This window comes from Tenacibaculum haliotis (assembly GCF_025215075.1).
Classification (GTDB): Bacteria; Bacteroidota; Bacteroidia; order Flavobacteriales; family Flavobacteriaceae; genus Polaribacter; species Polaribacter haliotis_B.
This window is the reverse complement of record NZ_JAOBTH010000026.1, coordinates 230,686-288,356: the sequence shown is the minus strand read 5'-3', so window position 1 is coordinate 288,356 and position 57,671 is coordinate 230,686. Positions and strand designations below refer to the sequence as shown.

Genomic DNA, 57,671 nt, shown 5'->3' with positions numbered 1-57,671 from the left:
AAAGAACCTTTAAGTAACTTAAAAAAAAGAGTTCCAAATTTTCCTTCAGCACAATTAATTAATGCTAATTTTTTTGATATAGATTCTACTTTTGATTTAATAATAGAACAAACTTTTTTTTGCGCTATTGACCCGAATTTACGTGCAAAATATGCTTCAAAAATTAATGATTTACTTAGTGAAAACGGAAAATTAGTAGGTTTGTTATTTGATGCAAAATTAAATGAAGATCATCCGCCTTTTGGAGGCAGTAAAGAAGAGTATAGTACTTATTTTAAACCTTATTTAAATATTATTAAAATGGAATCTTGCTATAATTCTTATCACAATAGAAAAGGTATGGAGTTGTTTGTGATATTCCAGAAAAAATAATTTTATACATAAAAATTAAATTATAGACTAAGAGAGTTACAAACTACTATCTTTAATTTCCTTTTATACGTGTCCATAATTGGGAAAGTAATTTTTTTCCATCGCGTTTATCTTTAGGTTCTTCAGTAAATTGAATATTACCTAAATCATCTTCAGTAATTTTATATTTAAAAACAAAGTTTTGAGAGTTTGGTGCCAAACTTAAAAGTCCAAACCGTAAGTCATTATAATAAAGGATATCATTCTTTTTTGTAATAGTATACCAACCTTCTGAAATAGCAATCATTTCTTTTATTTTTTTATTATCAGCTAGGTTTCCTAATAAATGATGATTTTTTTTATAAGAATTAAAAGTAATAGGTTGTGTGTCAAAAAATGAATAATTGGCTAATAGATATGTGTTTTCTGTTTCTATATTAGCGCTCCATAGAACGGTATTCATTGGAGAAGGTCTGGTATTTAATTGTAAATATGATATGTTTTGTGTTTTTAAAGCTGCTTCAAATTGATTGAAAGCCATCCATTTAAAAAAAAATGTAAGTATTAAGTAAGTAGAGCTAGCTATTAAGCCAATTTTATTATAAATCTGTCGTTTCCTAGAGGTTCGTTTTTGCTTCATAGCTAATAATAGAAAAACTAAAAAAGGCATTGTGTAAAGCGGATCGATAACAAAAATTGTTTTAAATGCTAACCGAATATCAAAAGGCCAAAAAAACTGCGTTCCCCAAGTGGTATGAGCATCTAAAATAGGATGTGTTATAAAAGTCCAGAAAAATAACCAAGACCAATTTTTAAAATTCTTGTATTTCTCATAACGAGAAACCAACCAACCAAAAACAGGAGCGAAGAGTATAGAAAAGAGTATGGAATGTGTAAATCCACGATGAATATTAAGAGCTGTAACTGTATCTGTAAAATAAGAAGCAAGCACATCTAAATCAGGAATTGTTCCTGCAATTGCGCCATAAAACATGGCTTTGTTTCCGATTTTTTTACCTAAAACAGCTTCGCCAACAGCGGCTCCTAATATTATTTGAGTAAGTGAATCCATATAATAAACAAAAGTAAGGCATGTATGCTAAACAAAACATACTACTTTAGTTTTTATAAGTACATACTTTAAATTAAAGTATAAAATGGGTCCTAAAGAAAAATTATTTTGTTAACCTTAATTTAAAATTGAGTTGCCGTTATTTGTAGTATATTTGCACGTAATTAATTAACAACACACTAAATTAATTGCACATGCAAGCTCATCAATCAAAAATAGTAGGCGAAGGTTTAACGTATGACGACGTTTTATTAGTACCAGCTTATTCAGAAGTACTTCCAAGAGAGGTATCTATTCAAACAAAATTCACTAAAAATATAACAATCAATGTTCCTATAGTTTCAGCAGCTATGGATACAGTTACCGAATCGGCAATGGCAATCGCTATGGCAAGAGAAGGAGGTATAGGTGTTTTACATAAAAATATGACTATCGAGCAACAGGCTCAAGAAGTTCGTAAAGTAAAACGTGCAGAAAGCGGAATGATTATCGATCCAGTTACGTTACCATTAACGGCAGTTGTTTTAGATGCTAAAATGTTAATGAAAGAACATAGTATTGGTGGAATTCCTGTAGTTGATGATAACGGAATTTTAAAAGGAATTGTTACCAATCGTGATTTACGTTTTGAGCATAAAAATGATAGAGCTATTGTTGAAGTAATGACCAAAGAAAATTTGGTTACTGCATCAGTAGGAACATCATTAAAATCCGCAGAAAGTATTTTACAAGAAAATAAAATCGAAAAATTATTAATTGTAGATGATAATTATAAACTTTCGGGGTTAATTACCTTTAGAGACATTACAAAGGTTACCCAAAAACCAATAGCAAATAAAGATACTTATGGGCGTTTACGAGTTGCAGCTGCATTAGGCGTTACAGCAGATGCTGTTGATAGAGCAGAGGCTTTAGTAAAAGCAGGCGTAGATGCGGTTATTATTGATACAGCTCACGGACATACAAAAGGTGTGGTGGCTGTTTTAAAAAACGTAAAAGAAAAATTTCCAGAATTAGATGTTATTGTAGGTAATATTGCAACACCTGAAGCAGCTAAATATTTAGTTGAAGCTGGCGCTGATGCAGTAAAAGTAGGTATTGGACCAGGATCAATTTGTACAACTCGTGTAGTTGCAGGGGTAGGTTTTCCTCAGTTTTCTGCAGTATTAGAAGTTGCAGCAGCTATAAAAGGAAGTGGAGTGCCAGTAATTGCAGATGGAGGTATTCGTTATACAGGAGATATTCCTAAAGCAATTGCAGCAGGTGCAGATTGTGTAATGTTAGGATCGTTATTAGCAGGAACAAAAGAATCACCAGGAGAAACGATTATTTATGAAGGACGTAAGTTTAAATCATATAGAGGAATGGGATCTGTTGAAGCAATGAAACAAGGTTCTAAAGATCGTTATTTTCAGGATGTAGAAGATGACATTAAAAAACTAGTACCAGAAGGTATTGTTGGTCGTGTACCATATAAAGGTGAATTAGAAGAAAGTATTCATCAATTTGTAGGTGGTTTACGTGCAGGTATGGGATATTGTGGATCTAAAGATATAGAAACACTAAAAAATACGGGTAAATTTGTACGTATTACCGCAAGCGGAATTAATGAAAGTCACCCGCATGATGTAGCAATTACCAAAGAAGCACCAAATTATAGTAGAAGGTAATTTTAGTAAAAGTTCATAAATATCAAACTCTGTTGAAAACTAATTCAACAGAGTTTTTTGTTTTTAAAGAGTAAATACTACTTTAGCAGAGACTTCAATTTCCTCAATTTTTATGACTCAAGAAACAAAATATACCGAAGATAATATACGCTCGCTCGATTGGAAAGAACACATCCGTATGCGACCGGGAATGTACATTGGTAAACTAGGTGACGGTTCGTCTGCCGATGACGGAATTTATATTTTGGTAAAAGAGGTTTTAGATAATTCTATTGATGAATACGTGATGGGAGCGGGTAAAACCATCGAAATTTCTATTCAAGGGAATAAAGTTATTGTAAGAGATTACGGTCGTGGTATTCCTTTAGGAAAAGTAGTAGATGTAGTTTCTAAAATGAATACGGGAGGAAAGTACGATTCTAAAGCATTTAAAAAATCGGTAGGATTAAATGGTGTAGGTACGAAAGCCGTAAATGCACTGTCTTCGTTTTTTAGAGTAGAATCGTCAAGAGATGGTAAATCTGCAGCAGCAGAATTTTCACAAGGAAATTTAACCGATCAAGAGTTTTTAGAAGAAACTTCACGCAGAAAAGGAACAAAAGTATCTTTTATACCTGATGAAGCTATTTTTAAAAATTATAAATTCAGAAACGAGTACGTTGCTAAAATGCTTAAAAACTATGTGTATTTAAACACAGGTTTAACGATTGTTTTTAACGGCGAAAAATATGTGTCTGAAAACGGATTAAAAGATTTATTGGAAGATAACAACAGTCAAGATGATATGTTGTATCCAATTATCCATTTAAAAGGAGATGATATTGAAGTTGCTATCACACACAGTAAAACACAATACTCAGAAGAATATCATTCGTTTGTAAACGGACAACATACTACACAAGGTGGTACACATCAAGCAGCATTTAGAGAAGCTATTGTTAAAACCATTCGTGAGTTTTACGGTAAGAATTTTGAAGCTTCGGATATTCGTAAATCAATTATATCAGCCATTGCAATTAAAGTGATGGAACCTGTTTTTGAAAGTCAAACAAAAACAAAATTAGGTTCTACTGATATGGGAGGCGAGTTACCAACGGTAAGAACGTATATCAACGATTTTTTAAAAACGAAGTTAGATAATTACTTACATAAAAATGTAGATACGGCTGATAAGCTGCAACGTAAAATTATACAAGCAGAAAAGGAACGTAAAGAATTATCAGGAATACGAAAATTAGCAAAAGACAGAGCAAAGAAAGCAAGTTTACACAATAAGAAACTACGAGATTGTAGAGTGCATTTAGGCGATACAAAAAAAGAAACTTATTTAGATTCTACGTTGTTTATTACCGAGGGAGATTCAGCATCTGGATCTATTACAAAATCGAGAAATGTAAACACGCAAGCCGTTTTTAGTTTAAAAGGGAAGCCTTTAAACTCGTACGGACTTAGTAAGAAAATTGTATACGAGAATGAGGAGTTTAATTTATTGCAAGCAGCTTTAAATATAGAAGACGGTTTACAAGATTTACGTTATAACAATATTGTAATAGCAACAGATGCTGATGTTGATGGTATGCACATTCGTTTATTATTAATTACGTTCTTTTTACAATTCTTCCCAGAAGTAATTAAAGAAGGGCATTTATATATTTTAGAAACTCCGTTGTTTAGAGTTCGTAATAAAAAAGATACTTATTACTGCTATTCAGAAGAGGAGAAGCGAGAAGCGATTGAGAAGTTAAGAGGAAAACCAGAAATAACTCGATTTAAAGGATTAGGGGAAATTTCACCAAACGAATTTGTTCATTTTATTGGTGATGATATTCGTTTAGACCCTGTTATGTTAGATAAAGAAATGTCGATAGAGCAAATGTTAGAATTTTATATGGGGAAGAACACTCCAGACAGACAAAAATTTATCATCGAGAATTTAAAAGTTGAATTAGATGTTGTTGAAGAAGAAGGATAAAAAAAAATTAAGTAATAATGAATAAAGAAAGAAGAGCAAGAATATACTTAATAATAGCTTTTACCATCTTTTTTATCAATCTATTAAATGTTGATTTTGATAATTTAAGTTGGGTAATTAATAGCAAGCATTATGTAAATATGCTAATAGCTGTATTAGTTTTTGCTATCATTTTTATCCTAAATAAAAAAAACAATAACTCTTAAAAGAATACCCATTATTCAATGAGTGAAGAAAATAATAATTACGAGCACGACGAAGAGCTGAATCAACCAATAGAAAATGCAGAAACGATAACGAAAGTTACCGGAATGTATAAGGAATGGTTTTTAGATTATGCTTCGTATGTAATTTTAGAAAGAGCTGTTCCGTCGTTAGAAGACGGATTAAAACCTGTACAACGTAGAATAATGCATTCTATGAAAGATTTAGATGATGGTCGTTACAATAAAGTAGCCAACATTGTTGGGCATACCATGCAGTATCACCCACACGGTGATGCGTCAATTGCAGATGCTATGGTGCAAATTGGTCAGAAAGAATTACTGATTGATATGCAAGGTAACTGGGGTAATATCTTAACAGGAGACCGCGCAGCCGCTTCTCGTTATATAGAAGCTCGTTTATCTAAATTCGCTTTAGATGTTGTTTTTAATCCTAAGACGACAGAATGGAAAATGTCGTATGATGGGAGAAGAAAAGAACCGATAGATTTACCGGTAAAGTTTCCTTTATTATTAGCACAAGGAGCAGAAGGGATTGCAGTAGGTTTGTCTACCAAAATATTACCGCACAATTTTAATGAATTGATAGATGCTTCTATTAAATATTTAAAAGGAAGAAGTTTTACAATTGTGCCTGATTTTTTAACAGGAGGAATTGCAGATTTTACCAATTATAATGATGGTATAAGAGGAGGAAAGGTTCGTGTGCGAGCAAAAATTTCTCAACTAGATAAAAAGACTTTAGTAATTACTGAAATTCCGTTTGCAACGACTACTACAACTTTAATTGATAGTATTTTAAAAGCAAATGATAAGGGTAAAATAAAGATTAAAAAAATAGAAGATAATACTGCTGCCAATGTAGAAATTTTAGTGCATTTGCCTGCGGGAATATCACCAGATAAAACCATAGATGCTTTATACGCATTTACCAATTGCGAAAATTCAATTTCACCACTATCTTGTACTATTGAAGATAATAAACCGGTATTTGTTGGAGTTTCAGAAATGTTAAAGCATTCTACAGATTTAACGGTTAATTTGCTTAAACGTGAATTAGAAATTCAATTAAATGAATTGCAAGAACAATGGCATTTTGCATCGTTAGAGCGAATTTTTATTGAAAATAGAATCTACCGCGATATTGAAGAAGTAGAAACTTGGCAAGGTGTAATAGAAGCAATTGATAAAGGTTTACAGCCACATATAAAACATTTAAAGCGAGAAATAACCGAAGAAGATATTGTTCGTTTAACCGAAATTCGAATTAAGAAAATTTCTAAATTTGATATTGACAAAGCCAAACAACATATTGAGAGTTTAGAAGAAAAAATAGCAGAGGTAAAACATCACTTAGATAATTTAATTGATTTTGCTATTGATTACTTTAAAAACTTAAAAACAAAGTATGGTAAAGGACGCGAGCGTAAAACAGAAATCAGAATTTTTGATGACATCGTAGCTACGAAAGTAGTAATGCGAAACACCAAATTGTATGTAAATAGAGAAGAAGGTTTTGTAGGTACTTCTCTTAAAAAAGATGAATACGTTACAGAATGTGCTGATATTGATGATATCATCATTTTTAAAGGTGATGGTAAAATGATTGTTACCAAAGTAGCGTCTAAAACCTTTGTAGGTAAAGATATTATTCACATTGCAATCTTTAAAAAGAAAGACAAGCGTACGGTGTATAACATGATGTATAAAGACGGTGCAAAAGGACCGAGTTATATGAAACGTTTTAACGTAACAAGTGTAACCCGCGATAAAGAGTACGATTTAACCACAGGAAATAAAGGTTCAAAAATGTTATACTTTACAGCAAATCCGAATGGAGAAGCTGAGGTTGTAACGATTAATCTTCGTGCTGTTGGTAGTATTAAAAAGTTAAAGTGGGATATCGATTTCTCTGACTTAGCGATAAAAGGAAGAGCAGTTCGTGGGAATCAAATAACAAAATTTGCTATTAGAAAGATTGATTTTAAATCAGCTGGTGTATCAACTTTAAAACCTCGTAAAATATGGTTTGATGATGCTGTACAGCGTTTAAATGTTGATGAAAGAGGGGAGTTATTAGGAGAATTTAGAGCAGAAGATAAAATTTTAATAGCAACACAATCAGGGAAGATTAAAGCAGTATCACCAGATTTATCAATGCATTTTGAAAATGACATGATTGTGTTAGAAAAATGGAAGCCTAATAAGCCTATTTCTGCCGTTTATTTCGATGGAGAAAAAGAACGTTACTATGTAAAACGTTTTTTAATTGATACAATTGATAAAGAAGAAGTATTTATTTCTGAAAGTGAAAAATCGAAATTAGAAGTTATAGCGACTGATTTTCGACCAATGGCTGAGGTTATTTTTTCAAAAAGAAGCTTAGATAAAATAGAAGTGAATTTCGAGACATTTATTTCTGTAAAAGGTATTAAAGCACAAGGAAATCAATTAACAACAGATAAAATACGTACTGTTAACTTATTAGAAGCATTACCTTATGAGGAACCAGAAGAAGAGAAAGTAGAGAATATAGAGGTAAATGAAGAGGAAGAAATAATAGAAAATAGCTTACCTTTAGATGTGGAAGAAGTGTCGCCAAAAGAGTTTACAAACACTAAAGACGACAAAGCAAAAAAGGCATTAGAACGTGCGCTTCAAAAGAAAAAGGCTAAAGAAGATGATAGTCAAGAAAGTTTATTTTAGATGAAAGAATTATTGAAATATCAATTTAATTTAGATTCAATTTTAGGTGTTTTAATATACGTACTAATAGTTGTGTTTACAGCATGGGTACTTTCTAGAATTATAAGGTACATAATTGTTCAAATTATTAAACGAAGAAAAACGGATCGTTATGGTAAAACAAGTATTTTATTTTTACGAAACTCAGTAAAATTTTTTCTAGGATTATTTGGTATTGTATATATTATTATGACAGTACCAGCTTTTAGAAGTCAAGCAGCGTTAATATTTTCTGGAGCTGGTATTTTGGCAGCTATTATTGGTTTTGCAGCGCAAGCAGCGTTATCTAATTTAATAGCCGGAGCTTTTATTGTTATTTTTCGACCGTTTCGTATAGGAGATTATATTAGGTTAGACGATATTCGAGTTGGTATTGTTGAAGATATTACGTTACGACATACGGTAATAAATAATTTTGAAAACAAACGATTAATTATACCTAACTCTGTAATAAGTACTGATTCTGTTTTAAATCATACTATAGAAGATTCGCATGTATTAAGTTTTAATAATTTTAAACTAGGCCTAAAGGCGGATATTGATTTAGCGCGAAAAATTATACAAGAAGAAGCAATTAAACTTCCTTCGGTAATCGATTTTAGAACACCAGAACAAGTTATGGCTGATACCCAACAAGTAGATGTTCGTGTAATCGATGTAGATACAGATCATATACATATGCGGGCCTACGTTTGGTTAAATGAGCCATTTAAAGAATTTAAAACAAAATGTGCTTTAAAAGAAGCTGTTCATAAGCGTTTTTTGGCTGAAGGTGTAGCATTACCAATTCCTATTTATAAGGTAGTAAAAGTTTAGTTACTCATCTAATATATAATTATAATTGATGGTTTCTTTTTAAATTATAAAAATGACTCACTATTTTTTTAAATTCAAAAGGATTATGTAGCCAAGGTAAATGACCACTATCTTTAATATTCTTTACACTTGCAGAAGGATATCGATCAATAACAAATTTTTTGCTTACTTTATAAATGTCAAACTCTCCATAGACAATTGAAATTTTATAGTTAGGTTTTGAATTTTTTAATAATAAAGGATATTTAATAATTTCGGGCCTAGTTTTATTAATAGGTTTTGCTTTTACATTACTAAGTGAGAAAGAAAAAACGGAGGTATTTATTGGTTGAAATTTTTTATTATAATTTTTTATAACTTGTTGAAATAGTTTTTGATACGATTTGTTATTTCCCATGTAACCAGATAAACTATACCATCCCATTTTTAACCATTGTAAAAAACTAGTGGAAGATTTATTAAAATCCATAACCTCTTTTTCGGTCTGTTTCCAGTGAATGTTTGTTCCAGAAGCAGTAGAACATAAAAATAAACTTAATAAATTGCCTGGATATTTTTGCGCATATATCTGCGCATATAATCCACCCCATGAATGTCCCCATAAATGAAAACTAGTTAATTTAAAGTGCTTTTTTATTGATTGAATATCATTTACATAAGCATTCATCGAATAATCATGATTAATGCAAGGAGATAATTTTGTACCTCTCTGATGAAAAGTTATAACTTGAAATGTATCTTTTAAAAGATCAACAACAGGTAGTAAATCGTCTGGAACGCCAGGGCCTCCATGTAATAAAATTATAGTTTCTTTATCTTTATTTAAATAAACTTTTGAATGTAATTTGTTTCCGTTATTATCTATTACTACTGTTGTCATCTTTAAAAGTTTATAAGTTATTTATTTTTAAAAAGTTTTATTTTTCCTCCAATATTTAATTGAATAAACGGAGTAAACTTATTTATAGCATTGTTGGTTTTAGTATCATCAATACCTTTGTTCCAATAGTTATTATTTAAAGTGTAATTACAACCAATTTTAAAACCTATACTAACACCTAAACTATTAAACTTAGTGTAGGTTAAAGCTGGTGTAATTCCTAATTGATTAATCTTATAAACTAAGGATTTTTGATTTTGATAGTCATACAATATAGATTGTTTATTAGAAAATGAAATACCCAAAGTAGGTTCAAGAGCAGCACTTGTACATTTTAAAAAATCATATCCAAAATAAATGATAGAGGTAAACTCTTGAGAATCGATTTTGTTATTGTTGTTTTCTGTAGCTCCTTTCGAATTGTAAAATTCTGTTCCTACTACAAATTGTTTTAATTTATAACTACTACCAGCTCCTATTTGAAAAGAGTAATTAGTAGCTAAGTCGGTATTAAAATTAGAGTTTAATTGATTAATCTGAACCCCCATATTAGCATACAATCTAAGGTATTTATTGTTTTGACTATACAGAGTTAAACTAGCTAGAATTAAAAAGGTTGTAATAATTTTTTTCGTCATTTGTTAAATATTTATGAATACAAAATTCTCTGTATTACAAAGAATTTCAATTAACAAATGATAAAAAGTGAAATTATTTGGCTAAATCACCTCTTAATCTACTTAAAGATATATTAGTTATACCTAAATAAGTGGCAATTATTGTGTGTGGTATTAAGTTTTCTAAGTTACGGTAATCCTTCCTAAAGCTTTGAAGTCGTTCTTTAGCCGATAAGGATGCTAAGCCTATTTCTTTAGAAGTTTTTTGTTTAAGTTCGTTTCTAAGTACTTTATTACCAAAGTTTCTAATCTCTTTATTATCGAGCATTAATTGTTCAAATAAAGCAGCATCAATAGTTGCAATTTTTAACTCAGTTAATGCTTGAAAATTTAAAATAGAAATTTCATTTTCGGTTCGAGTAGAAAATGGAGAAATAATAGCGTTTTTAGTGAAAAAAGAAATTGTAATATCTTCTCCTTCCGGATTTATTAAGTAGCTTCTAGAAACTCCATCAATAATAAAGTATTCCTTATTATTTCTTTTATTACGCTTAATAAATGTCTCACCTTTTTTAACAATACTAAAATCAATTTTTATTTCAATTGATTTCATTGAGTTTTCAGAAACTGGATAGATATTATTTCTTTTACCACAATGATTTAGTTATAAATATGATGTTTATTTATCCTTATAAACTTAATAAAAATAATAGGTAAATTTAAAAATTAGTCTTTAAATAAAAAACCCAAACCTAATCTACTTAAAAATTTCTTTTCAAAAGCCCAAAAGAATTTAAATTGACCAAATAGCCAACCAACTAAAGGCAAGGTAGTTTGATAAATAGGAAAAATAAGAAAAATACGTAAAGGCCAATACACCCAAGGAGAAGTAGTTTCAAGAGAGAGCCCGAAAAAAGCAGTAATAGGTTTTGCAACCCAAGAAGCAAACGAACCGTTAATAGAAAATACGATTAGTACTGCTATTACATCCCAATTGGTTTTTAAACCCCAACGTTGTTTTAATTTTTCCATGGCGGCAAAAGTAATTAAAAGAAAAAGGGCAAACAAATGTTTACCCTTTTTGATATTATATAAATGTGAGATTTATTTTTTTCCAAAAATTCCACCAAGTAATCCACCAAGTAATCCTCCGCCAGATTTTTGTTGGCTACCGCTTCCTAAAACCATACCAGCAACATCATCAACAATACTTCCATCACCGTCAGCATCTAAAATTTGCTCTAAGAAACTCTGTTCTTTATCAGCAGAATTACCACCAAGTAGCCCACCTAACAAACCACCTAAATCACTTGAGTTTCCAACTTTTTCTTGACGATATTGTTTTCCTAAAACTCCCATTAAGATAGGCGCTGCAGTTTTTAAAATACTAGCAACTGCACCAGCATCCATTCCAGATTTTTGACCAATTACTTGCTCAACTCCTTGTTGTTTGTTTCCTAAAACATGCTTTAAAATGTTACCACCATCTTGTAAAACATCAGCATTTACACCACCATTAAATAAATCACCTAAATTATCTAAAATACCACCATCATGTTTGTTTAACGCGCCCATTAAACCTTCTGCACCTTGTGGTGAAGTAGCGTTACGTTGCATTGCTTTCATTAAAACAGGCAAAGCCATTGTTAAAACACTACTTGTTTTGTTAGTATCTTGTCCTGTAGATCCTGCTACTCCTGATATAATCGATTTACCTAAGTCGCTGTTTAATAAGTCTAAAATTCCTGCCATTTTAATGTTGTTATAAGATTTGTAATTAGTTATCAGTAATTATGACACAAGTTACGGATTAATGGTCACATTTTTTAAATATTTATTTTATCTTACAACCTTTAAAAATTTAAATCATATAGATGAAAAAACTGGCGTTACATTGGAAAATTTTAATAGGAATGGTTCTAGGAATCTTGTTCGGATTTTTAGCATTACAATTTGGCTGGAATAGTTTTATAGAGGATTGGATAAAACCACTAGGAACTATTTTTGTAAAATTATTAAAATTAATAGCTGTACCGTTAATTGTAGCTTCATTAATTAAAGGAATTTCAGATTTAAAAGATATTTCTAAATTTAAAAGCATTGGTGTAAGAACCATGTTAATATATATAGGTACTACTGTAATTGCAATTAGTATTGGTTTGGTATTGGTGAATTTAATTCAGCCAGGTGACGGAATTTCACAAGAAACAGTAGATAAACTAACAAACACATATGCAAAAAGTTCTGGTGTAACAGCTAAAATTTCAGAAGCAACAAGGCAACAGAGTAGTGGACCTTTACAGTTTGTTGTTGATATGGTACCAGATAACGCAGTAAGTGCGATGAGTAATAATAAAGCAATGTTACAAGTAATATTCTTTACTATTTTCTTAGGAATATCAATGTTGTTAATTGGAGAGAAGAAAGCAAAACCTTTAAAGAAGTTTTTCGATTCATTAAATGAAGCGATTTTAAAAATGGTAGATCTTATAATGTTAATTTCTCCATTTGCAGTTTTTGCTTTATTGGCAAATGTTGTGGTTACTTCTGGTGATCCAGATATTTTATTAGCCTTATTAAAATATGCAGGTGTTGTTGTTTTAGGCTTGTTGTTAATGATTGTTTTCTATTCAGTTTTAGTTAGCGTTTACACAAAGAAAAATCCTTTTTGGGTTTTAAAACAATTAAGTCCAGCACAATTATTAGCTTTTTCTACAAGTTCGAGTGCGGCAACGTTACCCGTTACGATGGAGCGTGTAGAGGAACATATTGGAGTAGATAAAGAAGTATCTAGTTTTGTGTTGCCAGTAGGTGCAACTATAAATATGGACGGAACAAGTTTATATCAAGCAGTAGCAGCAGTATTTGTAATGCAAGTTTTATGGCCAGAAGGTTTAGGTTTTGCAAATCAAATGGCAATTGTTTTAACGGCTTTATTAGCATCTATTGGTAGTGCTGCTGTTCCTGGAGCAGGAATGGTAATGTTAGTTATTGTGTTAGAATCTATTGGTTTTCCTAAAGATTTATATCCGGTAGCTTTAGCATTAATTTTTGCTGTAGATAGACCTTTAGATATGCTACGTACTACTATTAATGTTACTGGAGATGCAACTGTGTCTATGATTGTAGCAAAATCAGTAGGTAAATTACACGATCCTAAGCCTAAAAATTGGGATGATAATTATGATGATGTAAAATAAAAAATGAATGTGGTTTTTGAGTTAAAAAAGACTTTATAATGTCAGTTCGAGTGATTTTTGATGAAAAATAGTGTCGAGAACTAATTTAGAAGTAACAACTTTAATTCTCGATATAAATTTTACTCATTTCAATCGTAAAATTCACTCGAATTGACAAAAAAATCATCAAAAGTGAACAATAGAATAAAAACATCAATGTGTAATTTAACATTGATGTTTTTTAAGTTTAATGAGAGAGATATATAGATAAAAGGTTTTAAAAAAGAGATAAATGAAAATTACAATTCCGAGCTCGCTTGTTTCTGTTGATTGGTTATTTGAAAATATAAAAGCAGATAATTTAATTATTTTAGATGCAAGTATCGCTAAAGTAGGCACTCAAGAAAATAAAGTAGAAAGTAAGAATTGTATTATAAATACTGTTTTCTTCGATTTAAAAAATGTTTTTTCAGATAAAGAAGGTGAGTTTCCGAATACAATTCCGACAGCAAAATATTTTGAAAAAGAAGTTCAAAAACTGGGAGTTAATAAAGATAGTTGCGTAATTATTTATGATGATTTAGGTGTATATTCTTCACCTAGAGCGTGGTGGTTATTTAAACTGTTTGGTTTTGAAAACGTAGCTGTTTTAAATGGCGGATTACCTGCTTGGAAAGAAGCAAAATATCCAACAGAAAAATTGAAAACTAAACAACTAATAAAAGGTAATTTTAAGGCAGATTTTAAAATTACTTACTTAAGTACTACTAAAGATGTGTTGATAGCGTCAAATAATAAGAAGCATATTTTTGATGCGCGTTCTAAAGGACGCTTCGAAGCAACATCGCCAGAACCGAGAAAAGGTTTAAGAGGAGGTCATATTCCGAATTCTAAAAGTTTACCGTATTCCGAATTACAGACAGGTGGTAAAATGAAATCTAAAGAAGAATTACAAGAAATTTTCTCAGTATTAAATCCGAAGAAAGAAACCGTTATTTTTTCATGCGGATCTGGTATTACAGCCTGTATTTTAGCTTTAGGAAATGAGTTAGCGGGGAATACAAATTATTCCGTATATGATGGCTCATGGACGGAATGGGCGAGTACTTTAGCCTTGCCAGTTGAGAAATAGGGTTTAAATTAATTTCTTAACTTCTTGTTTTAAATATGCAATTGATGTTTGTGTTGGATTCTCATTCTGAGAATAATCAATTAATATACTTTCGCGTAAATCTTTTGCTGTTTTTGCTGTTTCTGATGTTTTACGAAGCTTAGCGATTATAGTTAGTTTTGCAGCTACTATTGCTTTCCAACTATCTTCAGATACATATAATTGTTGCACCATATTGTGTTCGTATTCTTGCTCTATATTGGCAATTAATAATTGTAGATAACTTTTAGTATCCTCACCGATAGGAATTACACGAATTAATAATTTTGTAGGGTTTATGCGTTCACAAAACAAAAGTAAACGTTCATAAGCTTGTAGCTTAATAGGTAAGCTTTCTCGTTTTTTATCAACTAAAGCATTAAACTTTTTTTCGTTGTTGTCTTGCTTAATAAATGCACCTAATATAAAATAGGCTACAAATCCTGTTACTAATGCTGGTAAAGCGTATGCGAATCCTTCAATAATTTTATCTTCCATAATGCGAATATACAAGTCCTGTTAAAATTGCCAATCCAAAACTTAATAAAGTTCCAATTAAAATGTATTCTGTTAGTTTTCTATCTTTTGCTGAAGTTAAATCTCCAAAACGGAAAATAGATTTTGCAGCTAATAAAAAACCAACACCTGCCCATTGTCCGATAACAATGAATGTAAATATTAATAAACGTTCTAGAATACCGATATATTTTCCTGCTTTAGCTAAAGATTCATCTTCTTTTTTTAATTCTTTTTCAGGGTTCCATTGTGATATTATCGTTTGTATAATTATAGATGCAACAAAACTCACAAAAATCAAACAAGATGTCAGTAAAAGTGCTTTTAGTGAAAGAAGAAAATCAATATTAAATTGATAAGGGAAATACCAATAAGTTACCAAGGCTAACATTAAAATATGTAAAAATTGATCAATAAAAAACAAAGTTGTTTTGTTCTTTTTGTTCTGTAAATATAATTTTCCTAAATCAATACCATAGTGAGTTGTAATTATAAATAATACACCTAAAATATATTTAAAATTAAAGTTGATTATTACTAATAACAATAATAAATGAACAGTAATATGTAAGTATAGTTTTTTAGATCTAAACTTTTTTTTCTCTTTATTTTTGACCCACTTTTCTGGTTGAAAAATAAAATCACCTAAAAAATGAGCAATAAGAAGTTTTAGAAATAAGATCATAATAAAGCTGTTTTTTGTTGAATTAATTCTCTGTATCTTTTTTCTAATTTGATAATAGCATCATAACCAGCTCGTTTTTGTCGTTCACTAATATTACTTTGTGTGATGCCTATTTTTTTTCCAATCTCACTTTGAGTTAATAACGGATTTTCTATTGATAATTGAAATACTTCAGCTGAATTTTTCGTCCAATTATTCATAGTTAATAAGGCCAACTCTAAAGCTAAATTCAGCTCTTCATCTAACGCTATCCAAGGAGTTTTTATTGCTATTAATTGTTTTTTTACTAAGCTATCAAAAATTTCACCTGAATTAATATAAGCTTCACCATTGGCTTCAGTAATATTGAAACTTTTAGGTTCTTTTGCACCAATACCTATACCAATTCTAACATCAATATTATCGATTTGTTTTAGGTGAGATTTCAATAAAAAAGCAACATAAAAAGCCTTTTCTATAGGAACCTCTAGTTGAAAGCTATCGCCTCTAAAAATTTCCCAATCAGTAGGTTGTTTTCCGAATTTATTAAGAGTATCCTTTAGCTTTTTTAACCAAATACTATTATTGGCTTTCCTAGATTTTACAATGTCTCCTGTTAAAATACTTGTCATTATAATTTTTATAAGTTTTAAAAATACTTAAATATTTATAAACAACCAAAATTATCTATATATAAGCAGATAATTTTATTTATCTGTTCTGTAGCAGATATGCTGTTTTATCTGTTTTTAAGTAGATAAAAATTGTGAATAAAAAAAAGGTTACATTCTTTATATAACCTAAAAGAATGGTTAAATTTCCGTTTTAAAAATTCTTTCAAATTTTTTCTATTGAATACTTACTTAGAGCAACTTAACGAACCACAAAGAGCAGCCGTTTTACAAAAAGATGGCCCAATGATAATTATTGCAGGAGCCGGGTCGGGTAAAACAAGAGTTTTAACCTATCGGATTGCACATTTAATGAAGGAAGGGGTAGATTCTTTTAATATTTTATCGCTAACCTTTACAAATAAGGCAGCCCGTGAAATGAAAGAGCGTATTGGTGGCGTTGTTGGTTATAGTGAAGCAAAGAATTTATGGATGGGAACTTTTCACTCTGTTTTTTCTCGTATTTTACGATCAGAAGCAGATCGTTTAGGCTATCCCTCAAACTTTACAATTTACGATACACAAGATTCTGTTCGGTTGATTTCTGCTATTATCAAAGAAATGAATTTAGATAAAGATCGCTATAAGCCAAAACAAATTTTAAGCAGAATTTCATCTTTTAAAAATAGCTTAATAACGGTTAGAGCATATTTTAATAACTCTGATTTACAAGAGGCAGACTTAGAAGCAAGCAGGCCAAAAGTAGGTGATATTTATAAAGCTTATGTAGAAAGATGTTTTAAGGCAGGAGCAATGGATTTTGATGATTTATTGTTAAGAACCAATGAATTACTAACTCGTTTTCCTGAGGTTTTAGCAAAATATCAAAGCCGTTTTAAATACATAATGGTTGATGAATATCAGGATACAAATCACTCACAATATTTAATTGTTAGAGCTTTAGCAGATCGTTTTCAGAATATTTGTGTCGTTGGTGATGATTCACAAAGTATTTATAGTTTCCGTGGAGCAAATATCAATAACATTTTAAATTTTCAGAAAGATTATCCGGATGTTAAGACTTTTAAATTAGAACAAAATTACCGATCAACAAGTAATATTGTTGAAGCTGCCAATAGTGTAATTGATAAAAATAAAACCAAGTTAGATAAGGAAGTTTGGACAGCAAATGACCCTGGGGAAAGCATTAAAGTAATGCGAACAATTTCTGATGGAGAAGAAGGGCGTTTCGTAGCACAATCTATTTGGGAAAACAAAATGAATCATCAACTAACAAATGATTCTTTTGCTATTTTATATCGTACCAATGCGCAATCGAGAGCAATGGAAGATGCTTTGCGAAAAAAAGATATTAAGTATAAAATTTACGGAGGCATCTCTTTTTATCAACGTAAAGAAATAAAAGATTTATTATCGTATTTGCGTATGCTAATAAATCCGAATGATGAAGAAGCTTTAAAGAGAATTATCAATTATCCAGCACGAGGAATTGGCGCTACAACAATTGATAAATTAGCGATAGCAGCAAACCATTATAAAAAATCAATTTTCGATATTTTATTAAATTTAGATAAAGTTGATTTAAAAATAAATTCAGGTACCAAAACTAAGCTAGCTAATTTTACTAGAATGATTCAGCGTTTTCAAATAGACGCTCAAAAGATGAATGCTTTCGAAATTGCCGATTTGGTAGTAAAGCAAACACAATTAGTAAAAGATTTACAAAAAGATGGTACACCTGAAGGGGTTAATAAAGTTGAAAACGTTCAGGAATTATTAAACGGAATAAAAGACTTTATAACCGATAGAATTGAAACTGGCGAAGATGCTTCATTGCCTATTTTCTTAGAAGATGTAGCCTTGGCAACAGATTTTGATAGTGAAAGTGACGATACACCAATGGTTTCGTTAATGACCATTCACTTATCAAAAGGATTAGAATATCAATACGTTTATATAGTTGGTTTAGAAGAAGGCTTATTTCCTTCGGGAATGAGTATGAATACACGTAGCGAGCTAGAAGAAGAAAGACGTTTATTTTATGTAGCCTTAACACGAGCAGAAAAAGTAGCATATTTAACCTATGCGCAAACACGTTACCGCTGGGGTAAATTAACTGATGGAGAACCAAGTCGTTTTTTAGAAGAAATTGATGATAAGTTTGTAGAACATTTAGCACCTAAAGTGCCAGTAGCATTAGCTAATAGGTTTATTGATGCAAGTATGTTTGATGACGATACTCCTAAGAATATACGTTTTCAAAAACCAATTCAAAAACAACGAAAAGAGTTTTTAGCAAAAAAAGAAAAACCGAATTTGATACCACCAAAAAGTAAAATGAAAAAGGTGTCAGAAGTAAGCCCTAAAATGAACTTGTTTGATGGTGAAATAGTGATTGGTAATTTTGTAGAACACAATCGTTTCGGAACAGGTGAAGTAGTTGCTTTAGAAGGTAAAGGACCTAATAAAAAGGCGGAAATTAAGTTTGGTACCGTAGGTAAAAAGAAATTATTATTACAATTCGCAAAATTAAAGGTAATCGGATAACTACGTAATTCGTAATAATTACCTATTTTGCAGCTATAAATACAGAGAAATGACGTTTGATTTAGAGTACAATTCAGAAAGAGATCACTTAATAATTCCGGAATACGGAAGGCATATACAAAAATTAGTAAATCACTGCATCGCTTTAGAAACAAAAGAAGAAAGAAATACAATGGCAAAAGCGATTGTAGATGTAATGGGGAATTTACAACCTCATTTACGCGATGTGCCAGATTTTAAACACAAACTTTGGGATCAGTTACATATAATTGCCGATTTTAAATTAGATGCTGATTCACCATATGAAACACCATCTAAAGAAGAGCTAACAGAGAAGCCAGAAAAGATGGATTACCCAAAATCTGCTTCAAGATATCGTTATTACGGTAACAACATTCAAACCATGATAAATATTGCATTAACTTGGGAAGAAGGTGATAAAAGAGAAGCATTGGTTTTTACGATTGCTAATCACATGAAAAAATGCTATTTAAATTGGAATAAAGATACAGTTGATGATGCTGTTATTTTTAAGCATTTATATGATTTATCTGATAAAAAAATAGACTTAAGAGAAACTATAGAAAAGTTAGCAGAAAGTAAAAACTTATTAAGAAAACGTACTACTCAACAGGGTAAGACAAATCATAAAAACTCTCCTAAAGGAAAAACGAATTACAGTAATAATAAACATAGAAAAAAATAAATGGCATCATTTAAAATTGAAGGAGGTCACAAACTTAGTGGCGTAATAACACCTCAAGGAGCAAAAAACGAAGCACTACAAATTATATGTGCGGTATTATTAACTGCCGAAAAAGTAGTAATTAATAATATTCCAGATATTATTGATGTAAACAAACTAATATTTATTTTAGGAGAACTAGGTGTTAAAACAGAAAAGTTAGGAAGTAATTCATATAGTTTTCAAGCAGATGATATCAATCTAAAATATTTAGAATCACCTGAGTTTAAAAGAGACGGAAGCTCATTAAGAGGGTCTATAATGATTGTTGGACCTTTATTAGCACGTTTCGGAAAAGGATATATTCCACGTCCGGGAGGCGATAAAATTGGTCGTCGTCGTTTAGATACCCACTTTGAAGGTTTTATTAATTTAGGCGCGAAATTCCGTTATAATAAAGAAGAATATTTTTACGGAGTAGAAGCTGAAAATGGTTTAACAGGAACCGATATGCTTTTAGATGAAGCTTCGGTAACAGGAACTGCGAATATTATTATGGCAGCAGTTTTAGCCAAAGGAACTACAACAATATACAATGCAGCTTGCGAACCTTACATTCAACAATTATCTAAAATGTTGAATTCTATGGGGGCAAAAATATCAGGTGTTGGTTCTAATTTATTAACGATTGAAGGAGTAACTGCTTTAGGCGGATGCGAACACAGAGTACTACCAGATATGATTGAAATTGGTAGTTGGATTGGTGTGGCAGCAATGACACGATCAGAATTAACTATTAAAGATGTTAGTTGGAAAAACTTAGGGCAAATACCAAGTGTATTTCGAAAACTAGGAATTAAATTAGAGAAAAAAGGAGACGATATTTATATTCCATCTCAAGATAGTTATGAAATTCAGAATTATATTGACGGTTCTGTTTTAACAGTTGCAGATGCGCCTTGGCCAGGATTTACACCAGACTTGTTAAGTATTGTATTAGTTATTGCAACACAAGCAAAAGGAACGGTATTAATCCACCAAAAGATGTTTGAAAGTCGTTTGTTTTTTGTTGATAAATTGATTGATATGGGCGCAAAAGTAATTTTATGTGATCCTCATAGAGCAACGGTAATTGGTCATGATTTTAAATCCATGTTAAAAGCAACAAAAATGACTTCGCCAGATATTCGTGCAGGAATCTCATTATTAATAGCAGCTTTATCAGCAAAAGGAACCAGTATTATTAATAATATTGAACAAATTGATAGAGGATACGAAAACATTGAAGCTCGTTTAAAATCGATCGGAGCTAAAATTGAAAGAATAGAAGAGTAAAATTTAGTTATAACAAGTATTCAATTAACTGTAAGTAATATTTAAGGCTACGACTACAAGTAAAAACATATTAATTATAATATTATGAAAACATTATTTTCTTTAGCGTTAGTATTTAGTCTATTTTTAAATGCATCAGCTCAAATAATATCAGCTAAGGAGTTTACAAGTTCAATAGAGAAAAAACATCAAAAAGATGTATTTGTGAAAAAGAAATATATTTCTTTTGATATAGATATTAAATTTGGTGGAGCAGAACATTTATTAGGTAAAATAACGCAAGAAACAGGAGGTGGTAAAATAAAAATAGAAAAGAAAGATGGTTCTGTAATAATTTTTGACGGAACTAACGTTTACGTAAAAGGTATTCCTGAAAAATTACATAAAGGAGCGCGTTTTGATATTTTTACATGGTCTTACTTTTTAGGATTGCCATATAAATTAAATGATAAAGGAACAATTTGGTCTGATTTAGATAAAAATAAATGGGGGCAGGTTGATTTAGAAACAGCAAAACTATCTTTTTCTTCAGGAACAGGAGATGCACCAGATGATTGGTATATAATCTATAAAAATTCTAAATCAAGTATATTAGAAGGAGCAGCTTATATCGTTAGTTACGGAAAAGGCAAAGAAAAAGCAGAAAAAGAACCACATGCTATTAAGTACAATTCATACACAGTTATTGATGGTGTTCTTATCTCTAAAAATTGGACATTTCATATGTGGTCTTTAGAGAATGGATATAAAAATAAAATAGGTGAAGTACAATTATCGAATGTAATTTTTACAGAACAGGCCGATTTTAGTAAGCCAAAAGGTAGTTCTATGGTAAATGCACCAAAACTTTAAAAAGTTAAAGTAAAAATATAAAATAAAAATCGTGTCAACATGACACGATTTTTTTATTGGCAATATTATTGATAAAATTATGCTGAAGAATTTAAAGAAACGATTTACAATGAGTAAAGATCAATATACAAAAGAAGACGAATTAAAAGACGCTATTGATAATGCGCCAATTGATGAAACACCAGAAGTAGAAGAGGTTGTAGAAGAAGTAGAACCAACTACTGAGGAGTTACTTCAGGCAGAGAAAGACAAGCATTTACGTTTGTTTGCAGAGTTCGAAAACTATAAAAAACGTACTTCTAAAGAACGTATGGAGCTTTATAAAACAGCAGGAAAGGAAGTAATGACAGTTTTACTGCCAATTTTAGATGATTTTGAACGTGCTCTGACACATGCAGATGATGATAAAGAAGCAGAAGAATTACGTAAAGGAGTATTGTTAATTTACCAAAAAATGGTAAAAACACTAGAACAAAAAGGCTTAACAGCTATTGAAGTAAAGCAAGGAGATGTTTTTGATGCAGAAGTACACCAAGCAATTACACAAATTCCAGCACCTTCAGATGATTTAAAGGGGAAGATTATTGACTGTATAGAAACAGGATATAAGTTAGGAGATAAAATTATTCGTCACCCAAAAGTAGTAGTAGCACAAGCATAAAAAATAATAGTTCCAATTATCAATTATTTATTGATGATTGTCAATTAACAATACAATGGCAAAACAAGATTATTACGAAGTATTAGGTATTTCAAAATCGGCGTCACAACCAGAGATAAAAAAAGGATATCGTAAAATGGCGATAAAATATCATCCAGATAAAAACCCGGATGATAAAACCGCTGAAGAGAAATTCAAGTTATGTGCCGAGGCATATGAAATACTAAGTGATGAGAATAAAAAAGCACGTTACGATCAATATGGTCATGCAGCTTTTGATGGTCCACAAGGTGGCGGTGGCGGCTTTGGCGGTGGCGGAATGAATATGGATGACATATTCAGCCAATTCGGAGATATTTTTGGTGGTGGCGGAGGTGGCTTTGGCGGTTTCGGTGGCGGCGGAGGTCAACGACAAGCCAGAGTTAAAGGATCTAACATGCGAATTAGAGTAAAACTTACTTTAGAGGAAATCGCAAACGGAGTAGAGAAGAAGGTTAAAGTTCGTAGAAAAGTTCAGGCAGACGGAGTTACTTATAAAACGTGTACAACATGTAATGGTAGTGGTCAGCAAATGCGAGTTACCAATACTATTTTAGGTAGAATGCAAACAGCAACTACTTGTGGTACATGTCAAGGAGCAGGAGAAATACTTAATAGTAAACCAGGTGGATCAGATGCGCAAGGTTTAATTGTTAAAGAAGAAACTGTTTCAATAAATATTCCAGAAGGAGTTACAGAAGGTGTTCAATTAAAAGTAGGAGGTAAAGGAAATGAAGCTCCAGGTAAAAACTCTATTCCAGGAGATTTATTAGTTTTAATTGAAGAAGTTCAGCACGAAACTTTAAAAAGAGAAGGAAGTAATGTGCATTATGATTTGTATATTAATTTTTCTGAAGCAGTTTTAGGTATTTCTAAAGAAGTAGAAACAGTAACAGGAAAAGTAAAAATAAAGATTGAGGCAGGAACACAATCGGGTAAAATTTTAAGATTAAAAGGAAAAGGTTTACCAAGTATAGAACGTTATGGAAAAGGCGATTTCTTAATACATATTAATGTTTGGACACCGCAAGAACTAACTAAAGAACAACGAAATTTTTTCGAAGAAATGAAAGAAGACGATAACTTTAGCCCAAATCCTCAAAAATCAGATAAATCATTTTTTGATAAAGTAAAAGATATGTTTTCTTAATACACTTAAATACTTAATTAACAGCTACTTAAGTGTGTTTAAAACCCTTTCAATTTTTTGAAAGGGTTTTGTTTTTTATTATTTTAAAAAAAATGATAGATAAATTAAAAAACATTCTTATATTTGTACCGTCTAGAAGACGTTCTAGACACTTTTTCTTTTTCATAGCAATTTTCCCACTCAATTTATTGAGTGGGTTTTTTTATGAAAAGAGCAAATTTTATAAAAATATTGAAGCAGACCATCTTATCGACTTATATTTAGTATAAGTAGGAAAGTCTGGACACCATAGAGTAGCATAGCGGATAACACCCGTCCGGTGTAAACCGAGGACAAGTGCAGCAGAAAGTATGTACAGGTAAGGCTGTAGTGAAACCAGGTAAACTCTATGCGGTGCAATGTCATGTACATTAGAGCTCGAGCGCTACTCGCGCGATTCTAAGGGGTAGGCAGATTGATTTTACAAGTAATTGTAAAACTAGAGAAATGATAAGAGCCTTATTTATAAGGAACAGAATCCAGCTTATAGGTCTGCTTTTTTATTTTTATATATTTTAACTATTGATTTACTAATTATTTTAATGGTTTTGAATTGTTTTTTTGATAAAAAATTAACAATTAACCCTTTATTTATTATTGATTTCTTGTTTTTTTGAATATAAATTACTCTTTACTTAGTAATTCACCTAGTTCTGTGTTTATCTTTTAAAATTGGACTAAAAATAGTACTTTTGCTCAACAAAAATTACACAATTTGATTTTTTCTATTCATGTGATCAATAGTATTTATACTAAAGTTGATGAAAGAATAGATGTAGTCAGCTAATTGTAGTTAGGTGTTTAATGTTTTAAAAAACCTCTAGAATGAGTATTTATAAAGAGTATATAAAAGAGATAGAAGACAGAAAAGTTCAAGAACTTCATCCAAAACCAATTGATGGAGCTGAATTATTAAGTCAAATTATTGAGCAAATAAAAGATTTAGATAATGAGTTTAGAGAAGATTCTCTTAATTTCTTTATCTATAATGTTTTGCCAGGTACTACAAGTGCAGCTGGTGTAAAAGCTCAATTTTTAAAGGAAATCATTTTAGGAGAATCAATAGTAAAAGAAATTACACCAACTTTTGCTTTCGAACAGTTATCTCACATGAAAGGAGGTCCTTCAGTAAATGTTTTATTGGATATTGCTTTAGGTAATGATGAAGATTTAGCTAAACAAGCTGCAGAAGTTCTTAAAACTCAAGTTTTTCTTTATGAAGCAGATACTGCTCGCTTAGAAGAAGCTTTTAAATTAGGAAACACTATTGCAAAAGAACTTATTGAAAGTTATGCAAAAGCGGAGTTTTTTACAAAATTACCAGAAATAGATGAAAAAATAGAGGTGGTAACATTTATCGCAGGAGTTGGTGATATATCAACAGATTTATTATCTCCAGGTGGTGATGCACACTCTCGTTCAGATAGAGAATTACACGGTCAGTGTTTATTTGAGCACAATAAAGAACAACAAGCCGAATTAAAAGCGGTACAAGCGCAGCATCCTGATAAAAGAGTGATGTTAATTGCAGAAAAAGGAACAATGGGAGTTGGTTCTTCTAGAATGTCTGGTGTAAACAACGTCGCATTATGGACAGGAATTAAATCGAGTCCGTATGTACCTTTTATTAATATCGCTCCAGCAATTGCTGGAACAAACGGAATTTCTCCAATTTTCTTAACAACTGTTGGTGTAACTGGTGGTATTGGTTTAGACCTTAAAAACTGGGTTCAACAAAAAGATGCAGAAGGAAACACGATTCGTGATGAAAACGGAGATCCAGTATTAAAAGAAGAGTATTCTGTTGCTACAGGAACAGTACTGACAATTAATACAAAAGAGAAAAAATTATACAACGGCGATAAAGAGTTAAAAGATATTTCTGCTGCATTTACACCACAAAAAATGGAGTTTATGAAAGCAGGTGGTTCTTATGCTGTTGTTTTCGGTAAAAAATTACAAACTTTTGCATCTAAAGTATTAAATATTGATGTGATACCAGTTTATGCACCATCAAAAGAAATTACTATTGAAGGGCAAGGCTTAACAGCTGTTGAAAAAATATTCAATAAAAATGCCGTTGGTACTACACCAGGAGCTGTTTTACATGCAGGATCTGATGTTCGTGTAGAAGTAAACATTGTAGGTTCTCAAGATACTACAGGGTTAATGACTTCTCAAGAATTAGAGATGATGGCCGCTACAGTTATTTCTCCAATTGTAGATGGTGCTTACCAATCGGGTTGTCATACAGCTTCAGTTTGGGATGATAAATCGAAAGCAAACATACCAAGATTAATGAGCTTTATGAACGACTTTGGTTTAATTACTGGTCGTGATCCTAAAGGGAAATATTTTCCAATGACAGATGTTATTCATAAAGTACTGAACGATATTACTGTTGGTGATTGGGACATTATTATTGGAGGAGATTCTCACACACGTATGTCTAAAGGAGTTGCTTTTGGAGCAGATTCAGGAACAGTTGCCTTAGCATTAGCTACAGGTGAGGCTTCAATGCCAATTCCACAATCTGTAAAAGTTACTTTTAAAGGACAAATGAAATCTTATATGGATTTCCGTGATGTAGTACACGCTACACAATCTCAAATGTTAAAGCAATTTGGTGGTGAAAACGTTTTTCAAGGAAGAATCATTGAGGTTCATATTGGAACGCTTACTGCAGATGAAGCTTTTACATTCACAGATTGGACTGCAGAGATGAAAGCAAAAGCATCTATTTGTATTTCTGAAGATGATACTTTAATAGAATCTTTAGAGATTGCTAAAGGTCGTATCCAAATCATGATTGATAAAGGAATGGACAATGCAAAGCAAGTGCTTAAAGGTTTAGTTGATAAAGCTAATACTAGAATAACGGAACTTAAAACGGGTATCAAACCATCTTTAAGACCAGATGCAAACGCGAAGTATCATGCAGAAGTTATTATTGATTTAGATGAAATCGCAGAACCAATGATTGCGGATCCAGATGTAAATAACGATGATGTTTCTAAGCGTTATACACACGATAATATTCGTCCATTATCTTTTTATGGTGGAACTAAAAAAGTAGATTTAGGTTTCGTAGGATCTTGTATGGTTCACAAAGGAGATATGAAAATATTAGCTCAAATGTTAAAAAACATTGAAGCACAACATGGTAAAGTTGAATTTAAAGCACCTTTAGTAGTTGCACCACCAACATACAATATTGTTGATGAGTTAAAAGCAGAAGGAGATTGGGAAGTATTACAAAAATACTCAGGATTCGAATTTGACGATAACGCACCTAAAGGTTTAGCACGTACCAAGTACGAAAACATGTTATATTTAGAGCGACCAGGTTGTAACTTATGTATGGGTAACCAAGAAAAAGCAGCACCAGGAGATACAGTTATGGCAACATCAACACGTTTATTTCAAGGTAGAGTTGTAAAAGATTCTGGTGAGAAAAAAGGAGAATCTCTATTATCATCAACTCCAGTAGTAGTTTTATCTACAATTTTAGGTAGAACACCAACTATGGCAGAATACGAAGCAGCTGTAGATGGTATTGTTTTAACGAAGTTTAAACCTTCTACAAAGCAGTTAGTGAGATAATCAAAAAAGATTATATAAAATAGTTAAAATCCCGAGTCTTAGGCTCGGGATTTTTTATTTAAAAGTCATTTAGAGTACATCTAAAATATCAGAAATTATGCCAATAAGTTGGGCGTTACCACAAGGGTCGGGCTTTCTTTTCCAATCTTTCTGTTCGTGCCTCACAAAAAGGATTTCCATTTCAATCCCTAACGCACTTTAGAGATCAAACTGAAAGAATTATAATACTTATTAAAGTCATACTTTATTTTGTATATTAGGTTACTTTTAAACTAATATTATTTATTATGGCATTTGATATAGAAATGATAAAGAAGGTTTATGCTACAATGGCTGAACGTGTAGATAAAGCTAAAGAAATTGTAGGTAAACCATTAACACTTTCAGAAAAGATTTTATACGCTCACCTTTGGGATGAAACTTCTAATAAAGCATTTCAAAGAGGTAAAGATTATGTCAATTTTGCACCAGACAGAATTGCGTGTCAAGATGCTACAGCACAAATGGCTTTATTGCAATTTATGCAAGCCGGAAAACCAAAAGTAGCTGTACCAACAACAGTTCACTGTGATCACTTGATTCAAGCAAAACAAGGTGCTGCAGTAGATTTAAAACGAGCAAACAAAACAAGTAGTGAAGTTTTTGATTTTTTAGCTTCAGTTTCTAATAAATACGGAATTGGTTTTTGGAAACCAGGAGCAGGAATTATTCATCAAGTTGTTTTAGAAAATTATGCCTTTCCAGGAGGTATGATGATTGGCACCGATTCTCACACCGTAAATGCTGGTGGTTTAGGAATGGTAGCAATTGGTGTAGGTGGAGCAGATGCAGTTGATGTAATGGCAGGAATGGCTTGGGAACTTAAATTCCCGAAACTTATAGGGGTAAAATTAACAGGTAGCTTAAATGGATGGACGTCTGCTAAAGATGTTATTCTTAAAGTAGCAGGTATTCTTACTGTAAAAGGTGGTACTGGAGCTATAGTTGAATATTTCGGAGAAGGAGCAAGGAACTTATCATGTACAGGAAAAGGAACCATTTGTAATATGGGAGCTGAGATTGGTGCTACTACTTCTACCTTTGGATATGATGAATCAATGGAGCGTTATTTGCGTGCTACCGATAGAAGTGATGTTGCAGATGAAGCGAACAAAGTAAAAGAATATTTAACAGGTGATGAAGAAGTATATGCTAATCCAGAAGAATATTTTGATCAAGTTATTGAAATTGATTTAAGTACATTATGTCCACATTTAAATGGACCTTTTACACCAGATTTAGCAACGCCAGTTGGTGAGTTAGGAGCAAAAGCAAAAGAAAATGGTTGGCCAATTAAAGTAGATTGGGGACTTATAGGTTCTTGTACAAATTCTTCTTACGAAGATTTAACGAGAGCGGCATCCATAGCAAAACAAGCAGTAGATAAAAAAATTAAACCTAAATCTGATTTTGGAATCAACCCTGGTTCAGAGCAAATTCGTTTTACTGCTGAACGTGATGGCGTTTTAAAAATATTTGAAGATTTAGATGCTACTATTTTCACGAATGCCTGTGGACCATGTATTGGTCAATGGGAGAGAAGTGATAGAAAAGGCGAAGAAAAAAATACAATTGTACATTCATTTAATAGAAACTTTTCTAAGCGAGCAGACGGAAACCCGAATACACATGCATTTGTAGGATCACCAGAAATGGTTGCTGCTATTGCAATTTCAGGTCGTTTAGATTTCGACCCAATGAATGATACTTTGATTAATGAAGATGGTGAAGAAATAAAACTAGATGAACCAAAAGGTATTGAGCTACCACCTTTAGGATTTGATGTTGTAGATTCTGGTTATGAAGAACCTTTAAAAGATGGAAGCGGTGTAAATATATCAGTAAATCCAACCTCAGAACGCTTGCAGTTATTAACACCTTTTACGCCTTTAGGAAATGATATAAAAGGGGCTAAATTATTAATAAAAGCATTTGGTAAATGTACTACAGATCATATTTCTATGGCAGGGCCATGGTTACGTTACCGTGGGCATTTAGATAATATTTCTAACAATTGCTTAATTGGTGCCGTAAACGCTTTTGGAAAGAAAACAAATTTTGTGAAAAATCAATTAACAGGGGAGTTTGAAGGTGTGCCAGATGCAGCTAGAGCTTATAAAGCGGCAAGAGTACCTACTATTGTTGTTGGAGATCATAATTATGGTGAAGGCTCATCAAGAGAGCATGCAGCTATGGAGCCACGTCATTTAGGTGTTGCAGCGGTTATTGTAAAATCTTTTGCGCGTATTCATGAAACAAACCTTAAAAAACAAGGTATGTTAGGTTTAACGTTTGCTATGGAATCAGATTATGATTTAATTCAAGAAAATGATACCTTTAATTTTACAGATTTAAAAGATTTTGCACCTAACAAACAATTAACAATTGAAGTTGTTCATGCTGATGGATCTCAAGATATTGTTATGGTAAATCATACGTATAATCAAGGACAAATAGAATGGTATAATGAAGGTTCTGCTTTGAACTTAATTAAAAAGCAAAACGCATAATTAAAATTTATCGTTAATACGAAAGAACTCCAGGTTTTTACCTGGAGTTCTTTATTTTTGTAATATGGAAAATTTACTAAATAAGATATCAGAAGAACCATTAAAAGTAATAGATTCATCTATTACTTTTGAAGAATATATTCCTATTTCAATTTCATCAGAAAATAAGCAATTAAATTTTGATGTAGCATCATCATCAGAATGGGAAATATATATAGCGCAGTACCTTAAAGAAAAAAATGCGAAAGTTGCTTTTGGAGGATACTTGGAAAAAAGAGATATTTATAACAGAAGTGAATATTTTACGAAACAATTAAAAGAAAATCAACGAAATATTCATTTAGGTATCGATTTATGGTGTGATGCTAATACCGCTGTTTTAGCTGTTTTAAATGGCGAGATACATAGCTTTAAAAATAATACAAATCACGGTGATTACGGCCCAACAATCATTTTAAAACACACTTTTGGTGATCGTGTTTTTTATTCGCTTTATGGTCATTTATCAGAAGATTCACTAAACAACTTAAGTGTTGGAGATAAAGTATCACAAGGTAAAAAAATAGCAGTGTTAGGTGATAACTCAGTAAACGGAGATTATGCTCCTCATTTACATTTTCAACTGATAATTGATATGGAAGGTAACCTAGGCGATTACCCAGGAGTATCATCAGAAAAGACACTTAATTTTTACAAGGAAAATTGCCCAAACCCTAATTTATTATTAAAATTGCCAAATGAAGTATAGACAACTTACCAAAGAACAATTTGAAGGATTACATGAAGAATTTGCTCGTTTTTTAGCCTCACAAAGTATCGATGCTAAAGAATGGAAAGAATTAAAAGAAGAAAAACCGGAAGTAGCTGAAGATGAAATGAATGTTTTTAGTGATGTTGTTTGGGATGATGTACTTACTAAAACAGCACATTTAGAACATTTTTCTCCAAAAGTGGTAAATTTATTTAAATGTGATGAAGAAGAAATTCATCGTATTGTTATAAAAGTTGATAAAGAAATAAATTTATTAGAGCAAGAAGGTTTTGAATGGTTGATGAAAAATCCGAATGACGAAAAAATAGAATTTTTTACAGGAACCAAAAAATACGAACAAGAAAGAAACGCTGAAGTTTTCGATTTGATAGAAAAAGGAAGTACTATTTCTAAAGGTGAGCTATTTGAATATTTTAATAAGCTAACATCGTAAGTAACTTTTCAGTTCCTAAACTAGCAACGTCTTTAATAATTGTTAAATTACTAAAGGCGTTTTTATTTACCACAGGTTTTGGATCTATAAAATAAATAGGTGTTTTATTTGAGATATAATCAATTAAACTAGCCGCAGGATATACCTGCATAGAAGTACCAATAATTACTAAAACATCTGCTTTAGCCGTTATTTCTATAGCTTTATCTAACATTGGTACATCTTCGCCAAACCAAACAATATGAGGACGTAATTGCGATTTTTCTTCACATAAATCACCTAAAATAATATCTTTTTTACAGCTGTAAACCAAATTTATATTAGCCGTACTTCTTGCTTTTAATAACTCACCGTGTAGATGTAAAACGTTGGTGCTTTTAGCACGTTCATGTAAATCATCAACATTCTGAGTAATAATATCAACATGATAATTTTCTTCTAACTTAACAAGATTGTAATGAGCCTTGTTAGGAGAAACGGCAAGTAATTGTCTTCTTCGTTGATTGTAAAAGTCGAATACTAATTCAGGGTTTTTATAAAAACCTTCAGGTGTGGCAACTTCGTAAATATCATGACCTTCCCACAAACCATCAGCGTCTCTAAAGGTTTTTATCCCGCTTTCGGCACTAATTCCCGCGCCAGTTAATATTACGATTCGTTTTTTCATCAGTAAAAGTTTTACCCCTTAAAAATATGAAATTTTAGTATGTTTGTACTATGATTGATGAAGGATTATTTGCGTATTTAGAAGGTTTTATTACTGATAAAAGAAAAGAAACATTTACAAGAGTGTTAAATGAGCGAACACGCCATTTTACAGTTGTGTTAGAAGATATTTATCAACCTCATAATGCAAGTGCAGTAGTAAGAAGTTGCGATATTTTCGGAGTGCAAGATGTGTATGCCATTGAAAACAGATTTACCAATAAAGTTTCTCGTCACGTTGCAAAAGGAAGTCAGAAATGGTTAAATATTAACCGCTTTAAAGAAGATGGTGATAATACGAAAGCTTGTTTAAAAGATTTGCGAGTAAAAGGATATCAGATAATTGGTACTACGCCGCATACCGATTCGTGTGTTTTGGCTGATTTTGATGTTACTAAAAAATCTGCTTTTGTTTTTGGAGCTGAAAAAGACGGAATTTCAGATTATATTAAACAAGAAGCTGACGGATTTTTAAAAATTCCGATGGTTGGTTTTACAGAAAGTTTAAATATATCGGTTGCCGCTGCAATTACTTTAAATGATGTAACTTCTCGATTGAAGAAAACAAATGTCGAATGGCAATTAAGTGATGTAGAAAAAAAAGAGTTGTATTTTGAATGGATTAAAAACACGATTAAAAATCCTGATAAGTTAACAGCACACTATTATAAAGAGCTTAGTAAATAAAAGTATTTGAGAACTTAAGTTCGTTTCAGGTTTTACATAAATTAATTCGTTTTTATAGGATGTGATTCTGAAACAAGTTCAGAATGACGAATTTTAGTGTTTTTTGATTTTTAAAAGAGATTATTTTACGTCAACCTGAATTTATTTCAGGTTCTCATACAAACAGATTTGTTCTTGTTTTATAAGATGTGATTCTGAAACAAGTTCAGAATAACGTAAAGTATTAATTAGAACTAATAATTTTTAAAACCAACTCTTTAGTTAACGCTTGTCCGTTGGCTATTTTTTTAATGATATCAAACGTAAACACAAAATCACAACCATTTTTGTAGTGAGAACATCCGTAAGCAGATTTTCCTTTTAAAACAGTCCCTTTTTTACATTTCGGGCAGGTGATTGTCTCTGTGTTTTTCGACTCCGATTTAACTGATGTTTGTTTTTGTTCTAGCTTTAAATTGAAATTATCATCAAAACGAACCAAACCTTCAACTTTATCGTTGCCGTGTTTAAAACCTTTTAAATTAGTAGTACATCCTTTATCTATTAAACGAATTAGTTGATTCTCAGATATTTTTTTATCCATAAATTCGAAAGGCAATTTAAAATCACACCCGCTTTTATAACCAGAACATCCGTAGGCGGTACTCCCTTTTAATAACTGACCTTTTTTACATTTCGGACATTCTTTAGCAACGACTGTTTTTTTCTTAGGTGCTGCCTTTTTTGGTTTCACCTTCGGAGCTTCATTTTCAGAAGATAGCCGTTTTGTTTTAGTGCTAGAACGGACTTCATACACCAATTCATCCACCATTTTTTTCATGTTGTTGATGAAAGTTCCGGCATTAAATTCTCCTCGCTCAATTTCTTTTAAACGCTTTTCCCAACGACCGGTTAATTCGGCAGATTTTAGTAATTCATTGTCAATTAAATCAATTAAATCGATTCCTGTTTGTGTAGGAATCACTAATTTTTTTTGACGTTCGATATATTTTCTTCTAAATAAAGTTTCTATTATACTAGCACGCGTAGACGGACGACCAATTCCGTTTTCTTTCATTAACTCTCGCATTTCATCATCATCAACCTGCTTTCCTGCCGTTTCCATAGCACGTAATAAACTTGCTTCAGTATAATTACGTGGCGGTTTGGTTTCTTTTTCTAAAAAGCTAGGTTCGTGTGGTCCTTTTTCACCTTTTACAAAAGTAGGTAAGGTGTTTGCTTCTGTTTTTTTAGTATCGTTTCCGTGCTCAAAAACAACACGCCATCCTTTAGATACTATTTCTTTTCCGCTTGTTTTAAAAGAAATTTTATCAACCTCACCAATTACCGAAGTGTTAGCAACATCACTTTCAGGATAAAAAACAGCTATAAAACGACGTGTAATAATATCATACACTTGTTGTTGGTTGTACTGTAAATTATTCTGAATCCCGGTAGGAATAATAGCGTGGTGATCGGTAACTTTTTTATCGTCAAAAACCTTTTTAGATTTCTTTATTTTTTGGCCTAATAACGGTTTTGTTAACTGACTATAGTCTGTTAACTTGGTTAATATTCCTGCTATTTTCGGATACACATCATTCGGTAAAAAAGTAGTATCAACCCTCGGATAGGTAACTACTTTCATTTCGTAGAGTTTCTGTACTATTTTTAAGGTTTCATCCGCAGAAAATCCAAATTTATTATTACAATAAACTTGCAAACCTGTTAAATCAAATAATTTAGGAGCGTATTCTTTTCCTTTCTTTTTGGTAACTGAAGTAATTTCAAAATCACTCTCTTTTACTTTATCAGCAAAAACCTGACCTTCTTCTTTTTTAAGAAAACGACCTTCTTCGTAACTAAAAAGTGTTTCGCGATATAAAGTTTGAAGTTCCCAATAGGGTTGTGGCTTAAAATGTTGAATTTCTTTAAAACGATTTACCAACATGGCTAGAGTAGGAGTTTGCACTCTACCAACCGATAATACTTGTTTGTAACCGCCGAATTTAACGGTGTATAATCGCGTTGCATTTAAGCCTAATAGCCAATCGCCAATGGCACGAGAAAAACCTGCGTAATATAAATTATCGTATTGTGCGGCGGGTTTTAAATTATTAAAACCTTCTCTAATAGCTTCTTCGGTTAGTGAAGAAATCCATAAGCGTTGTACTTCACCTTTATAATTTGCTTGGTTTATTACCCAACGTTGTATGAGTTCTCCTTCTGTACCAGCATCGCCACAGTTTATAATAACATCAGCTCTCTCAAATAATGATTTAACAATATTGAACTGTTTTTTTATACCTCCATCGTTGGTTATTTTGGTATTAAAACGTTCGGGAAGCATGGGTAAGTTGTTTAAATCCCAACTTTTCCAATGTGGTTTGTAGTCTTTAGGTTCTAAAAGCGTGCATAAATGTCCGAAAGTATAGGTAACTGCATAACCATTACCCTCGAAATAACCATCTCGTTTGGTATTGGCTCCTAATATATTAGCAATTTCGCGTGCTACACTCGGCTTTTCGGCAATACAGACTTTCATTAAAACTATTTAGAAACTCGAAATTACTAAAATAATTTGATTCGTGTGAAAAGTAATTTTGGAATATAAGGTTGTTTATTAACAAGAAATGTTAGAAGAAATTATTTTAATAAGTTTTATAACATCTACTTTATGCGATTATAAGTAAAACCTGAAGGATGACTAATAATACCTGTTCTATTTTTTCTATCATTGTCTAATTTACCAAAATCTAAAACAGTTAATTTATTTTTTTCTGAATTAATATTATAATTCCAAATTTCATTCCCAGGATGAATTATATCAGAATAGCTTGGAAAAAAGTTCATTAAATCACAGAATTCAATTTTAGTAAATAATGAAGCATTATGTGAATTTAAATTTCGTCTATTTTTATAAAAAAATATAGAATCACTTTTTATGTATAAAAATTTACCAAGTCTCTCGTAATGTTTTCGATCAGATTTAGATTTTCTGAATATTTTTAATTTCCATCGACCTTGTACATTATTTATTAAATTTTTTCTAAGAACAATTTTTAACGAATCGAAAAACCTTAAAGATTCTTTCCCTTTTTGAGATTTTGGAAGTATGTCATATGAAAACCAGAAAGAAGAAAAAGCATTACTTAAATTATTATTTAACTCTATTTTAGCTCCTTTAAACCACTGATCTTGTAATTCAATTTTCTTTTTTTCTTGAGCACTTATTACATAGGGCAATAAGAATAGAATTAATAATAACTTTTTCATGATATCAAGATAGTAAAAAAAACAATTTTAAAAAAAACTAAAACCCACGTTGTCTTTTGGCTTCGAAAGTTAAAATGGCAGCGGCTACAGAAACGTTCATCGAATCTATTTGCCCTTGCATTGGTATGTTAATGTTTTGCGTTGCTTTATCTCGCCAAACTTGTGTTAGCCCCGTTGCTTCTGTACCTACAACTAAAGCAGTTGGTTTGGTATAATCGCTTTTATGATATTCGTTAGAATTTTGAAGCGTAGCACTGTAGATATTAATTTTATGCTGTTTTAAAAAATCAATAATTTCTTCGGATGTTCCTATACCAATCTGATTGGTAAATAAGCAACCAACACTAGAGCGCACAATATTAGGATTAAACAAATCGGTTTTTGGATTTGCTATAAAAACAGCATCTACATTTGCGGCATCTGCTGTACGTAACATGGCACCAATATTACCTGGTTTTTCAATACCTTCTAAAACTAAAATAAGTGGAGTAGTGGTATTAAAATTAATATTTTCTAAATTAAAATCTTTTGATTTAACAACAGCAATTACACCTTCGGTAGTATCGCGATAGGCAATTTTTTGATAGATTTCTTTGTTAATTTCTATACAGTTTGCCGTATGTTTTAACAGCTTATCTAAATTTTCGTTAGACAACATATTCGGAACAAATAAAATAGTTTCTATTTCATAACCACCGCCAACAACTAAAGATATTTCACGTTGTCCTTCTACTAAAAACAATCCTTTCTTTTTTCGCTCGCGAGATTTGTCTTGTAACTTTAATAAATCCTTTATAAAAGGGTTTTGTATGCTGCTAATTTGTTTCATAAATACAAAAATACCCAATTAAGGGTATTTTTTACTATTGATTTTATTTTAATCTTTGTAAAGCAAATGTAAATTCAGTTTTACTATTAAAAAATGTAATAAGGGGACATTTTTTTAATATTTATTTGAATTAAAATGAAAAGCTCGGTATTTATACCGAGCTTTTTTGTTGTTATTGATTTTTGTATTTATTAGAGTAACGTTTCCAAAGTTTTGTTTGGTGCGTTTCTAAGCTAATTTTTCTACCTTGAATAAAAGCTTCTGTTAAAATATTAGTTCGCATATCTAACGCATCACCTTCTGAGATAAATAAAGTGGCATCTTTACCAACTTCTAAAGTACCTACTTTATCATCAATGCCTAAAATCTTGGCATTATTTTGTGTAATTAATTGCAACGCTTTTTCTTTACCTAAACCATAAGCAGCATACGTACCAGCATAAAAAGGTAAGTTACGCGTACTCATGCGTTCCATTTCGCCTTCCATACCTAAACCAATTAAAATACCAGCATCTGATAATATTTTAGCAGCACGATAAGGTAAATCATAATCTTCATCTTCAGCACCAGGTAAACGGTGTGCACGCTCTAAAATTACTGGGATATTATTTTCTTTTAATAAATCGGCTACTTTTTCAGCTTCGGTTCCGTGAACAATAACAATATTTTTAATCCCAACCTTTTTTAAAGTCTTTACTGCATCAGTAATTGCTTTTTGTCCGCTTACATGCACAAACATTTTTTGAGAACCATTTAAAACTCCTTGTAAAGCTTCATAAGGTAATATTTTAGCAGATTTGTTACTTGCTAAATATGTTTTTGCATTGTTAATATAATCAGTAATCTGATTGATGTTTTTAGCGTAGTTTTTATTTGGTTTTAAGGCAGGATCTTCTCCTAACCACCAACGACCACGACTAAAATCACTTGGCCAGTTCATGTGAATTCCATCATCTGTTTTTAAAGCAGCATCTTCCCAGTTCCAAGCATCAAACTGTACTACAGATGAAGTTCCTGAAATAACACCACCACGAGGTGTAATATGTCCCATTAATACTCCATTCGGACGCATAGATTCCACTATTTTACTTTCTGTATTATAAGCAATAATACTACGAATGTGAGGTAGCATAGCACCAACTTCATCAGCATCTACAGTAGCTCTTACGGCATCAATTTCTGCTAATCCTAAAGAAGTGTTTGCTGCAATAAACCCAGGATACACATGTTTTCCTTTAGCATTTATGACTTTCCCTTTTCTGGCAATTTTCATCATTGCACTACCAACAAAAGAAATTTTTCCTTCAGAAAACATGATTAATGAATTTTCAATCACTTTTCCGTTTCCTAAGTGAGCGGTTGCTCCCTCGATACTATAATCTTGTGTTTGTTTTGCGGCGGGTGTTTGTTGCGCCATTATATTTCCTATTAATAAGAAACATAATAAACTATATATAACTTTAATTTTCATGTTTAATGTTTTTGGTTTCTTATTCTGTATCACAGTGAAATAATTTTTTAGACTTCTTAACAGGTGCTTGAGTTTTAGCTCCTTTTAATTTTTCTTGCAACATCATGTTAATCAATTTAGCACGCTCTGCCTTAATTGTAGCACGTTTCTTTTTATCTTCTTTAATATCAAAATAAACAGCACCATCAATAATTGTTTTTTCAGCTTTACTATAAATAGATAAAGGATTTCCGCTCCATAAAACAACATCTGCATCTTTACCAATTTTTATACTACCAGTACGATCGTTTAAGTGTAATAATTTAGCAGGATTTATGGTAACAGTTTCCCAAGCTTCTTGTTCACTTAATCCACCATATTTTATCAATTTAGCAGCTTCTTGATTTAAACGACGAGACATTTCAGCATCATCAGAATTAATAGCAACTGTAATTCCTTGGTTGTGCATAATTGCAGCATTATAAGGAATTGCATCGTTAACTTCGTATTTGTACGCCCACCAATCTGCAAATGTAGAACCACCAACGCCGTGTTCTTTCATTTTATCAGCTACTTTGTATCCTTCTAAAATATGTGTGAATGTGTTGATGTTAAAATCAAATTTTTCAGCAACTTTCATTAACATATTAATTTCTGATTGTACGTAAGAGTGACAAGAAATAAAACGTTCTTTATTAATGATTTCAGCTAACGTTTCTAACTCAATATCTTTACGATAAGGTTGTCCGCTTTTCTTTTTAGCGTCGTATTCTTTAGCACGTTGAAAATAATCGATATAAACCTGTTCAACTCCCATACGTGTTTGTGGAAAACGAACTGTTTGTAAATCTCCCCAGTTGGCTTGTTTTACATTTTCACCTAAGGCAAATTTGATAAACTTCGGACTGTTTTTATAGATTAATCCATCAGCATTTTCTCCCCATTTAAGTTTGATAATTGCAGAACGACCACCAATTGGATTAGCAGAACCATGTAAAATTTGGATTGAAGTAACTCCTCCTGCAATATTTCTATAAATATTTACATCATCAGGATCAACAACATCTTCAATAGTAACTTCGGCAGTAGAGTTATGACCAGATTCGTTTACTGCAGAGGTTGCAATATGAGAGTGCTCGTCAATAATACCAGCGGTTAAATATTTTCCTTCACCATTAATAACTTTGGCTCCTCTTGCTGAAATATTTTTTCCTATTTGAGAAATTTTTCCGTCTTTAATTAAAACATCAGTATTTGTTAAGATTTCTTTGTTTTCAGAAGTCCAAACAGTGGTGTTTTTTATTAAAATAGTTTCTTTTTGTGTTTTAGTATAATTACCATATCCGATATTTGGATAAGAAACAGCAACAACATTAATATTGTCTTCTTTTTTCTTCTTTTTCTTTTTTTCTTCTTTTTTAGAATTGAAAGTAGCTGTCCAATTGGTTTCATCACCAGTATTGGTTATGGCCTTTCCTTTAATATTTTTAACATCTACCATTCCTGATAAACGTGTAAAAGCATCACCTTCTCTTAAAGTAATAGACATCCAATTATCTTTAAAAGAAAATTTAGAGTTTACCTTTTTTCCATCTTTTTTAATTGTTGCTTTTTGCTTAGTTCCTTTTCCGCTGATAGACATGTTATAAGTATTACCATTAACTGCCAATGAATATTCACCCGAAAGATCTTTAATAGTAATATCGTTTACAACATTTTTGTTTCCTTGTACCCAGTTTTCGTAAAGAGTAGTGTTTTTATCAAAAATATCTCCAGAAGTAATTAAAAAGTTAGCATAACTACCTTTATTTAAGTTTCCGATTCTATCATTTTGTAAAATTTTAGCAGGAACACTTGTTAAGGCTTTTAAAGCAGTAGTTTTATCTAATCCGAATTTAATAGCTTTGTTTAAATTAGCATTAAAGTCTTTTACTTTTTTTAATTTAAAAGTAGTTAAAGCAAATGGCACATTGTTTTTAGCAAGAACAGCAGGATTTGCAGGCTCTTGATTCCATTTACGCATATCGCTCAACGCAATTTTATCAGCTAAAAAAGCATTACTTACATCATAAGCTTTTCTGAAATTAATAGGAATTATAAAAGTAGCATTGGTGTTTTTAATATCGTTTACTCGCTCGTATTCATTTCCGCCTCCAAGGATTGTGTATTGAATTCCGAATTCATCACCAATTTTGTCAGCACGTAAATCATCTAAATAATTTCCGGCTCTAAATATTTGAGGAAGCTCTTTTTTATCATTTAAAGCTTGTAAAGCTAAATCTGTATTGTTAATATTACCAGCAGCATACCAATTTGCATCAGAATATGTTTGACGTAATAAAGACATTGCACCCATACGAGAAGTAGGATACGACTGACGTGATTTGTTACTTTTGCTAAATGATAAATAATTAGCAGATCTTTTATTTAAAATACGATAAGCATCAGAGGTTGCAGTGTTTAAGGCTACTAGTACACCATTACCTTGCATAATTCCGTCATTTTGATGTGTATTTACAACACCAAAACCTAAATTGACTAATTCTTTAGCTTTTTTAGTATCAAAAGCAAAAGCATCAAAAGCATCAGTGTCAGGACGAATATGATCGTTCCAATAATACCCTTTTCTGCTAGCATCGTATTGTGGACCTCTACCGCTTTTTCTTTTTGGAGTTTTTACCCCAAAGGTGCTATAAGCATCTACAAAAGAAGGATAAATAGTTTTTCCTTTTAAATTAATAATTTCTGTTCCTTGCGGAATTTTTACAGATTTACCTATTTCTAAAACTTTACCGTCTTTAATAAGTAATGTCCCTTTTTTAATAATGTTGGTTGGACTTACATAAATTTTTGCATTTGTAAATGCGAATAATTTATTTTTTGAGGTTTTAACTCCTGTATTACTTGGAAAGTATTCTTGCGCATGAATGACTGATGCACAAAGAAATACTAGTAACATAAGTATTTTTTTCATTAATGATTAAGTTTAGTTATGTGATAAAGATATTTATTTAATAGTGAGTAAATAATGTTTTAACAAATAATTAAGATTATTTTAAGACTAACTTTCCAATTTTTTGATGCCCTGATAGCCAAGCAATGTTTTTGTCTACAAACTGAATAGCGTAGTAAGAATCGGTGCTTACTTCCGTCCAAGTATGTCCGCCATCATTAGAAAATGAAACTCCGGTTTTACCTACAGCAAAAACCTCTTTTCCGTTGGTATTTGGTACATATTGCACGCAACTTTTGTAATTAGGGTTTTGATTATCGGCAACTAACGTCCAAGTTTTTCCGCCATCAGAAGTAATGGCTTTGTTGGCACAGTTGTCGTTTGGTTTAGCGTAATTACCGCCAATGGCAATTCCGTTTAATTCATCATAAAAATCGATAGAATAAATTCCTTGAGGACCATCACCTTGAATAATTGGAGTATCATAAATTTGCCATGTTTGTCCAAAATCAGTAGATTTTAAAATTCGAGCTTTTGTACCACCAGAAGCTATCCAAACAGTATTATTTATAATTTTAATATTCGTATTACTAGCTGCAAAAAAAGCTTCTCCTTCTTCAAAAACAGGTAAGTTCTCACAAGGTAATTTATTCCAAGTATTTCCACCATCCGAAGTTAAAATAATAGAAGCACAATTTTCGGTAGGATCGCCAACTGCGATTCCGTGTTTATTATCTGGAAAGAATTTCATACTGTCATAAAAAACTTTTTCATGTGTTTCGGTATATACTAAGTTTGTTGTTTTTGATGTGTTATTTAATTTATAAAGTAGTGCAGGGTTGCCAATACTTAAAGCAAAAACAGCTGTTCCGTTATAAGCAATACTTCTAAAATTAGGAATAAGAGTGTCATTATCTTTAATTTTGATAAAAGAATTTTCACCCCATTTTTCTCCATTACTTTTTGTGAAACCAATTTTTCCATTAGAACCAGCGTAATACAAACTAGTTTTATTTATTGAATAAATAGCTCTGACACTTGTACTATCTTGTTTAAAATCAGTAATTATTACATTTTTTAATAATCTTGGTTGATATTCTTTTTTGCAAGAAAAAGAAATAAAAGCGACTATAATTAAAAGTGAAAAGTGTTTCATTTTTTTGATATTTTTACAGAACTAAAAATAGACAAATCAAATTAAAACAATGAAAAAAGCATTGGTAATTTCTGGAGGAGGTAGTAAGGGAGCATTTGGCGGTGGTGTAGCCCAGTATTTGATGAAAAAAAAGAAGAAAGAGTACGATATGTTTTTAGGAACATCAACAGGAAGTTTAATGGTGTCGCATTTGGCTTTAGGTATGGTTGATGAGTTAAAAGAGTTGTATACTTCGGTGGATCAGAAAGCTATTTTTAGTAACAGTCCGTTTAGAGTGAAATCTGTTCATGGAGAGAAAGTAATTTCTATTCGTCATATAAATACTTTTTGGAATTTTTTAAACGGTAGAAAAACTTTTGGTGAAAGTAAAAACTTACGAAAACTAATAAAGAAAAAAGTTACCAAAGAAATTTACAATGAAATTAGAGAAAAAAACAAAGAGGTAGTTGTTACGGTATCAAATTTAACAGCGAATCAGATAGAATATAAATCGATTTTAGATTGTGATTATGATGATTTTTGCGATTGGATTTGGGGTTCATGTAATTATGTGCCTTTTATGAGCTTGTTAGAAAAAAATCATTGCCAATATGCCGATGGAGGTTTTGGTAGTTTGGTTCCGATAAGAGAAGCAATTCTTAGAGGTGCCACCGAAGTAGATGCAATTATTTTAGCAACTGAGGTAACGCAAATAAATAGATTACCAGCAAAAAATCCGTTTTCATTAATGATGGATACTTTTGATTTTATGCTCGAAAATGTAGAAAAACACAATATTACAATTGGAAAACTTTTTGCAAAACAACACGGTGTAAAACTAAACCTATATTATACACCAACTGTTTTAACAACCAATTCATTGGTTTTTGATAAAGAGAAAATGAAAAAATGGTGGAAATCTGGCTATAATTACGCAAAAAAACTTGATGATGATAAAATGAGCGAGTTTAGACCAGAAATGATTGATAATAAAGAGGTAGAAGAAGGGTTAGAAAACGCATAGTTTATGAAGTTTGGAAAAGTTGCCAATCCTGAATTAATAGATTTTACCTTACCTAAAACACATCACAAAACCGTAAGTTTATTAAGCTCTTTTGATAAAGTTGAGAAACCGACAATATATGTTGGTTGTGCAAAATGGAATAAAGCAGATTTAAAAGGGTTTTATCCGAAGGGAACAAAAGATGAATTGGGGTATTATTCAAAACAGTTTAATTCAATTGAATTAAATGCCACGTTTTACCGTGTTTTTTCAGCAGAACAATTTGAAAAATGGAATTTAAAAACACCAAAAGGATTTAAGTTCTTTCCGAAGTTGACACAGGATATTAGTCATTTTAAGCGCTTACAGGGAACTCAAGATTCCGTGAATTTATTTTTAGATAATGCTGCTCATCTACAAGAAAAATTAGGAACTATTTTTTTACAAATGCATGCTGATTTTGATCCTAGTAATTTTGAGGCACTAAGAAATTTTGTTGTTAGTTGGCCAAAAGGAGTTCCACTTGCGATAGAAGTTCGGCATAAAGAATGGTTTTCTGATGTGATTGTTCTTGATGAGTTGACGCAGTTATTAGAAGAGAATACTATTGCAAATATATTAGTAGATACTGCTGGTCGGCGAGATATGTTACATATGAATATGACAAATAATGAAGCATTTATCAGATTTGTAGGAGCAAATCATCCGTTGGACTATGAACGTTTGGATGCTTGGGTGTACCGTTTAAAAGAATGGAGTGATTTAGGATTAAAAAACATACACTTTTTTATTCATCAGAATATAGAAGTAGAATCACCTTTGTTAGCAGCTTATTTTATAAAGAAATTAAACAATGTATTGGGAACTGATTTAAAAGTTCCGAATGAAAATATAAATCAGCAAATGAGTTTGTTGTAGCATAAATAATCCAGCTTTAAAGCTGGATTATTTACTTATTTAAAATTATAATCTATGTTATGATGAGAGCCTGAAACAAGTTCAGCTTTACGAAGTAGATTTACTTTAAATCAATATACATATTATTATAGTCAGGGTAATTCATTGATGAGTTCCATAACGAATAAATAGCAGTTCTTTTTTTAGCTAAAGGAAATCCTTTTGCTCCTGTGGTAATATATTGTATTGTTCTTTCTAATAAAGGCTCTGTAGGATCACCAAAAACGCCTAAATTACCAGGGTCTTCTTCCATTATTACTTCAGGAATAAAACCTTCGGGTTTATTTTCTCCGTTGCTATTCTGTATTTCTAAAACAATTGGTTGCATTGCCCAAGCATGATTAGTTTTAAAATTAGGACCGTTTTTAGAAAAATTTTCAGAGTCATATAAGGTTATAGAACCTACATGTTTTCCGTAGGTTTGAGTTCCTACCAATTTAACATCAATGTACGGAGCTAATGCGTTTATAACCAATTCGGATGCAGAAGCTGTGTTTTCAGAAACAATAAAATAAACCGTAGTTAAGTTTAAATTATTAATGGTTTCATCTAAAACAATGCTACCGTTACTATCTTTATTTAAAATTTTATCTGTGAAATTATCAATGAAATCGCTTGGCTCTCTACCAGCCATTACTTTGTTATTCCAAATTTGTTTTGAGAACAACTCATCATTACCTTGCCCTGCAATCATACTTCCTAAATACACGGCTGTTTGTACAGAGCCACCACCGTTGTAACGTAAGTCAACTACTAGGTCGGTAATTCCTGCTGTCATAAAATTAGCAAATTCGGTATTTAAATCTCCGTCAAAATCACTCGAAAATTGGTTGTACATTAAATAACCGATAGTATTTCCACCATCAACAATAACGGTTGTTTTTTTAATTGGGCTTTCTGTTATAATTGCTTTTGTTAATGTTATTGTAGTTGCGTTACTTATAGGGTTTCCGGCATTGTAATCGGCTAAATGTACAGTAAATGAATCTGCACTAAATAAAGAGTTTACATTCGTTCTAGTTAAAGGTGTTCCGTTTACTTCAGTAATAAGCATTCCTCTAACAATTCCTTTAGTTTCAGCATCAGAATTTTTTACCACATCATATACATACACATAATATTTACCAGAACCATCAGCATAATCGGCTCCTTTAACTTTCATACCTGTAGTTTGTCGGGTACCTTCAAAAGATTGTTCTAAGGCGATATAATCATCAACAATCCAAGAATAGGTTTTATTTGGATCCTTCGGATATTCATTAGGAGTGTATAATAAGTTGTAGAATAAATTTGCAGGATTATTATAATTATCTAAGTAACCAAAAAGTTCTTTATTGTTATTAAAACGTCTGTCTGATAAATCAGGAATTTCATTTTGCCATAAGTAGTAAGCATTCATTCCTTTCCAAACAAAATTTTGAATTTGAATATCATTAGGAGTATCATCTTTACTAGTACAAGATACTATGGTTAGTGATACAAGAACAATAAGAACGACTTTAAGTAATTTCATAAGGGATATATTAGCTATAACATCAACGCAATTTACTCAATAATATTATTTTTTTTAACTTTTGATGTAACAAACTTGAAACCCCGTCGTCGTAGTTATGTAAACCAGATAGATAAGACGAGGTTTTATTATTAAGTTTACAAAACTAATTAACTAAACAATGAATCAATCAGACTTTTTAAAAGTTGTGTTACCGTTTAAAGACAAAGTCTTTCGTTTAGCAAAAAGACTTTTAGTTTCTACAGAAGAAGCTGAAGACGCTACGCAAGAATTAATTTTTAAGCTATGGCGAAACAAAGAGAAATTGGCTGACTATAAAAATGTAGAAGCATTTGCAATGACCATGACAAAGAATTATTGTTATGATCGTTTAAAATCGAAACAAGCAAGTAATTTAACATTGGTTCATAGTAATTATAAGGAAAAAGATACTTCGTTAGATAAAAAAGTAGAGTATAACGATAGTGTAAGTTTAGTACATAAATTAATTGAGAAATTGCCAGAACAACAAAAAACAATTATTCAATTAAGAGATATAGAACAATATGATTTTGATGAGATATGTAAAATGGTGGATATGAAACCAACTGCTGTTAGAGTAGCCTTATCAAGAGCAAGAAAAACAATAAGAGAAGAATTAATAAAAAAACACAACTATGGAGTTAGCTAACATAGAGAAATTAGTAGAAAAATATCTAAACGCAGAAACTACTTTGCAAGAAGAACAAATACTACAAGAGTATTTTACATCAGGTAATGTGGCAGCACATTTGCAAGAGTATAGTATGTTGTTTGGTTATTTTAAACAAAGTAAAAACGAAACTTTTACCAAAACCATTCAGTTAAAACCTGAGAAACCTAAGAAGAACTGGAAATGGTTATCGGTAGCAGCATCAGTAGTTTTACTATTTACTGCATTTATGGGAAATCAAAAGTATCAAGAGCATCAACAAAGAAAGCAATTTGCGCAAATAACAGAAGCGTTGCAAATGGTTTCATTTAATCTAAACAAAGGAAACGATGCATTATATGCAGTTTCAAAAAACTTAAACAAAGGAAACGATGCATTATATGCAGTTTCAAAAAACTTAAACAAAGGAAATGATGCCTTAGCTCACTTAAATACCTATGAAGAAACAGTAAATAAAGTAATAAACCAAGTAAATTAATAATCAAAATAAAGTAAAACCAAGTACTTAATAAACAATAAACATCATGAAAAAAATAATTATAATATTCGCATTCGTATTCACAGCAAACTTAACTTTTGGACAATCAATGTTTGATAAATTAGAAAATATTGACGAAGTATCATCTGTTGTAGTAAACAAAGATGCCTTTGAAATGCTATCTAAATTTAATGCAGGTTCTGGAGACAATGAAGCCATGGAAGTTTTTAATATGATAAAAGACTTAAAAGAGTTAAAAGTATTTTCGACAGATGATACTGCTGTTTCTGCACAAATGGAAAACATGGTAAAATCTTCAGTAAGTAAGAATAACCTAATAGAGTTAATGCGAGTGAAAGATAAAGGGTCACGTGTTAAAATTTATGTAAAATCAACAAAAAATAAAGATTTTGTTAGCGAAGTTTTAATGTTTGTAAAAGATAAAAGTTCTAAAAAAGGAGGAGCAGAATCGGTTATTGTATCTTTAACAGGAACTATTGATATTAATAAAATGTCGAAACTAGCTGAAACGTTTTCAAAAGATAAAAACGTAAAAGTTGAAGTAAATAACAAGTAATATTACTTTTAAAATAGGGGTAAGATCTAAAATTTTATCCCTGTTTTTAATCAATTAATAAAACAGATACTACAATGAAAAAAATATTTATATATTCATTATTACTAGTTGCTTTCGTTACTGTTTCATGTAAAAATGAAGCCTCATTACAAAGTTATTTAGTAGAGAGTCAAGACAAAAAAGGATTTATAACTTTAGATGTTCCTGCAAGTGTACTTCAATTAAGTATGGATAAAGCTTCTGAAGAAGATAAAAAAGCGTTTGAAAGTATTCGTAAAGTAAACATAACAGGATTACCTTATAAAGATACTAACGAAACAACGTACGAAGCAGAAAAAGGAAAATTAAAAGAAATTCTTAATAATTCAGATTATAAAAAGTTAATCAATTTTAAGAAAGATGGTATGCATGCTGCAATTTATTATTCAGGAAAAACAGATGCTATCAACGAAATTATAGCTTTTGGTTATGGTAAAGAAATGGGGGTTGGTATTGCACGTATTTTAGGTGATAACATGAACCCTGCTAAGATTATGCAAATGATGCAGAAATCTAAAGTTGATGGAAGTGATATGGATTTAGGAAAGTTTAAATCTCTTTTAGGAGGAATCAATATAAACAATAAAACAGAAAAAAAAGCTATTGAAGTACATACCGAAGAGGTTGTAGAGTAGGTTTTTAAGAATAATAGAAAAGAAAGCGCCATCAAATATTTGATGGCGCTTTCTTTTTAACGCCTCATTAACAAGCCTCCCAATAGATTTCCTTATTTTTGGTGCTCAAACGAAAATATTTTATGAAGTTTCAAAAAACCTTTCTACTAATACTAACTCTTTTTACGCTTACAATGTTTTCTCAATCAGAGAATACTTATAGAGCAGAAAAAGATAAAGTCCACGATTTAATTCATACTAAATTAAAAGTTGATTTTAACTTTAAAGAAAAGCAGTTAAACGGTGAAGAATGGTTAACAATAAAACCTCATTTTTACGAAACGGCTAAAGTAACGTTAGATGCTAAAGCGATGCTTATTCATAAAATTACAATAGATAATAAATCATTAGACTATAATTATGATGATTTTAAGTTAATAATCGATTTACCTCGTGTTTATAAGCGAAACGAAGAATTTACGATATATATAAAGTATACAGCGCGTCCTGAAAGAGTAAAACAAAAAGGAAGCGCAGCGATAACAGCTGCCAAAGGATTGTATTTTATAAATCCAACTGGGTTGGATAAAAATAAACCAACTCAAATTTGGACGCAAGGAGAAACAGAAGCAAGTAGTTGTTGGTTTCCAACAATAGATGCACCAAATCAGAAAACATCACAAGAAATTTATATTACCGTTCCTACAAAATACGTAACACTATCAAACGGAAAGTTAGAGAATCAAACAACGAATACAAACGGAACAAGAACTGATTATTGGAATTTTACACAAAAACATGCACCATATTTATTTTTTATGGGAGTAGGAGAATATGAGATTGTTAAAGACACTTATAAGAATATTCCGGTAGATTATTATGTAGAAAAAAAATATGCGCCATATGCCAAAGATATTTTTGGAAAAACCCCCGAAATGTTAGCATTCTTTTCAAAAATTACTGGAATAGAATATCCGTGGAATAAATATGCACAAATTGTTGGGCGTGATTACGTAAGTGGTGCGATGGAAAATACAACAGCCGTTATTCATGGTGAAAATGCCTATCAGATGCCAGGGCAGTTAATTGATGAAAACATACAAGAAAATACCATTGCTCACGAAGCTTTTCATCATTGGTTTGGAGATTTAGTAACTGCTGAAAGTTGGAGTAATTTAACTGTAAATGAAAGTTTTGCTAATTATAGTGAATATTTATGGCGCGAATACAAATATGGTAAGAACGATGCAGATGCACATTTGTTAGAGGATGTTGATGGGTATAAAAATGGTCAGAATTTTGATAAACATTTAGTCCGTTTTAATTATCACGATAAAGAAGATATGTTTGACGGGGTTAGCTACAATAAAGGTGGCGCAATCTTACATATGTTGCGTAATTATTTAGGAGATGAAGCATTTTATGCAGGATTAAACAATTATTTAACTACTCATAAATATAGTACCGGAGAAGCGCATCAATTGCGTTTGGCTTTTGAAGAAATAAGCGGAAAAGATTTAAATTGGTTTTTTAATCAATGGTATTTTAATAGTGGGCATCCGATGTTAGAAATTTCTTACGATTTTAATAAATTAAGAAAAACGGTAACAGTAAATATTATCCAGAATCAAGAAAATGAATTTAAATTTCCTTTTGCTATTGATATTTTTGAAGGAAGTAAGCGCACACGTCACACTGTTTTTGTAGATGGTAAAGACGCATCATTTTCATTTCCATATATAAAACAACCTAATTTAATTCAGGTAAATGCAGATGGAGTTTTGTTATGTGACATAAGAGAGAATAAAATATTGAGTGATTATATTCATCAATTAAAATATGCTGATAATTTTATGCATAAAAAAGAAGCTTTAGTTGAAGTAGCTAGATATCAGGATGATAAAAAAGCGTTTGATGCAATTGCTAATGCAATGAATGATGATTTTTATAAAATTAGATTATTAGCTTTAAAAAATATCAACTTAGTAAATAAGAACTCTAAAAAAAGAGTGATTGAGAAGATAAAATTGTTGGCAATGAACGATCCTAAAACATTGGTACAAGCAGCAGCAATTGAAACTTTAGGTAAATTAACAGATCCTGAACTGAAAATGGTTTTCGAAAAAGGATTGCAAAGTAAATCATATGCTGTTTTAGGAAAATCATTAGTAGGAATGTATTATGTAGACAAAACATTAGCTATTAAAAAATCGAAAACATTACCAATTGAAGTTAAAAAAATTATAGCAACGCCTTTAACTCGTATTTATTTAGAAGAAAATGATGATGATGAGTTAAACTTTATAGCAAGCAATGTTATGTCGGGAATGTATTTAAGTCAGAATAAAAAAATACAATCTTTATATAAGAAAGCTTATGATAAAATAGCGATAAGTAATAATACCGAAGCTATTAAGAATTTAGCAAATGATATTGTGGCTAAAGGAATTCAGTATAAGCAATATAATTTTGATAAAGTTGGCGTAAATTTGTTAAGGCAAGTAGCACAAAAACAAAAAAAAGCAAACCTATCTAACAAGATAATTAATATTGAAATAGTTAAAATTGCTATGGCAAAATTATTAGAATAAACAATCAGAAAATAAATAAAACCTTATGTTGTTGGCATAATAATTGTCTATTCTAACAAAACTAAATTTTATGAAAAAAACTACTTTACTATTATTTTCAATACTTATATTTTTTTCTTGCAACAGTATAAAAACGACTGAAAAGGCAATTAATACTGGTGATTATGACAAGGCAATTTCTTTGTCGGTTAAAAACTTAGCGAAAAATAAGTATAAAGAAAAAAATCAACCATACGTTGTAATGCTTCACAATGCTTTTAAAAAAGCAAGTGATAGAGATCTTTCTAGAATTTCATTTTTAGAAAAAGAAAATAATGCAGAAAATCTTGAAACTATTTATAACTTATATCATCGTTTAAATAATAGGCAAGAAAAGATAAAACCTTTATTACCGTTAAAAAATGTAAATTTTAAATTAACGAATTATGATAATGAAATTCTACAATCTAAAGAAAATTATGCGAACTATTTATATGAAAATGGTGTAGCTCTGTTAAAATCTGGAGTTAGAAATAAGATAAATTATAGAAGAGCTTATGATGAATTAAAATATTTAGATAAAATTAATTCGAATTATAAAAATACTAGAGATTTACTTGAAGAAGCTCATATTAAAGGTACTGATTATGTTTTTTTATCAGTAAGTAATGAAACAGATCAAATAATACCAAGAAGGTTAGAAGACGATTTGTTAGCGATGGATACGTATGGATTAAATAATTTATGGACCGTATATCATTCACAAAAAAACAAGCAAATTAGATATGATTTTGATTTAGAATTAAACCTTAGAGAAATTAAAATTTCTCCTGAACAAATTCATGAAAAAGAAATTATAAAAGAAAAACAACTTAAAGATGGTTTTAAATATTTAGTAAACAACAAAGGAGTTTACGTAAAAGATAGTTTAGGAAATAAAATTAAAGTTGATAAATTTAGAAAAATCAGATGTCAATTATATCGCTTTACGCAATATAAGAGTAGTAAAGTTATTGGAGTTGTAAAATATTATCAGAATTCAAACAATCAATTAATAGAAAGTTTTCCTATTCAAAGTGAGTTTCTTTTTGAACATGTATATGCAAATTATAAAGGTGATAGAAGAGCGTTAGATAACAATTATTTGAATTTAACAAAGTTAAAATCTGTACGTTTTCCATCTAACGAACAGATGGTATATGATACTGGTAGCGATTTAAAAGAGAAATTAAAGCATATTATTACAAGAAATAAATTTAGAAATTAGTTTTTAAATAAATACTATGAAAACTCCTGTTTTAAGCGGGAGTTTTTTATTTTTATAATCGATGGATTTATTCTCACAATTTAATGATTTTCCTCAAAACTTACTTCCCAAAGATGGAACTGTAAATTACTATGGAATAGTTTTATCAAGATTAAAAGCTGATACTTATTATAATACTCTTTTAAATAGCATAGAATGGAAAAATGATGAAGCTATTATATTTGGAAAACAAATATTTACCAAAAGAAAGGTTGCTTGGTATGCAGAAAGTTCTTTTGATTATTCTTATTCAAACAGTACTAAAAGGGCATTACTTTTTACGAATGAATTGTTAGAATTAAAAGAATTGGTAGAAAAACAAACAAACGAAACCTACAATTCTTGCTTGTTAAATTTATACCACGACGGATCTGAAGGAATGGCTTGGCATAGTGATGGTGAACGAGATTTAAAAGAACAAGGAGCCATTGCATCTTTAAGTTTAGGTGCCGAACGTAAGTTTGGTTTTAAACATAAAGAAACCAAAGAAACGGTTTATAAAGTATTAGAACATGGTTCATTATTGGTGATGAAAGACGAAACACAAAAGCATTGGTTACATCGTTTACCACCCACAAAAAAAATACACCGACCACGAATTAATTTAACTTTTCGAACTATTGTAGAAAACAAATAACAGTCCTATTTCATTTTTTCATAAAAGGTTAATTCGTAATTAGGTAATAAATCTGGGTTAGTAATTTTTATCATATCTTTTAATACTAAATCGGGTCTTATTGGTGCTAATTCAAAATAAATAAGTCCGCCAGTTTTTCCTTTTTTTGTTCCAATAGTATATACTTTTTTGTTGTGCAAAGCATCAAATTCGTTGTAATGTTTATTAGCTTTTATTAATTGCTCTTTAGTTTCATAAAGTCCACAACCAATCCAGTAATCAGCATTTTTACCTTTGTCTAAAATACTTTCAAAACTTAATTGTAAACTACCAGTACCTTTTGTTTCTTTCCATAAATAATTTAAATGTGCATCTTTAAAAAAAGTAGCAATAAAACTTTTACCTCCAGGTACGCTCCAAACATCCTTAAACATACTACCAGATAAAATTGTTGGGGAGTTAGCGTTTTTCTTAGCTGTTTCTTTGGCTTTTAAATAGCTACTTTCTATTGTTTTAAAAATACTGTCAGCTTCTTTTTCTTTATTAAGAAGTACTCCAAAAAACTTAATCCATTCTGCTCTACCTAAAGGAGTTTCTTCTAACCATTCGCCGTTAAAAATAACAGGAATTCCTGTTTTTTTAATGTTTTCATACAATTTACTATTTGGGTGTAATGAAAAACCAACAACCAATTCGGGTTGTAAGTCCATCAATTTTTCAGTGTTCATGCTCTGCTCTGTACCAAGTTCAGTAACATGACCTTCGTCAATTCTTTTTCTTGTTTTTTCTGATGAAATGTATTTTGAATGTGGAAAACCAACTAATTTATCTTCGCTATTTAATAGCTCTAACATTGGTATGTGTGTAGTGCTGGTAACCACTAATTTATTTACCGGAACTTTAATTTCGTTTTCAGTAATATTTGTTTTATTGGTAAGTGTAAATTTAAACTGCTTTTTAGAGTTTTGAAACACTTTTTTAATGATTAATTTTTTTTGATTGTTTTCATAAATAATATCAAAACCTTTGGCATATTTTATAGTATATGAAGAGGTTTTTATAGCTAAGTTTTCTTTTTTTTCTGATTTTTTACATTGAGTGAAAAATAAAGAAAAAATTATTAAGGATAATAAATGTTTCATGATTATTGTTATAAGGTAAATTTTATAATATGTCCGTAATTAAGTTTTAAATCAAAAGAGTTTTCTAAAGCACTTTTATTAATGTATGACCATAAACTTCTAATAATTCCTGCATGAGTAACTATTACAACGCGTTTTTTGTTTAAGGTTTTAATTTCTTCTAAAAACTTAACAGATCTAGCGTGTAAATCAATATAAGACTCCCCGTTTGTAGCAGCAACATTCACAAAATCTTGCATCCAAACATCAAGTTCAGTTTTGTTTATATCATCCCATTTTTGAAGCTCCCAGTCACCAAAATTGAGTTCTTTTAAACGGTCATCAAAAATAACAGTGTCAGAAAGTTTTTCTGCTAATAATTTACAGCGTTGTAAGGGACTCGAATAATAAACAGTTTCAGAATCGTTTACTATAACCTCTTTTAAAATAGGCTGTATTTCTTCTAAAAAAGTATCGATAACACCAATATCGGCTTGCCCATAGCAAATACCTTTTTCAATATTTGGTGTTGTATGTCTAACTAAAATAATTTCCATATCACAAGTATTGATAAATAAAATACAACTTCGGCAACTTGCTGTAATGCACCAGCACAATCACCCGTTTGCCCGCCAATCCATTTTTTAAATAAGCGAGACATATATAAGTAAGTAAAAAATAAAGGAATTAAAACTGCAAATATTCTAATATCTTTAAAAAAGAACAAAGGCGCTAATCCGAAGAAACCCGAAATAACAAGCGCTTTTGTACTCATTTTTTGTGTTGTAGGTTTTACTTTAGCAGTATCAATATCTCTAACATATTCTTGCGTGTATAATAAAACAGTAGCCACAAACCGGCTAATTGCATGTCCAGAAATAAGTATTAAAGGAATGTTTTTTACATTATTATTTAATTCGTATAAGCCTACTATTTTTAAGGATAAAATTGAAATTAATCCCACAACTCCGTAAGTTCCGAGTCTAGAATCTTTCATGATAATTAAGATTTTCTCTTTCGTCCATCCACCTCCAAATCCGTCGCAAACATCTGCAAAACCATCCTCATGAAAAGCACCGGTTGTCCAAATAGAGGCAATACAGCTAAAAATAATTGCAATTATTGGGCTAACTACAAAAGAAGCACCGTAAAAAACGAGTGCAGCAATACTACCTACTAAAATACCAACTAAAGAAAAATAACGACTACTTTTATTTAATATTTCAGGAGAATGATTTACCCATTTAGGACACGGAATTCGAGTAAAAAATAAAACAGCAGTTAAAAAATAATGGATTTGATTTTTCATAAAATTAAGCTTCAGATACATTTGCACTTTTAAAAGTAGCCATTTCATTTAAAAAATTTACAGCTGCTTGTACTATCGGAAAAGCAATGGCACTACCAGTTCCTTCACCTAAACGTAATCCAATATTTAATAATGGTTTTGCATTTAAAAAAGACAACATTTGTTCATGGCCTTGCTCACCAGAAGTATGGCAGAATAAGCAATAATCTACAATGTTTTTATTAATGGCTTGAGCAGCTAATAAAGCGGCAGTAACAATAAAACCATCAATTAAAATGGTCATTTTTAAAGATGCAGCTTCTAACATGGCTCCGCACATCATTACAATTTCAAAACCACCAAAAGTAGCTAAAGCATCCTTCGGGTTTTTAATGTTTTTTTCATGTAAATCTAATACACCTCTAAGAATTTGTCCTTTTTTAGTAACACCATCATCATTTAAGCCTGTTCCTTTACCAACACAACCTTCAATTGGCGTATTGGTAAAATAACTCATTAATAAAGCGGCAGAAGATGTATTACCAATACCCATTTCACCAAAACCAATGGTATTTGTTCCGTTTTTATATAACTGTTGTACTATTTGTTTTCCTTTTGTTAAAGCAGATAAACACTCTTCAGTTGTCATTGCTTTTTCAATACTATAATCTTTAGTTCCTTTTGAAATTTTAACATTTATTAGGTTCGGATTTGAATCAAAATCAGCATTTACACCAGCGTCAACAATAGTTAAGTCAATATTATTTTGATTACAAAACACGTTAATAGCAGCTCCGTTATTCAAAAAATTTAACACCATTTGTTGTGTTACTTCTTGCGGATAAGGACTTACAGATTTTGATTTTACAATTCCATGATCTCCTGCAAAAACAACAATACTAGGTTTCTTTAAAATAGGGGTAAGGGTGTTTTGAATTTGCCCAACTTGTAAAGCAATCGTTTCTAAAGCTCCTAAAGAGCCGATTGGTTTCGTTTTAAAATCTATTTTATCTTGTAGTGCTTTTTTTATGGTTGCAGAAACTGGTAATATACTAGTAGAATACATGTTTTTATTTTAAAGTTAAAGGTAATCCAGATACCATAAAAGTAGCCTTATTTGCTTTTTTAGCAATGTATTGATTTACCCAACCTTGTAGCTCAGTAAATTTTCGTCCAATTTCAGTATCAGCATGTAAACCCATTCCTATTTCGTTAGAAATTATAATGATTGTAGCATCAATTTTAAGTAGTTTATCAATTTCTTCTTTCGCTAATTTTAAACTTTGCTGTACATCATTTTTAGTATCTACATAAAAATTGGTTAACCATAAAGTAACGCAATCAACCACCACCGTTGTATTTTTATCAATTACAGTACTAATGTTTTTTTCTTCTTCAATAGTGGTCCAGCGTTCATCTCTATCAGAAACATGTCTGTCTACACGCTTTTTAAAATCAGCATCCCAAATTCTTGAAGTAGCCAAGTAAAAAGGAGTTTCAGACAAAGATTCTGCTAATTTTTGAGCGTAACTACTTTTACCCGAACGCTCTCCGCCACTTATATAATACATCATAATGAAGAAATAATTTGGCAACAAAGATTAGAAAGATTTTTTAGAAAAAGATAATAATACTAGAGAACTATGTATTTTAGCGGCTTAAAATATTTTTTATATGAAAGTTTCCTCGTTTATGCCAGCAGTAACCCAAATGATTTACGATATGGGATTACAAGAATATTTAGAGGGTATTACCTTTGAATGTCCTGCAATTGCACTTGATGAAAAACAAGTTGCTGTACGTTACAAATTAGAAGGACAAACTTTAACGAGCGAAGAAATTAATACTATTTTCTCTAAAACAAAGTCCGAAGGCGGTACGTTGTATTATGTAGATGAGCCAGCTTTAGAGAATATTGCACCTGATATTATTTTTACGCAAGATGTATGTGATGTTTGCCAGATAGATACAGAGTCGGTTGCTAAATCGGCCTATAAATTGGCTAAAACTCCCGAGTTAATTTCGATTACTCCAAATTCTTTAGAAGATGTTTTTGACAATGCTTTAACAATTGCGAAAGCGATGAACAAAGAAGCAATAGGTATTAATTACGTAAACCAATTAAAAGAAAGAATTTATAAAATAGTTGATACACAACGCGCAAACAGATTGCAATCAAAAAGTGTGATGCTTTTAGAATGGATAGATCCTTTATTTAACTGTGGACATTGGATTCCGCATCAAATTGGGTATGCTGGAGGAGTTGATTTATTATCGCATCCATCAGGAGATAGTATTGTTATTTCTTGGGATAAAATTGTAAAATACGATCCAGAGATATTAATTATTGCTCCTTGTGGTTACGGAATTGAAAGAACGATGGAAGATATGCGTTTTTTAGAAGAAAAACCAGAATGGAATTCGTTAAGAGCTGTAAAAAATGGTGAAGTATATATTGCTGATTTTGCTATGTTTACACAATCATCAGCAAGTACTTTGGTTGATGGTATTGAGTGTTTATCGGCTATGATTCATCCTAATTCGTTTAAAGTATCAGAAAAACTTAAAAATAAGTTTTCTAATTATAATGATTTGTTGGTATTAAATAATTAAAAAAATACCATACATTTGCGCAAAATTTTAGGTTTTGATGTTTAACAACATAGCATCAAATTAAAAGGGAATTCGGTTAAATACCGAAGCTGTTCCCGCAACTGTAAGCTATTAAGCT

The 57,671-nt window shown here is 31.0% G+C and carries 51 protein-coding genes, 1 other RNA gene and 1 riboswitch (2 of these 53 only partly in view); of the genes, 30 read left to right on the top strand and 22 right to left on the bottom strand.

Annotated elements, in window-relative coordinates:
* Positions 1 to 372 carry the 3' portion of a methyltransferase domain-containing protein gene (locus N2251_RS07445; RefSeq protein WP_260586119.1) on the top strand. It extends 210 nt beyond the left edge of the window, so only the last 372 of its 582 coding nucleotides appear in the window; its start codon lies beyond the left edge, outside the window; the stop codon is at positions 370 to 372.
* 52 nt (positions 373 to 424) lie between these two features.
* Here the strand turns inward: N2251_RS07445 and N2251_RS07440 are convergent, their stop codons facing one another.
* Positions 425 to 1,423 (bottom strand): metal-dependent hydrolase, encoded by a 999-nt coding sequence (locus tag N2251_RS07440; RefSeq protein WP_260586118.1) that lies wholly within the window; start codon positions 1,421 to 1,423, stop codon positions 425 to 427.
* Positions 1,424 to 1,617: 194 nt separating this feature from the next.
* Here N2251_RS07440 and guaB point away from each other — a divergent pair, with 194 nt between their 5' ends.
* The 5 genes from guaB (at position 1,618) to N2251_RS07415 (ending at position 8,850) form a co-directional block, all read left to right on the top strand.
* On the top strand, positions 1,618 to 3,093 hold the full coding sequence (gene guaB / locus N2251_RS07435) for an IMP dehydrogenase (protein WP_260586117.1): 1,476 nt from the start codon (positions 1,618 to 1,620) through the stop codon (positions 3,091 to 3,093).
* A 112-nt stretch (positions 3,094 to 3,205) separates the two neighbouring features.
* Positions 3,206 to 5,065, top strand: a complete 1,860-nt coding sequence (locus N2251_RS07430) for a DNA topoisomerase IV subunit B (protein WP_260586116.1) — start codon at positions 3,206 to 3,208, stop codon at positions 5,063 to 5,065.
* 17 nt (positions 5,066 to 5,082) lie between these two features.
* Positions 5,083 to 5,271, top strand: coding sequence for an FUSC family protein (locus tag N2251_RS07425; RefSeq protein WP_260586115.1), 189 nt, complete (start codon positions 5,083 to 5,085; stop codon positions 5,269 to 5,271).
* Positions 5,272 to 5,289: 18 nt separating this feature from the next.
* Positions 5,290 to 7,995: a DNA gyrase/topoisomerase IV subunit A gene (locus N2251_RS07420; protein ID WP_260586114.1), complete on the top strand. Its 2,706-nt coding sequence runs from the start codon at positions 5,290 to 5,292 to the stop codon at positions 7,993 to 7,995.
* On the top strand, positions 7,996 to 8,850 hold the full coding sequence (locus tag N2251_RS07415) for a mechanosensitive ion channel family protein (protein ID WP_260586113.1): 855 nt from the start codon (positions 7,996 to 7,998) through the stop codon (positions 8,848 to 8,850).
* Positions 8,851 to 8,869: 19 nt separating this feature from the next.
* On the opposite strand, the gene N2251_RS07410 is transcribed toward N2251_RS07415, so the two are convergent.
* From N2251_RS07410 to N2251_RS07390, 5 genes are all read right to left on the bottom strand, one after another.
* Complete coding sequence (locus tag N2251_RS07410; RefSeq protein ID WP_260586112.1) at positions 8,870 to 9,730, bottom strand: alpha/beta hydrolase; 861 nt, start codon at positions 9,728 to 9,730, stop codon at positions 8,870 to 8,872.
* A 17-nt stretch (positions 9,731 to 9,747) separates the two neighbouring features.
* Positions 9,748 to 10,368: a hypothetical protein gene (locus N2251_RS07405; RefSeq protein ID WP_260586111.1), complete on the bottom strand. Its 621-nt coding sequence runs from the start codon at positions 10,366 to 10,368 to the stop codon at positions 9,748 to 9,750.
* Positions 10,369 to 10,441: 73 nt separating this feature from the next.
* A complete protein-coding gene (locus tag N2251_RS07400) occupies positions 10,442 to 10,960 on the bottom strand; it encodes a Crp/Fnr family transcriptional regulator (protein ID WP_260586110.1) in 519 nt (172 codons plus the stop codon).
* A gap of 113 nt (positions 10,961 to 11,073) precedes the next feature.
* Positions 11,074 to 11,379 carry a DUF6787 family protein gene (locus N2251_RS07395; RefSeq protein WP_260586109.1) on the bottom strand — a complete coding sequence of 102 codons (306 nt, stop codon included), beginning with the start codon at positions 11,377 to 11,379 and terminating at the stop codon, positions 11,074 to 11,076.
* A 72-nt stretch (positions 11,380 to 11,451) separates the two neighbouring features.
* Positions 11,452 to 12,099: a DUF937 domain-containing protein gene (locus N2251_RS07390; protein WP_260586108.1), complete on the bottom strand. Its 648-nt coding sequence runs from the start codon at positions 12,097 to 12,099 to the stop codon at positions 11,452 to 11,454.
* 122 nt (positions 12,100 to 12,221) lie between these two features.
* On the opposite strand from N2251_RS07390, the gene N2251_RS07385 reads away from it, so the two are divergent.
* Positions 12,222 to 13,547, top strand: a complete 1,326-nt coding sequence (locus tag N2251_RS07385; protein ID WP_260586107.1) for a dicarboxylate/amino acid:cation symporter — start codon at positions 12,222 to 12,224, stop codon at positions 13,545 to 13,547.
* A gap of 271 nt (positions 13,548 to 13,818) precedes the next feature.
* Positions 13,819 to 14,658 carry a sulfurtransferase gene (locus N2251_RS07380; protein ID WP_260586106.1) on the top strand — a complete coding sequence of 280 codons (840 nt, stop codon included), beginning with the start codon at positions 13,819 to 13,821 and terminating at the stop codon, positions 14,656 to 14,658.
* Positions 14,659 to 14,661: 3 nt separating this feature from the next.
* Here N2251_RS07380 and N2251_RS07375 read toward each other — a convergent pair whose 3' ends face one another.
* Genes N2251_RS07375 through N2251_RS07365 form a run of 3 tightly spaced genes read right to left on the bottom strand, consistent with a single transcriptional unit; the run spans position 14,662 to position 16,488 of the window.
* The gene (locus N2251_RS07375) at positions 14,662 to 15,174 is read right to left on the bottom strand and encodes a DUF7935 family protein (protein ID WP_260586105.1); all 513 of its coding nucleotides are present in this window, start codon (positions 15,172 to 15,174) and stop codon (positions 14,662 to 14,664) included.
* Complete coding sequence (locus N2251_RS07370) at positions 15,164 to 15,877, bottom strand: DUF3307 domain-containing protein (RefSeq protein WP_260586104.1); 714 nt, start codon at positions 15,875 to 15,877, stop codon at positions 15,164 to 15,166. The genes N2251_RS07375 and N2251_RS07370 overlap by 11 nt, the downstream gene beginning before the upstream one ends.
* Positions 15,874 to 16,488: a SatD family protein gene (locus N2251_RS07365; protein ID WP_260586103.1), complete on the bottom strand. Its 615-nt coding sequence runs from the start codon at positions 16,486 to 16,488 to the stop codon at positions 15,874 to 15,876. The genes N2251_RS07370 and N2251_RS07365 overlap by 4 nt, the downstream gene beginning before the upstream one ends.
* 219 nt (positions 16,489 to 16,707) lie before the next feature.
* Here N2251_RS07365 and N2251_RS07360 point away from each other — a divergent pair, with 219 nt between their 5' ends.
* From N2251_RS07360 to N2251_RS07310, 11 genes are all read left to right on the top strand, one after another.
* Positions 16,708 to 19,035, top strand: coding sequence for an ATP-dependent helicase (locus N2251_RS07360; RefSeq protein WP_260586102.1), 2,328 nt, complete (start codon positions 16,708 to 16,710; stop codon positions 19,033 to 19,035).
* Positions 19,036 to 19,084: 49 nt separating this feature from the next.
* The gene (locus N2251_RS07355) at positions 19,085 to 19,741 is read left to right on the top strand and encodes a DUF4290 domain-containing protein (protein ID WP_260586101.1); all 657 of its coding nucleotides are present in this window, start codon (positions 19,085 to 19,087) and stop codon (positions 19,739 to 19,741) included.
* Positions 19,742 to 21,055 (top strand): UDP-N-acetylglucosamine 1-carboxyvinyltransferase, encoded by a 1,314-nt coding sequence (gene murA / locus N2251_RS07350; protein WP_260586100.1) that lies wholly within the window; start codon positions 19,742 to 19,744, stop codon positions 21,053 to 21,055. It begins immediately after the preceding gene.
* 84 nt (positions 21,056 to 21,139) lie between these two features.
* On the top strand, positions 21,140 to 21,907 hold the full coding sequence (locus N2251_RS07345) for a heat-shock protein Hsp90 (protein ID WP_260586099.1): 768 nt from the start codon (positions 21,140 to 21,142) through the stop codon (positions 21,905 to 21,907).
* Positions 21,908 to 21,986: 79 nt separating this feature from the next.
* Positions 21,987 to 22,568, top strand: a complete 582-nt coding sequence (locus N2251_RS07340) for a nucleotide exchange factor GrpE (protein ID WP_260586098.1) — start codon at positions 21,987 to 21,989, stop codon at positions 22,566 to 22,568.
* A gap of 55 nt (positions 22,569 to 22,623) precedes the next feature.
* The gene (gene dnaJ / locus N2251_RS07335; RefSeq protein WP_260586097.1) at positions 22,624 to 23,757 is read left to right on the top strand and encodes a molecular chaperone DnaJ; all 1,134 of its coding nucleotides are present in this window, start codon (positions 22,624 to 22,626) and stop codon (positions 23,755 to 23,757) included.
* Between the two features lie 233 nt (positions 23,758 to 23,990).
* Positions 23,991 to 24,299: RNase P RNA component class A (gene rnpB, locus N2251_RS07330), an RNA gene on the top strand.
* A gap of 322 nt (positions 24,300 to 24,621) precedes the next feature.
* Complete coding sequence (locus tag N2251_RS07325) at positions 24,622 to 27,399, top strand: bifunctional aconitate hydratase 2/2-methylisocitrate dehydratase (protein WP_260586096.1); 2,778 nt, start codon at positions 24,622 to 24,624, stop codon at positions 27,397 to 27,399.
* A gap of 287 nt (positions 27,400 to 27,686) precedes the next feature.
* Positions 27,687 to 29,948 carry an aconitate hydratase gene (locus N2251_RS07320; RefSeq protein WP_260586095.1) on the top strand — a complete coding sequence of 754 codons (2,262 nt, stop codon included), beginning with the start codon at positions 27,687 to 27,689 and terminating at the stop codon, positions 29,946 to 29,948.
* Between the two features lie 64 nt (positions 29,949 to 30,012).
* The gene (locus tag N2251_RS07315) at positions 30,013 to 30,696 is read left to right on the top strand and encodes a peptidoglycan DD-metalloendopeptidase family protein (RefSeq protein ID WP_260586094.1); all 684 of its coding nucleotides are present in this window, start codon (positions 30,013 to 30,015) and stop codon (positions 30,694 to 30,696) included.
* On the top strand, positions 30,686 to 31,153 hold the full coding sequence (locus N2251_RS07310) for a DUF6495 family protein (protein ID WP_260586093.1): 468 nt from the start codon (positions 30,686 to 30,688) through the stop codon (positions 31,151 to 31,153). Before N2251_RS07315 ends, N2251_RS07310 begins: the two co-directional genes overlap by 11 nt.
* On the opposite strand, the gene N2251_RS07305 is transcribed toward N2251_RS07310, so the two are convergent.
* Positions 31,134 to 31,820, bottom strand: coding sequence for an SIR2 family NAD-dependent protein deacylase (locus N2251_RS07305; RefSeq protein ID WP_260586092.1), 687 nt, complete (start codon positions 31,818 to 31,820; stop codon positions 31,134 to 31,136). The two genes, N2251_RS07310 and N2251_RS07305, sit on opposite strands and share 20 nt — an antisense overlap.
* A 50-nt stretch (positions 31,821 to 31,870) precedes the next feature.
* Here N2251_RS07305 and N2251_RS07300 point away from each other — a divergent pair, with 50 nt between their 5' ends.
* Positions 31,871 to 32,545 (top strand): TrmH family RNA methyltransferase, encoded by a 675-nt coding sequence (locus tag N2251_RS07300; protein WP_260586091.1) that lies wholly within the window; start codon positions 31,871 to 31,873, stop codon positions 32,543 to 32,545.
* Positions 32,546 to 32,768: 223 nt separating this feature from the next.
* Here the strand turns inward: N2251_RS07300 and N2251_RS07295 are convergent, their stop codons facing one another.
* From N2251_RS07295 to N2251_RS07270, 6 genes are all read right to left on the bottom strand, one after another.
* Positions 32,769 to 35,069 (bottom strand): type IA DNA topoisomerase, encoded by a 2,301-nt coding sequence (locus N2251_RS07295; protein WP_260586090.1) that lies wholly within the window; start codon positions 35,067 to 35,069, stop codon positions 32,769 to 32,771.
* Between the two features lie 125 nt (positions 35,070 to 35,194).
* Complete coding sequence (locus N2251_RS07290; RefSeq protein WP_260586089.1) at positions 35,195 to 35,800, bottom strand: hypothetical protein; 606 nt, start codon at positions 35,798 to 35,800, stop codon at positions 35,195 to 35,197.
* Between the two features lie 37 nt (positions 35,801 to 35,837).
* Positions 35,838 to 36,629, bottom strand: coding sequence for a TrmH family RNA methyltransferase (locus tag N2251_RS07285; protein ID WP_260586088.1), 792 nt, complete (start codon positions 36,627 to 36,629; stop codon positions 35,838 to 35,840).
* A gap of 172 nt (positions 36,630 to 36,801) precedes the next feature.
* Entirely contained in the window at positions 36,802 to 38,100 is a 1,299-nt protein-coding gene (locus N2251_RS07280) for an amidohydrolase family protein (RefSeq protein ID WP_260586087.1), read from the bottom strand.
* A 19-nt stretch (positions 38,101 to 38,119) separates the two neighbouring features.
* Positions 38,120 to 41,053, bottom strand: a complete 2,934-nt coding sequence (locus N2251_RS07275; RefSeq protein ID WP_260586086.1) for an amidohydrolase family protein — start codon at positions 41,051 to 41,053, stop codon at positions 38,120 to 38,122.
* A gap of 76 nt (positions 41,054 to 41,129) precedes the next feature.
* On the bottom strand, positions 41,130 to 42,188 hold the full coding sequence (locus tag N2251_RS07270) for a beta propeller repeat protein (protein WP_260586085.1): 1,059 nt from the start codon (positions 42,186 to 42,188) through the stop codon (positions 41,130 to 41,132).
* Between the two features lie 49 nt (positions 42,189 to 42,237).
* Here N2251_RS07270 and N2251_RS07265 point away from each other — a divergent pair, with 49 nt between their 5' ends.
* Positions 42,238 to 43,191 (top strand): patatin-like phospholipase family protein, encoded by a 954-nt coding sequence (locus tag N2251_RS07265; protein WP_260586084.1) that lies wholly within the window; start codon positions 42,238 to 42,240, stop codon positions 43,189 to 43,191.
* A gap of 3 nt (positions 43,192 to 43,194) precedes the next feature.
* Complete coding sequence (locus tag N2251_RS07260) at positions 43,195 to 44,088, top strand: DUF72 domain-containing protein (protein WP_260586083.1); 894 nt, start codon at positions 43,195 to 43,197, stop codon at positions 44,086 to 44,088.
* Between the two features lie 100 nt (positions 44,089 to 44,188).
* On the opposite strand, the gene N2251_RS07255 is transcribed toward N2251_RS07260, so the two are convergent.
* Complete coding sequence (locus N2251_RS07255) at positions 44,189 to 45,640, bottom strand: GFO_1087 family putative carboxy terminal peptidase (protein WP_260586082.1); 1,452 nt, start codon at positions 45,638 to 45,640, stop codon at positions 44,189 to 44,191.
* Positions 45,641 to 45,800: 160 nt separating this feature from the next.
* On the opposite strand from N2251_RS07255, the gene N2251_RS07250 reads away from it, so the two are divergent.
* From N2251_RS07250 to N2251_RS07220, 7 genes are all read left to right on the top strand, one after another.
* Entirely contained in the window at positions 45,801 to 46,310 is a 510-nt protein-coding gene (locus N2251_RS07250; RefSeq protein WP_260586081.1) for a GFO_1088 family ECF-type sigma factor, read from the top strand.
* Positions 46,297 to 46,809, top strand: a complete 513-nt coding sequence (locus N2251_RS07245) for a PG0215 family putative anti-sigma factor (RefSeq protein ID WP_260586080.1) — start codon at positions 46,297 to 46,299, stop codon at positions 46,807 to 46,809. The genes N2251_RS07250 and N2251_RS07245 overlap by 14 nt, the downstream gene beginning before the upstream one ends.
* A gap of 46 nt (positions 46,810 to 46,855) precedes the next feature.
* Positions 46,856 to 47,386, top strand: a complete 531-nt coding sequence (locus N2251_RS07240; protein WP_260586079.1) for a GFO_1090 family protein — start codon at positions 46,856 to 46,858, stop codon at positions 47,384 to 47,386.
* Between the two features lie 74 nt (positions 47,387 to 47,460).
* Positions 47,461 to 48,060, top strand: a complete 600-nt coding sequence (locus N2251_RS07235) for a GFO_1091 family lipoprotein (RefSeq protein ID WP_260586078.1) — start codon at positions 47,461 to 47,463, stop codon at positions 48,058 to 48,060.
* A gap of 122 nt (positions 48,061 to 48,182) precedes the next feature.
* Positions 48,183 to 50,630 carry a M1 family metallopeptidase gene (locus N2251_RS07230; RefSeq protein WP_260586077.1) on the top strand — a complete coding sequence of 816 codons (2,448 nt, stop codon included), beginning with the start codon at positions 48,183 to 48,185 and terminating at the stop codon, positions 50,628 to 50,630.
* A 70-nt stretch (positions 50,631 to 50,700) separates the two neighbouring features.
* Positions 50,701 to 51,876 (top strand): hypothetical protein, encoded by a 1,176-nt coding sequence (locus tag N2251_RS07225; RefSeq protein ID WP_260586076.1) that lies wholly within the window; start codon positions 50,701 to 50,703, stop codon positions 51,874 to 51,876.
* A 61-nt stretch (positions 51,877 to 51,937) separates the two neighbouring features.
* Positions 51,938 to 52,552, top strand: coding sequence for an alpha-ketoglutarate-dependent dioxygenase AlkB family protein (locus N2251_RS07220; protein WP_260586075.1), 615 nt, complete (start codon positions 51,938 to 51,940; stop codon positions 52,550 to 52,552).
* 5 nt (positions 52,553 to 52,557) lie between these two features.
* Here N2251_RS07220 and N2251_RS07215 read toward each other — a convergent pair whose 3' ends face one another.
* The 5 genes from N2251_RS07215 to N2251_RS07195 are packed head-to-tail and all read right to left on the bottom strand — an operon-like array spanning position 52,558 to position 56,514.
* Positions 52,558 to 53,673, bottom strand: a complete 1,116-nt coding sequence (locus N2251_RS07215) for an ABC transporter substrate-binding protein (RefSeq protein ID WP_260586074.1) — start codon at positions 53,671 to 53,673, stop codon at positions 52,558 to 52,560.
* An 8-nt stretch (positions 53,674 to 53,681) separates the two neighbouring features.
* A complete protein-coding gene (gene cobC, locus N2251_RS07210; protein ID WP_260586073.1) occupies positions 53,682 to 54,209 on the bottom strand; it encodes an alpha-ribazole phosphatase in 528 nt (175 codons plus the stop codon).
* On the bottom strand, positions 54,194 to 54,961 hold the full coding sequence (locus N2251_RS07205; RefSeq protein WP_260586072.1) for an adenosylcobinamide-GDP ribazoletransferase: 768 nt from the start codon (positions 54,959 to 54,961) through the stop codon (positions 54,194 to 54,196). Before N2251_RS07205 ends, cobC begins: the two co-directional genes overlap by 16 nt.
* Before the next feature lie 4 nt (positions 54,962 to 54,965).
* Positions 54,966 to 56,006 (bottom strand): nicotinate-nucleotide--dimethylbenzimidazole phosphoribosyltransferase, encoded by a 1,041-nt coding sequence (gene cobT, locus N2251_RS07200; protein ID WP_260586071.1) that lies wholly within the window; start codon positions 56,004 to 56,006, stop codon positions 54,966 to 54,968.
* 4 nt (positions 56,007 to 56,010) lie between these two features.
* On the bottom strand, positions 56,011 to 56,514 hold the full coding sequence (locus tag N2251_RS07195; RefSeq protein WP_260586070.1) for a bifunctional adenosylcobinamide kinase/adenosylcobinamide-phosphate guanylyltransferase: 504 nt from the start codon (positions 56,512 to 56,514) through the stop codon (positions 56,011 to 56,013).
* A gap of 100 nt (positions 56,515 to 56,614) precedes the next feature.
* Between N2251_RS07195 and N2251_RS07190 the strand changes: the two genes are divergently transcribed.
* The gene (locus tag N2251_RS07190) at positions 56,615 to 57,553 is read left to right on the top strand and encodes an ABC transporter substrate-binding protein (RefSeq protein ID WP_260586069.1); all 939 of its coding nucleotides are present in this window, start codon (positions 56,615 to 56,617) and stop codon (positions 57,551 to 57,553) included.
* Between the two features lie 12 nt (positions 57,554 to 57,565).
* A riboswitch (cobalamin riboswitch) is annotated at positions 57,566 to 57,671 on the top strand (it continues 91 nt past the right edge of the window).

Excerpts from the sequence above, each read along its gene's own strand:
- N2251_RS07275 (WP_260586086.1), bottom strand. The coding sequence starts at position 41,053 with ATGAAAAAAATACTTATGTTACTAGTATTTCTTTGTGCATCAGTCATT.
- N2251_RS07405 (WP_260586111.1), bottom strand. The coding sequence starts at position 10,368 with ATGACGAAAAAAATTATTACAACCTTTTTAATTCTAGCTAGTTTAACT.
- N2251_RS07300 (WP_260586091.1), top strand. The coding sequence starts at position 31,871 with ATGATTGATGAAGGATTATTTGCGTATTTAGAAGGTTTTATTACTGAT.
- N2251_RS07385 (WP_260586107.1), top strand. The coding sequence starts at position 12,222 with ATGAAAAAACTGGCGTTACATTGGAAAATTTTAATAGGAATGGTTCTA.
- N2251_RS07430 (WP_260586116.1), top strand. The coding sequence starts at position 3,206 with ATGACTCAAGAAACAAAATATACCGAAGATAATATACGCTCGCTCGAT.
- N2251_RS07345 (WP_260586099.1), top strand. The coding sequence starts at position 21,140 with ATGAAAACATTATTTTCTTTAGCGTTAGTATTTAGTCTATTTTTAAAT.
- N2251_RS07250 (WP_260586081.1), top strand. The coding sequence starts at position 45,801 with ATGAATCAATCAGACTTTTTAAAAGTTGTGTTACCGTTTAAAGACAAA.
- N2251_RS07225 (WP_260586076.1), top strand. The coding sequence starts at position 50,701 with ATGAAAAAAACTACTTTACTATTATTTTCAATACTTATATTTTTTTCT.
- N2251_RS07230 (WP_260586077.1), top strand. The coding sequence starts at position 48,183 with ATGAAGTTTCAAAAAACCTTTCTACTAATACTAACTCTTTTTACGCTT.
- N2251_RS07205 (WP_260586072.1), bottom strand. The coding sequence starts at position 54,961 with ATGAAAAATCAAATCCATTATTTTTTAACTGCTGTTTTATTTTTTACT.
- cobC (WP_260586073.1), bottom strand. The coding sequence starts at position 54,209 with ATGGAAATTATTTTAGTTAGACATACAACACCAAATATTGAAAAAGGT.
- N2251_RS07235 (WP_260586078.1), top strand. The coding sequence starts at position 47,461 with ATGAAAAAAATATTTATATATTCATTATTACTAGTTGCTTTCGTTACT.
- N2251_RS07265 (WP_260586084.1), top strand. The coding sequence starts at position 42,238 with ATGAAAAAAGCATTGGTAATTTCTGGAGGAGGTAGTAAGGGAGCATTT.
- N2251_RS07240 (WP_260586079.1), top strand. The coding sequence starts at position 46,856 with ATGAAAAAAATAATTATAATATTCGCATTCGTATTCACAGCAAACTTA.
- N2251_RS07220 (WP_260586075.1), top strand. The coding sequence starts at position 51,938 with ATGGATTTATTCTCACAATTTAATGATTTTCCTCAAAACTTACTTCCC.
- N2251_RS07280 (WP_260586087.1), bottom strand. The coding sequence starts at position 38,100 with ATGAAAATTAAAGTTATATATAGTTTATTATGTTTCTTATTAATAGGA.
- N2251_RS07195 (WP_260586070.1), bottom strand. The coding sequence starts at position 56,514 with ATGATGTATTATATAAGTGGCGGAGAGCGTTCGGGTAAAAGTAGTTAC.
- N2251_RS07410 (WP_260586112.1), bottom strand. The coding sequence starts at position 9,730 with ATGACAACAGTAGTAATAGATAATAACGGAAACAAATTACATTCAAAA.
- dnaJ (WP_260586097.1), top strand. The coding sequence starts at position 22,624 with ATGGCAAAACAAGATTATTACGAAGTATTAGGTATTTCAAAATCGGCG.
- N2251_RS07355 (WP_260586101.1), top strand. The coding sequence starts at position 19,085 with ATGACGTTTGATTTAGAGTACAATTCAGAAAGAGATCACTTAATAATT.
- N2251_RS07285 (WP_260586088.1), bottom strand. The coding sequence starts at position 36,629 with ATGAAACAAATTAGCAGCATACAAAACCCTTTTATAAAGGATTTATTA.
- N2251_RS07295 (WP_260586090.1), bottom strand. The coding sequence starts at position 35,069 with ATGAAAGTCTGTATTGCCGAAAAGCCGAGTGTAGCACGCGAAATTGCT.
- N2251_RS07215 (WP_260586074.1), bottom strand. The coding sequence starts at position 53,673 with ATGAAACATTTATTATCCTTAATAATTTTTTCTTTATTTTTCACTCAA.
- N2251_RS07380 (WP_260586106.1), top strand. The coding sequence starts at position 13,819 with ATGAAAATTACAATTCCGAGCTCGCTTGTTTCTGTTGATTGGTTATTT.
- N2251_RS07400 (WP_260586110.1), bottom strand. The coding sequence starts at position 10,960 with ATGAAATCAATTGAAATAAAAATTGATTTTAGTATTGTTAAAAAAGGT.
- N2251_RS07395 (WP_260586109.1), bottom strand. The coding sequence starts at position 11,379 with ATGGAAAAATTAAAACAACGTTGGGGTTTAAAAACCAATTGGGATGTA.
- N2251_RS07290 (WP_260586089.1), bottom strand. The coding sequence starts at position 35,800 with ATGAAAAAGTTATTATTAATTCTATTCTTATTGCCCTATGTAATAAGT.
- N2251_RS07420 (WP_260586114.1), top strand. The coding sequence starts at position 5,290 with ATGAGTGAAGAAAATAATAATTACGAGCACGACGAAGAGCTGAATCAA.
- N2251_RS07415 (WP_260586113.1), top strand. The coding sequence starts at position 7,996 with ATGAAAGAATTATTGAAATATCAATTTAATTTAGATTCAATTTTAGGT.
- N2251_RS07315 (WP_260586094.1), top strand. The coding sequence starts at position 30,013 with ATGGAAAATTTACTAAATAAGATATCAGAAGAACCATTAAAAGTAATA.
- N2251_RS07310 (WP_260586093.1), top strand. The coding sequence starts at position 30,686 with ATGAAGTATAGACAACTTACCAAAGAACAATTTGAAGGATTACATGAA.
- N2251_RS07365 (WP_260586103.1), bottom strand. The coding sequence starts at position 16,488 with ATGACAAGTATTTTAACAGGAGACATTGTAAAATCTAGGAAAGCCAAT.
- N2251_RS07260 (WP_260586083.1), top strand. The coding sequence starts at position 43,195 with ATGAAGTTTGGAAAAGTTGCCAATCCTGAATTAATAGATTTTACCTTA.
- murA (WP_260586100.1), top strand. The coding sequence starts at position 19,742 with ATGGCATCATTTAAAATTGAAGGAGGTCACAAACTTAGTGGCGTAATA.
- cobT (WP_260586071.1), bottom strand. The coding sequence starts at position 56,006 with ATGTATTCTACTAGTATATTACCAGTTTCTGCAACCATAAAAAAAGCA.
- N2251_RS07390 (WP_260586108.1), bottom strand. The coding sequence starts at position 12,099 with ATGGCAGGAATTTTAGACTTATTAAACAGCGACTTAGGTAAATCGATT.
- N2251_RS07325 (WP_260586096.1), top strand. The coding sequence starts at position 24,622 with ATGAGTATTTATAAAGAGTATATAAAAGAGATAGAAGACAGAAAAGTT.
- guaB (WP_260586117.1), top strand. The coding sequence starts at position 1,618 with ATGCAAGCTCATCAATCAAAAATAGTAGGCGAAGGTTTAACGTATGAC.
- N2251_RS07270 (WP_260586085.1), bottom strand. The coding sequence starts at position 42,188 with ATGAAACACTTTTCACTTTTAATTATAGTCGCTTTTATTTCTTTTTCT.
- N2251_RS07370 (WP_260586104.1), bottom strand. The coding sequence starts at position 15,877 with ATGATCTTATTTCTAAAACTTCTTATTGCTCATTTTTTAGGTGATTTT.
- N2251_RS07375 (WP_260586105.1), bottom strand. The coding sequence starts at position 15,174 with ATGGAAGATAAAATTATTGAAGGATTCGCATACGCTTTACCAGCATTA.
- N2251_RS07305 (WP_260586092.1), bottom strand. The coding sequence starts at position 31,820 with ATGAAAAAACGAATCGTAATATTAACTGGCGCGGGAATTAGTGCCGAA.
- N2251_RS07245 (WP_260586080.1), top strand. The coding sequence starts at position 46,297 with ATGGAGTTAGCTAACATAGAGAAATTAGTAGAAAAATATCTAAACGCA.
- N2251_RS07425 (WP_260586115.1), top strand. The coding sequence starts at position 5,083 with ATGAATAAAGAAAGAAGAGCAAGAATATACTTAATAATAGCTTTTACC.
- N2251_RS07255 (WP_260586082.1), bottom strand. The coding sequence starts at position 45,640 with ATGAAATTACTTAAAGTCGTTCTTATTGTTCTTGTATCACTAACCATA.
- N2251_RS07190 (WP_260586069.1), top strand. The coding sequence starts at position 56,615 with ATGAAAGTTTCCTCGTTTATGCCAGCAGTAACCCAAATGATTTACGAT.
- N2251_RS07320 (WP_260586095.1), top strand. The coding sequence starts at position 27,687 with ATGGCATTTGATATAGAAATGATAAAGAAGGTTTATGCTACAATGGCT.
- N2251_RS07340 (WP_260586098.1), top strand. The coding sequence starts at position 21,987 with ATGCTGAAGAATTTAAAGAAACGATTTACAATGAGTAAAGATCAATAT.
- N2251_RS07440 (WP_260586118.1), bottom strand. The coding sequence starts at position 1,423 with ATGGATTCACTTACTCAAATAATATTAGGAGCCGCTGTTGGCGAAGCT.